Raw genomic sequence first — 57,671 nt, forward strand, 5'->3', positions numbered from 1 at the left:
GGACCTCGAAATCGGTCCAAGACTCCGAGTCGCGCCCGAGCGATGCGCCGAGCAGCAGCACCAGAATCGGCTTACCGTGCGACTTCCACATGCTGATGACCACGGTCGGGTAACTGTCGGTCTCACGGCACAGATAACCGAAGACGTATTGCTCCGCAGGCCAGAAGATTCGGTCGTAGTGCAAGGCGATCTTGTTCAGCGTGCCGAACCCGACGCGGTCGATGGCATGACGTTTGGTTTCCGGCAGTAGCGGACTGAACTCGATCCCATTCGACTTGAGGACGCCTAGTGGTACGGTGACCAGAACCTTGTCGGCTTCGTAGACGCCGAGGTCGGTTGTCACCCGCACCGGCGTCGAGCCGTCGCCGGTCTCGATCCGGCGCACAACGGTTTCCAGTTCGATGGTCAGATCCTCGGCGAGTGCATCGACCACCGCCTGGTAGCCGCCGTGCAGGACGCTGTCGCCATAACCGTAGACGCGGTAGCCGTCTTCCCAGAACTTGAACGAGAGGCCGCCGGGATCCTCACCGACGTCCTCGCGCAGAATCACATTGAGGTGGTAGCGGATGCCCTGTTCATCGTCGTCAGTGTGGCCCGCTTCAGCGATGATTTGGTCGATGACCGCAGCGAGCGGCACATCGGGATGTCCGCTGCGCCGGGCGATCTCCGCGCGTCGCTCCAGTTCGTGGAGTAATTCGTCGGCGAGTTCCAGTGTCCGGTTCTTCACCGTCGCGGGGCTGATCTGCCGATCGGGTCCGAACAGCGTCAGGCTATCGAATCCACCGGTATAGGAACTGTCGCCGCCGACATAGCTATGCGGGATTTCGAGTTGTTCGACCAACTCTGTGATCGGATTGCCCTCCGTACCGTGTATCCAGTGCGCGCCCAGGTCGACACCGTCGCTGTCGGTCCAGATCCGGCCGCCGATCCGGCTGCGCGCCTCCAGCACGGTCACCGCATGGCCCCGCTTCTGAAGACATTGTGCCGCAGTCAATCCCGCGATACCCGCACCCACTACGAGCACGCTCGACAGCCTCTTTGCGATGGCAGCGTCGCCGATCGTTGCCTGCCCCGCGAGAGTGGGCTCCAAGCCATTGCTCGGTGAAAAATCACTCAGGTGCTCCATCGTCACAGTATCGGGGAAAGGCGTTGCGAGAGAGCACGTTCTACAATATTCGCATATTACCCAAGCGACCATTCGGAGATCCGAAACAGACAAGCTCCAAGTTTAAATCGGCTGACCCACCGGCGTTTCGATTTCACACCCGGTTCGGGGCGTGGGCCGCGGTGATGTGTGCGGCTTCCGCGGACCTTTCGGTGGCACTGGCGGTGGGGCAACCTACTGCTGGGGTGAGAGTTCACCCGTGGTTGGTCACGAAGTGTGCAGCGGGATCGTGACGACCTGATTTACCGACTGGCCGGTGAACAGTGCGGCGCACACTGTCGGCCCTGCGCTCGCCTGCCGTAGGCGGGTGCACGGCATGGATAGTCACCCGTAAGCGATTCTCTCCAGCAAATCCAGCGCTTCGTCCACCTTGTTCAGTTCGCCGGACGGCAAGCTCTCCGACAAAACCTGCGCGAAAGCGTTGTTCGGTGACCCCTGCTGCCCGCGCACCCAGGCCACGCCATCGTCGGTGAGCATCAGGTTCACCCGGCGTCCGTCGATCGGGTCGCGTACGCCGACGATCAGTCCCTGATCTCGTAACCCGTCGACGACATTGCACATCGTCTGCGGGCGCAACATCTCCAGGCGAGCCAGATCGACAGCGGCCATGGCTCCGCATCGATGCAAGCGTCCCAGCACAGCCCACTGCGTCGCGGACAATCGACACTCGTTCGGATCCCTCCGGGTGCGCCGCAGAATTACGGTCAATGCAATGCGCAGACGCGCCGCCGTGGCGGCCAGTGCTGTGGCGTCCGTGGTATCAACGGCCAACATAAACTCCTACTCACCCGAGCGGGACAATCCATGGGTGGCGTCCGGCCTCGGCAACGTCGCGACGAGTGCTTGGTCGTCGTCGAGGGCCGATGGGCGGCCACAGGGAGCCCTGATCGCGCTCGATGCCGTGCGGGTGCGCGAGTTGTTCGCCGGATCCCGGCTCTGCAGCACCCGCCCGGCGGGTGGTATCGAACCCACGCGGCCACTCCGGCACCCTGCCGGCAGTCGCTCGACCGAACGCCAGATCGATCTCGCTGTGCAGGCTGCGCGGCGGTGACGACGTCGAACTAAAAACACGCCGTCGTGCTCACCATGAACCATGCCGCCACCGCCGAGTGCTACTCGGGCTGGCCGGTTACAGGCAGAAGCTCAACTCGACAGGGCCGACCGGGATGGGGATGCATACTTCCACCGAGCCCGCGACCGGGGTTGCCGCGGAGGTATCCGCCGAGGCCGTGCCGACGCCGAGGGCGGTGACGGACAGCGCGAATGCGACGACGGTGAGCGGGCGAATAATTCTCGAGTTCATACAGTCATCCTCAGTCGTGTTCATGTGGAATTCCCGGGTTCGGGACGGAACGATCAGATCACGAACTCGGGAGCCGTTGCACGTCGTTTTCCAGACTCTGTATATATAGATCAACTCTTTCCGAACCCGTCGTGGATCATCACAGTATCAAGTGGCATTCACACTTGCTGTGACCCGAATGTACACGATAGTTCAATCCATTGATTGTGGCATTTCGTCGCTGGCATCGAATATCTCCGAGGTCGCCAGGAAGCCTGCCGTGTCACACCCCGGACCTGCGCTGATAGGGGGAACTTCTGCACGGCGGCGGGTGCTAACTCGCCCATTCGCCGCATGCGGACGTCCGCAGTGGACGCGATGCGGGCCACACGGCAGTTGTGCAGCTGTTGTTCGTGCAGCATTCCCCTGGTTTGTCACCGCGCCCGCCGTCACATAGAAACTTGTTCCTGAAACCGACTTTTTGTCGGTGGTGCGTTGTGACGCCAGGGAAGAGGCTGTCGTTCGAAATAGAGCCTGTCACAAAAATCCGTTCGGCCCGCTTTTCGCTGCGCTATTGCCAGTACTTTGATCTTGGAAAACTCCCCATGCCTGAGAGGCTGCCGGACATTCGGAACCGTCGTCCCGCAGCTGCTTTCGATGCCTGAAGAACATGTTCCACCGACCGGACCGGCCCGTAGGCCTGGTGAAGGAGAAATATGTCCACCGACACCGATGCGACCCCTATATCGGACACCCCACCGGGAGGCCCCTGGTCCGAACGGCTTTCGTCGATCTCCCGCCATGATCTGCCCGCCTCGATCGTGGTATTCCTTGTTGCCCTGCCCTTGTCGCTGGGCATTGCCATCGCCTCCGACGCTCCTCTCGCCGCCGGCCTGATCGCGGCCGCGGTCGGCGGCATCGTGGTCGGCTTCCTCGGTGGAAGCCCGATGCAGGTCAGTGGGCCGGCGGCCGGCCTCACCGTGGTCGTCGCCGATATCATTAACCAGTTCGGCTGGCAGACAACATGTTTCATTACCGCCGCAGCCGGCCTGTTGCAGATCGTGTTCGGAGTGAGCCGGATCGCGCGTGCCGCGCTGGCGATAGCGCCGGTCGTCGTGCATGCCATGCTCGCCGGTATCGGTGTCACCATCGCACTGCAGCAGGTGCACGTACTGCTGGGCGGGGCATCGCGTAGCTCGGCCTTCGAGAACATCAGCGAACTACCCGGTCAGCTGCTCAACCCGCACGGTGACGACTTCGTCATCGGCCTGATCGTCATCGGCATCATCGTCGCCTGGCGCCGGGTACCCGACAAGGTTCGCCTGATCCCCGGCCCGCTGGCCGCGGTGCTGGTGGGTACGGTGCTATCGCTGGTGCTGCCTGGCAATCCGGACCGCATCGAGATCGACAGCTCGCTGTTCACCGCCATCGGCCTGCCCGACCTGCCGAGCGGCAACTGGGGTGGGGTGGTGTCGGCGGTGCTTACCATCGCCCTCATCGCCAGCGTGGAGAGCCTGCTGTCAGCAGTGGCCGTGGACAAGCTGCACACTGGCAGGCGCACCAACTTCGACCGCGAGCTGCTGGCCCAGGGCGCGGCCAACATGACTTCCGGCATGCTCGGTGGCCTCCCGGTCACGGGTGTGATCGTGCGCAGCTCCACCAACGTGGCCGCCGGTGCGCGCACCAGGGCCTCGACGATTCTGCACGGTGTGTGGATTCTCGTGTTCTCCATTGCGCTCGTCGGCGTCGTACAGCAGGTCCCGAAGTCGGCGCTGGCCGGATTACTCATCGTGGTGGGCGTCCAGCTGGTGAAGCTGGCCCACATCCAGCTCGCCCATCGCACCGGCGACCTGGCGGTATACGCGGTGACCATGGTCAGCGTGGTGTTTCTGAACCTGCTCGAGGGCGTGCTGATCGGCCTGGCTATGGCGTTCTCGATTCTGCTGTGGCGAGTGGTGAAGGTATCGGTACAGGCCACACCGGTGGCGGGCACCGACCGCTGGATCGTCCGCGTCGACGGCACGTGCACGTTCCTGGCGCTGCCGAAGCTGACCAAGGAGCTGGCCACGGTGCCGGCGGGTTCCGACGTACTTGTCGAGCTGACCGTCGACTTCCTCGACCACGCCGGCTACGAGGCCATCCGCGATTGGGTCCGCCAGCACAAAAGTACCGGCGGGAACGTGGAATTCGTCGAGATCGGAACCGCGCGCATGGAACACGCCATGACCGGCCCGCCTCGGCGCGGCCGGGCGCGCGGCATTCTCGACGAGGTGCTCGTCCCGTGGCGCGAGCGCGACGGCGACGCGGTCGCAGCCGGCGTGGTCGCCTACCATCGCAGCCACGCCCACGTGATGCGGCCGCACCTGGATCAGCTGCGCGACCGGCAAGATCCGCACTCGCTGTTCCTCACCTGTGCCGACTCACGCATCGTGCCCAATGTGATCACCAACAGCGGTCCCGGTGACCTGTTCACCGTCCGCAACGTCGGCAACCTGCACCCCGCAGACGGATCGGACGCCTCGGTCGAGGCGGCCCTGTCCTTCGCGGTGGACAACCTGAAGGTGCACAACGTGGTGGTGTGCGGCCACTCCTCCTGCGGTGCCATGAAGGCCCTGCTGGCCGGCACCTCCGCGGGACCAGGACTGGACACCTGGCTCACCCATGCCCGCCCAAGCCTGGATGCCTACCGTGCCGGGCACCCGGTGCGAGCCGCTGCGGCGGCCGCGGGATACGACGAAACCGCCCAGCTGAGCATGGTCAACGTCGCCGTCCAGCTCGAGACCCTGCGACGCCACCCGGTGATCCGCCAGGCTGCCGCTGCCCGCGGCCTGACAGTATCGGGCCTGTTCTTCGACATCTCCACCGCCCGCGTGCTCGAGGTCACCACCGACGGCATCAGCGAAATCACCGACCAGGTCGCCGAACCGGTCATCGTGACCGGTCGGGTGCGAGTTCGCCGGTCCGTTGGATGAACTCACGCCGCGTGGTGGTGCCGACACCATGCGGACCACACGTCGATCGCCGAATTCCCGCGTACGCCGCCGCAAGGTGAGCCCGCCCACTGCCCTTTCTCCACTGGGGCCCCGCCGTTCTGGCACACCGCGCGAGTGCGTGGCACTGCCCGCCGTCATCTGCCGGGCCAGGAACATCGGCGAGGATGAGTCGAAAGGCAGATCAACTTCCGCGCAGCGCGGTGATGACCTGGTCAGCGGCGGTAAGGTGGCCCCGATAGTTGCCCGGCTCGCCACCGTGCCGTCGCCCGCCCGATATCAGTTACCGGAGGCTCGCCGTAGAGCCACTCACGGGCCAGGCGATGCCAATTGTTGGTCGTCTCGAGCTGACCGAGCGCAGCGAAGGTGAACAACTCCGCCCGCCTGGAGAACACGTGCTCAGCCGGAAGCAGCTGATGGCGCATACCCCGGAATTCGTCCGCCCTCGGGTCGACGGCGAGCACCACTGCCGCGGTGGCGAGCTCGGGGGTGATCGTGATCTGCTCGTCGAGCAGATGCCAACCCGAGGCAGCCCATACGTATTCCAGACATTCCTGTGGTGTGACGCTCGCGTCCGGGTCGATGATGCCGCGTCCGACCCACGCCTGGTACAGATCCCCTGCCCGGTGTTCTCCGGCGGCTAGCAGGGACGCACGCTCGAACTCGGCGTCCGCGGGATTCATCCGGTAATAGAGCCCGAAATCCACGAAGGCGAGTCGACCGCCCCCGTCCAGAAGGATGTTGCCGGGATGCGGGTCACCGCAGAACTCGTAGTCGGAGAACAGCGAACTGATGTAGAAGCGGTAGATCAGCTCACCGATCCGATCCCGGTCGGCCGCGGGCAGAGCCTGAATCTCTTGAAAGGACCTCCCTGCGACGAACTCTGTCACAAGAACGTGGTGCGTGCAGAGTTCTCCGACACTGTCGGGGACGGTGATGAAGGGATGTTCGTGGAAGCGCGACGCGACTGCATGCTGAGTCCGCGCTTCGCGAAGGTAGTCGAGTTCACCGCCGATGTTGCGTGCGATCTCGTCCAGCACGGCGGCGTCGGCCGCGCTCGGCAGCACGGATCTCCACACCTTGGCGAACAACTGCAAGTTACGCATGTCCGCATGAACGGCCTCATCCACACCGGGGTACTTCACCTTCACCGCGACCATGCGCCCGTCATGCAACCTCGCCCGATACACCTGGCCGATCGAGGCTGCGGCCACGGGCGTCTCCTCGAAATCGGCGAACACTCGCGACATCGGCCCGAGATCACTCTCGATGACCTTCCGCATCGCCTTGAACGGAACCTCCGGTGCGCGATCTCGAAGTTCGGCGAGCTTCACCCGAAACAGTTCACGGTGGGATTCGGGAACGAGGTCGACATCGAGAACCGACAGCATCTGGCCCAGCTTCATCGCCGCGCCCTTCATGCCGCCGAGCACTGTGACCATTTGCTGCGCGGCTTGCAGAGCGGAACGCTCAGCGAGTATCTGCCGGGCTTCGTCAGGCCGACCGATCATGGACAACCGAGTCCCGACTCCACGCGCAGCCTGCCCCGCGACCAGTCGGCCCAGCCGACTGCCCCGCGCCAGTCGACCTCTGGGCAGCTGACCGGCCGCCATCAGTACCTCCGTGGGCCGACCCATGACCTGTATCCCGTCGCTGGTTTCGGCCGTTCCCGCAACGTCGGCCGTCACTTCAACGGTCTAACAACTTACAACAAGCGGCAGTGATATACGACAGCTGAAGTTGAAGCGAGCGAAGCTCAGGACTGTGTCAGCGCGTCCTGCCGGTAATCCCGGGAGTGTGTGCCGATCGGCTGGAATCGAGTGTGCCCCAGCTCACCGCCTCTTCGGAGGCTTATGGCGTGGCAACAAACCGCTCGAGCGCCAGACCGGCTTGTCAGCGATCCAATGCTCCATGCGTTCATTGCCGGCCGCTCCATCTTCTGCGACTGATTGACGATTCGTTGTTCGCACCGAATCGGGCATTCCACCCTGATCGACCTCCGACGACTGGCGTCCACTGCTGGATCCAGTGGCCGAAGGATCGCGCAACTCCTGGCCGACGTTCGCTGCTCGCGCGGCTTGTGAGCGCTATCGCAAATAGTGAGCAAATGTGTCGCGTAACCACCGAAGAATTCCTTTTGACGGTGTGTCGAATGGTCTTCCGCCGCATGTCATCGCCATGGTTCACCGACATCGAGGGGTCGGGCAAAGAAGAGTGGAAGGTGAGTTCGGGATCCTCTTATCGTTGGACCACGACCGATGAAGGGCCAGGTCGAATGCGTTCGCCGGGAGTTCGGCCGCCTCGCACGGCTGCCGACCGCACCATCGGCCGGTAGAGCCGCAGCAACCAGGCGGAAGGGAGTCGACGATGACAGCCGACGGGGCACTTGGGAATGGATTGACCGTCTCGGGCAAACCGATGCCCTTACCCACACACGGCGTGCGGGAGGTGTCTCGGCAGCTGGCCCCTGGTGACGTCGTCCCTGGTGACGCCGCCGCCATCACCAGGGTCTGTTTCGAGCTGTCAGCCAGCATGCTGGACGGGCAGGATCTTCCGGCGAAGACCGGCCGGCTGGCCGAAGCGGCGGCCGATTGGGCCCGGGAGGGCGTGTCGATCGATACGATCCTGCATTCCATCCACGAAGGATTGAAACTCGGTATGGATCTCATCTTCTCGAACGTGACGGTGAAGGACTACGCCAATCTGGTAGACGGCGTGAAGCTGGTGGTGGAAATGCTCGACATCATGAGCGCGACTGTCGCCCGTGCCTATGTCCGTGAGTACAAGGCGGCAGTCAGTGAGCACCACACCGCCGTACACACTCTGACCTCCGCGCTGCTGGGGGGATACGCCACTACAACAACGGCCTGCGAACACGGAATAGGCATTGCCGACGAGTATTCGGTTCTGGCAGTGGATATTCCAAAACACCCCGACGAGCAGCATCCGATGCTCGACGGCAAGGTCGTCGCCCGCCGCAAACTGCGCCGCCTGCAGGCCGAGCTTGCTACCCGCTGCGGCGAGAACGCACTCGCGCTGCTCAGTGTGGACGGTGGGACGATCCTGATCCCGACTGCGACGCTGAGCGGCGGGCGTCTCGACGAACTGCTCGCCCAGCTGTCGGCCGCCGCGCGCGTACCCCTGACAGCGGCCGTTGTCACAGCATCGGCCACTGAAGTGCCCGGTGCAGCCGACCGCGCTCACGAACTGCTCGACACGGTGCGGCGGCTGCAGTGTGCCCCCACCCTGTACCGTTTCGCCGATGTGGCGTTGGAGTACCAGCTGACCCGGCCGGGTCCGGGTCGTGAAAGTCTCGGGTCGCTGCTGGACCCCCTCGACGATCACCCCGAACTGCTCCAAACCTTGCAGTGTTATATCGGCAACAACCTCAATCGCCAACGCACCTCCCGCTCGTTGCAGATCCACACCAACACCGTCGACTATCGGCTCAAGCGCGTCAGCCAGCTCACCGGATTCGATCCCACTACTACGTCGGGTGTGTGGCAGCTACGTTCGGCGCTCATCGCCCGCACGTTCAGCAAGCGCAGCCAACCCGATATCCCGGTCGACGCCGTGTAAAACTGCCATTGCGAATTCCGACCATTCGGACACGCCCGCCTCATATTCGAGTGTGACGAAGTTGTGTGGTTGCACGAACATCGCGATCTCAGCCGGAGACCAGCCAGCTCAGCTTCAGCCGTATGCCGTGATCGAATGTGGGACGGTGACTCGGCGATCCATGTCTCAGGCGGGCATACTCGGCAATTCATCTGTCTGCTCTTGTTGTGAGCAGGATCGTCGGCGCGGTGTCAGTCGCTGAATGTGACCGCTACCAGCCGAGCGGCCGTACCCGCTCCGGTGACTGATAGTGCGCAGTGGCTATCCAGAGCTTGTCGATGCCTCGATTTCGGCTTCGGCCCCTGCCGCGATCAGGCGGGCGGTCATGACGATGACTTCCTGGCGCTCGCCGGTGTCAGCGTCGAGTAGCGCGGCGCGGACTGCCGCCGCGAAACCGACGTTGATCAGAACGAACGCTATCGCGTCGTGGGCATTTCCATTGCCGGGGCCGAGCACCTGGATCAGCAGAACTTTCAGTAGTGCGCGCAGGCGTGGTTCGAATCCTGGGAGGCCGCTGTTGTAGTAGGCCAGCCCTCCCGCCAACGCCCGCACCAGTGAAGCATTGGCCACCAGTTCGTCGGTGACGGCCTCGAGGATGGTGATGGCCAGTTCCAGAACGGTTCTGCCGGCGGAATCGGACACGCTGCGAATAAGGTGCTGTTCGATACTTTCCAGCAGGCTTTCCAGCAGTTCGTCCACCATGACCCCACGGTCGGTGAAGTGTCGGTAGACAGTATTGACGCTCACCCCGGCCTCGGCAGCGATCCGGTTGGTCGAGGTATTGGCGATCCCGCGTTCCCCGAACAGGCGTGCGGCAGTATCAAGGATGTGCTCCCTGGTCGCCTTCGCGCGTTCCTGTGTCGGACGACGAGTCGCCTTCTTCTGCGGGGTCACCTACCCGCTCCTGTCTGTCGGCCCGGGAGGCTCGATGTTGTGCGGCTTGACGGTGGGCCAATCGTTGCGCGTTCGACCTGCGTCATGCCGAGTCTCTCGTGCGTTCGGATTCGATCCACGCAGCGACCGCACGCGCGGTGATGGTGAGAGCCCGTCTACGTTGCTGGTCGTCGATCTCCAGTACCGACGCGCGGAGCGCTGCCGCGATCCCGGTGTTGATCAACACGATGCTCATGATGTCGTATTTGTGGTCGTCGCCTGGGCCGAGCAGCTGGATGACCAGCACTTTGGCGAAAAGACGTAGACGGAGTTCGAGTTCGGGGATGCCGGTGTCATAGAACGAGACCCCGCCCGAGAGCGCGCGTATCAACTGGGCGTTGGCCACCAACTCGTCGGTGATGACCTCCAGAATGGACGCCACCAGCTCCGCGGTGGATTGTCCGGCGAGGCCGAACACACGCTGGGTGAAGCGCTGTTCGGCATTTTCCAGCAGCCGCTCGATCAGCTTGTCCACCATGACCGTGCGGTCGGTGAAGTAACGGTAGACAGTGCCGACACTCACTCCGGCCTCGGCGGCGATCCGGTTGGCCGAGGTGTTGGCGATCCCGTGTTCTCCGAACAGGCGTGCGGCACTGTCGAGGATGTGCTCCCGGGTCGCCTTCGCGCGCTCCTGTGTCGGACGACGGGTGCCACTGTTCGACGGCATAAATACTCCTGCCTGCTGTCGCTGGGAAGGGTCACCGTCGCCAACCCTACGGTCTGTGGGAGCGCCGGATGAACGGCTCTGGTGCACTTGCGGTGGCGGCCGGGTCTCGGTGACGGCACGATGTCTCGCGGAAAGGGGAATCTGCTGTCGGTGTGGCATTTCGCCGCACCGATGCCTCCGGGAGGAACTGGTGATGGTGCAGCGGCGGCGCCAGGTGCTTTGTCGACACCGACTACCGGGCCACCAACGACCCGGCCCATCTGGCTCTGTTCGTACACTCGGGCGTGGCAGCGACGCTACTTCGCGCGGACGAGGGGACGCGATCGGACGGTGAGATGGGCCGGCCGTCCATGGTGCTTACGGTGCTTGCACCAGTGCAGCGGTGATACGCCGCACCGCAGGCAATACCAGCAGCAGCGTCGGGAAGGCGATGGGCCAGGATACGGCCCAGGAACGCAACCAGACCCCGATCGCGAGGCCGTCGCTCATCAGCGTGCTGATCAACGAGACGATGCAGGTCATCAGGATCGACAACAGCATCGGCATGATCACCGAGGTGTAGCGGGCGGGCAGCTTGCCGAAGCCGGTGCGGGACTGGGGATTCGCGGAATTCATCGGTCGCTCCGTAAACGTCTCGTCAGTCAACGACGCCGCCTGGTGGCGGGCCGGTGCGTTGGTTGACGTGAAACGCTTACGGCGAGCGAGGTCGCGGCACCGAGCTTAAGCAGCCGCGTGCGGCAGTGCAAGTCCGGCTCGCACCGCCGCACGGCGCCGAAGGTCCATCGGGTCGACACCCCGGGAGTGCGCCCTACTTCGGCGCCTGGAAGCCGCCGATCTTCTGCTCGAGCAGTTCGGCCAGCCGCAGCGGGGTGCGGTCCTCGAACATCGGACCGATGAGCTGCACTCCCACCGGCAGCCCCTCTGGCGACCGGCCCGCGGGTATGGCGGTGGCAGGCAGGCCGGGCATGGTGGCCACACCGGCCCAGACGAGCTGGTCGAAGTACGGGTACTCGACGCCGTCGATGTCGATATGCCGGTTCTCCAGACCTCCGTTGTGGTCGTGCGGGAAGGCGGGAGTGGGCGTGATGGGGCACACCACGGCATCGAACTCGGCGAAGAGCTGCCGCCAGCCGTGGCGGTGGAGTTCGCGACGGTTGCTCGCCTCGACCCAGTCGCGGTGGCTCAGCACCATGCCGCGCAGCCGCGCCGCATCGAGACTCCGGTCGTCCGCGCTCAGGGCGGCGGCGTGGGTCTGCAGCTGTTCGTACGCGTCGAGGGAAATACCTGCGGCGGCGTTCGACAGCATCAGCAGCATGTAGAGCGTCGCCGCTTCGGTCGGATCGGGCAGTAGCGGACTGCGCCGTTCGACGCGGGCGCCCTCGTCGACGAGCGCCTCGGCGACCCGGTTCACGCCCGCCCGCACCGCCGATCCGGTCGGAATGAGCGGATGGTCCTCGATGATCAGGACACGGAAGTCCGACAGCCGCTCGTGGCGCGCGGGCGGCAGTGCGACGTCGTAGGCGACGCCGTGGGTCAGCGGGTCCGGTCCGGCCATCACGTCGAGCAGCAGCGCGAGGTCGCGGGCGGTGCGCGCCATCGGGCCGACGACGGCGAGGTCGAGGTCGACCGGCAAGGCCGGCGCAGGCGGCGCGACCATGCCGCGGGTCGCCGCCAGCCCGAGTGTCGGCTTGTGCGCGTAGACACCGCAGAAATGCGCGGGGGTGCGCAGCGAACCGGCGAGGTCGGAGCCGATGGACAGCGCGCCGAATCCGGCCGCCAGGGCCGCCGCCGAACCGCCGGACGACCCACCCGACGTGCGACCGTGATCCCACGGATTGTTGGTGGTGCCGTAGATCTCGTTGAAACTCTGGATATCTCGCAGCATCAACGGCACATTGGTTTTACCGAGCAGCACCGCGCCGGCTGCCTTCAACCGCGACACCTGTACCGCGTCCTCGGCAGGCACATAGTCCCGCTGCGCCGGCATGCCCCAGGTCGTGGGCAGGCCAGCGATATCGTAGGACTCTTTGACCGTTACCGGAATACCGAGCAGCGGCCGATCCTCGCCGCTGGCGCGCGCCTGGTCGGCATCGCGTGCGGCAGCCCGCGCATGGTCGAAGTCCGGTACACAGATCGCGTTGATCATCTTGTCGTCGCGCTCGATACGGGCGATCGCCTCGTCGGTCAGTTCCACCGAGGTCACCGCACCGACACGCAAAGCAGCCGCGAGTTCTTCGGCCGATTGAAAATTCCGCTCCATGAATTCGACGCTATTAGCCTGCGGCAGAGGACATAAAATGGTGCTTCGCACAACGGGAAAGTCGAACGGACCACCTGCATTGGTGAATTCACGCACCCGTTCTGCCATCGAGGACGGCCGACTCCAGGTCACAGCGTCGGCAGTGGGCCAACTCTCCAGCACAGGGCATGAAATGCCACTCCACACAACGGGATGAATGTCTCAATGCTCATCCCCACGCCCCGGACCCAGACTGATCGGCTGACGCCCCGAGAAAACCGATCTGCGGATCCAGAAGATCCGTAGTGCGGGTTCGCTGACTGGCTGATCATGTCGGGCCTTCGCGTCATACTGACGGTCATGGGGTATGAAACCGTGCGGGGGCATTCACGCAGAGGACGGGTAGGCGGGAGTTACGTGAGGGGGTCGGTCCGCTTCACCGACCGGCGCGCACCGCAGCGGCCGGGGCGTTACCGGTCCCCGTACTTCCACGGTTACCGCAGTGCGGCGCCTATGCCGATCCTGTGGGGCCTCGCGGCGCTCGTGGGCGTCCCGGTCCTCGTGCTGGTGGTGCTGGCGCTCACCCACATGGGATCTCCCGATAGGCCTGCCGACACCGCTGTGGTGCCCTCGTCTCTCGCGCCCGCGCAGCCGACTCCCCCGCCGAAGTCGTGCTTCCCGTTCAACTGCTGACCGCAAGACGCGCGTGGCTCGGTCCGTTGTGCTGCCGTGCTCGACGGTCGATTCGGACTGGCGTCAGTCCTTGCGCCCCAGCAGCGCCATGGCGACGTTGCGGCGATCACCCGTGGTGATGAGTGCGACTGGAATGGCAAACGCCGCTCGCAGGCGCAGGGGTTCCGGCAATAGCACCAGTTACGGCGGAGTTGTTGGTGGTAAACGATTCTCATTGGAAGGGGCGAGTGGTTCGGCGTTGCGCGTCGGGGTTGTGAGGAGATCGGCGCGTTCACGCGTGCGTCCTCCCCGCCCATGCCATGATGCGTGCGGCCCTGACGCTCACCCGAAGGAGACAACAGTGCGACTCACCCGCCTTCCGGTTCTGCCCGCCGTCGCGCTGCTCGGTTCGGGCCTCATGCTCGCCGGCTCGTCCTCCGCCCTCGCTGCAGGCCCCGGACTCGACGTCGCGGCCTTCAGCTGTCCCCATCCCGACGGACTCTTCCCTTACCCCGGGGACGTGACGAGGTACGTTCAGTGCTCGAACAACGTCCCGACCGTTCAGAGGTGTCCGGACGGCCTGAATTGGAACCCGACTGGCCAGTACTGCGACTGGCCGGCCAGTGCGGGCGCGGTGGCTGGTGCCCGGCAGCGGTAGGAGCCGCGGGAAGAACAGGCGAGGATGTAGAGAGGCCCACAGGGAACGGGCAGACTCTTTGAAACGGGACAATCCGCAGGTCTGGCCCTGGCGGCATCGGCCCGCATTTACGCGTAGACAGTTTCGCGGCGGACGCCGAATTCCTTGACCAGCCCTCGGCGGAAGTGGCGGGTGGCTACATTCCGCGGGAACTGGGTCTATCTGTGTGCCACGGTCGGCAGCGTGATCACCTTTGTCCTTCTGTTTCAGCCGTGGCTGACCACTGGCACCGGCGGGACGGACGGTGTGATCCACGCCAACGCCTTCGGACGAATTCACGTCACTACCTTCTGGGTTGATCTCTGGGCGCAAACATCGGTACCGAATCCGAAAGCCAGCGGAACGTGGGGCATCCTCACCAGCGTCGCGATTGTCATCACGGTGTGCAGCGTGGCGGTCAACAGTGTGGCCCGCACCGCGGCGCTCACGCACCTGGTGATCGTTGCCACGGTATTCGTCGCCATCTTCACCGTCACCACCGCGCTCTACCTGAACAGCAAGGGCGACGAACTGACGCGAGTGGTTTCCTATGGCGCGGCCCGGGACCCGGGGACCCAGATCGGATTGCTGATCCGATGGGCCAGAGGCCACGACAATTATCCGGCACCGGGGTTCCGCCAGGTCTCCTACGCCACCTACAGCCTCACATGGTCTGCGATCTACACTTTCCGCTATGGCTGTTGTCGCGCAATGGCTTCGAGGACGCGAGAATCGACTGCACCAAAAGAGGCTGAACAAATCGGCCGCAGAGACAGCGTAACCGGTGAGCAAGAAAGAGGATTGACGACCGCAGCCGGGCCGTTCGCGCGGAAGTGTGGGCTTTGATTCAGCAGCACGAACCCGGCTACCGTGACGATCCCGCTGTGCGGACTTCCCTCGAGATGGTGAAGCAGATGTTCGCCGAACACGTCCCGGTTGGCATATTCGGCACGGCCGGTCAGCGCTGTAGCAGGCCTTGGCCGTGCCTGGTGATCATCGAGATGCGAGACTCCAGCCCCTGCCCGCGCTGAACGCGAGGCGAACATCGATCAGCTGGCTTCTGTTCGAACAATGAATGCGCGGGACGCTCAGAGTACGGCTACACGCGGGGTGAAGTTCTTCGGAATCTGGGTGCCGTCGAGCACCTGGATCCTGTCCGGATCAAGGCGCAGGGCGGTGACGCTGTCCGGCCCTGGAACGCCGAAGGCGCGCAGATCGTAGCCGAGCGGTGGCGGCGTGTTCATGAACAGCTCCCACACGTGCTTCTTGTCCTCCGGGTCCTCGACCCAGGTAGCAGTCGCTTCCCCCTGCACGGCGTGCTGATCCGGACACCAGTACGAGAACGCCACCACCGGGTTGGCGGCCAGATGTCCGACCTTGACCGGCGTCTTGCCGGTGACGATCCAGCCGACCGGGCGGCCGTCGACAGATTCCCAGATCGGATGCAGAATTCGCGATCTGGGCCTCCCGTCACTGTCCACCGTGGTGACTGTGCACCAGACGATGTCGGAGGTGAATCGGAAGAAGTCATCCGAAATCACCGCGAAATCAGTCGCCATACCGAGCTCCTCGCGTCATATGTCCCCAGATACTCGCACAGGGCACCGACATCTTCGGCGGCGCAACGGATCTTGCCGGACCGGTTATGCCGCATGATGTTCGACTCGCCATCGAGCTGTCTTGTGCCCGGCGACCTGCGAGGTCTGGTCGAGTCGTTGCTGCCGGGTTCAGCGGTGTGGGCCCGGTAACCGTTCGCTACGGGGACGCCGGGCCGCAGACCGCCGGGACCGGCACGGTCGACCGGTTCTTCCCAGATCTACGGGTGGCTAGGATTTGGGACGCTCGCCGGGCCGAGCAGCCGGCGCACAGCTCGGATCCTCGGACCGATTCCGAGTGCCCGGTACCCAGCCGCGTTCACCGATTAGCGGCCAACACTGCCGCGAGGCCTTCTTGCAGGTCCTTGACAAAGTACTCGGGAACCTCCAGCGACGGAAAATGTCCCCCGGTTTCGGGCGACCTCCATCGGACGATTTGTCGGTACCGCTGCTGTGCCCAGGGGCGCGGACACTTCTCGATGTCGCGGGGGTACATGGTGATTGCTGACGGGACGTCGACCCGAAGTTCGGGGTCCAGCGAGTTGTGGCTTTCGTAGTAGATGCGGGCCGCCGATGCGCCGGTCCGCATCAGCCAATACAGGGTGACGTCGTCGAGAACGCGGTCTATGGAAATCGTCTCGAACGGGCTGTCTTCGATATCTGTCCACTCGGCGAACTTGTCGAGGATCCAGGTAAGAAGCCCGACCGGTGAGTCGACGAGCGAGTAGCCGATGGTCTGCGGTCGGGTCGCCTGTTGCTTCGCGTACGCCGCGCGGTGCCGCCAGAAATCGCGGGTTTCCTCGGTCCACTCGCGCTCGACCGCCGTCAGCCCGTCCGTTGTCAAACCGGGCGGTGCCTGCGCGAGCGTTGTGTGGATGCCGAGAACATGCGCTGGAAACCTGCCGCCGAGAATTGTGGTGATCACACCTCCCCAGTCGCCACCGTGGGCTGCGAACTTGCTGTAGCCGAGCCTTCCCATCAGTTCCACCCATGCGGCCGCGATTTTCTCGGTTCCCCACCCGGTGGTGGCCGGCTTATCGCTGTAACCAAAGCCTGGTAGCGATGGGACCACGACGTGGAATGCCGGCGCGCCCGCATCTTTCGGATCCGCCAACTCGTCTACCACATCGATGAACTCGGCGATGCTGCCTGGCCAGCCGTGCGTCAAGATCAAAGCAGTGGCGTCTGCGCGCGCGGATCGGCGGTGCAGGAAGTGGATCCCCAGATCATCAATGGTCGTGCGGAACTGGCCGATCCGGTTGAGGCGCTCTTCGAACGACCGCCAGTCGTACCCGGTGCGCCAGTAGTTCACGACATCGACGAGGTCGGCGAGAGGGACGCCCTGTTCCCATCGGCGAGGGCCGGGCGCGGCGCGATAGACCGTCTCGGTCTCCGGTAGCCGCGCTACGGCCAGCCGCGCGCGCAGATCGTCGAGGTCGGCGTCAGGTGCGTGGGCTTCGAATGCATGCACCACTACGGGGTCGGGCGTGAGAACGGGGTCGAGGTGGCCAAGTGTGGGCATGAGACCTCCTGGTCATCGCGGAACCGGCAATGGCTTACCTGGAACCGGCTAAGACGGTTCTAGCATGCCCCGGCGGCGGCCGGCAACCCGCTAAGGTGGTTCCATGCCTGCTGGGTTCCCTGACTTTCGCCTCGGTAACGTGCTAGCGACCAGCTTCACGGGGACTCTGTCGGAGCGTCATGGCGACCCGGTGGAACGCATTCCCACGCCGCAGCGACTCGTCGACTGGCTGGTCGTGAACGGCCTGGCCGTGGACTCCTGCACCGCAGCCCAGCTCGAACTCGCTCGGGAACTGAGGGAATCAATTCACGCCGCCGCGACAGCGGCCGCGATCGGAGACGGCCTTCCTGCGTCTGCTGTTCAAGTCATCAATGACTGCAGCGTTCAGGGTCGGGCGGCGGCCGTCCTGACGCCCGAGGGCAGCCGTCGATGGCGACTCAGCTCGGCTTCCAGCGTAGAAGATGCCCTAGGCGTGATCGCCGCCGACGCGATCAGCATCATCGCAGGCGAACGAGACGGAAAATTGGCCTTGTGCGCATCGCCAACCTGCCGAGCCGCCTTCTTCGATACCAGCCAGAGTCGCACCCGCAAATGGTGTGACATGAACACGTGCGGGAATCGTCAGAAGAAGGCGCGCTTCAATGCCAACCAGCGCAAGACCAGGACTGCCGCACGGACGGGTGTCATCTGATCCGGCTTGCCCGGGAGGACCGGCTGGAATGGTCGGCCGGACAGTGCTGCTAGCCGTCCAGGCCGAGGCGCCGGGCGAAGAGAGCGGTTCCCCCTATCCCAAGTTTGTTTTTGTCAGAAAAGTTAATTTTCGGTGTGGGCCGTTTCGAACAGGGCGCTGGGCATCTACGCTCAGGCGGGGGTCGATCGGCCAATCGGTAGCAATCCCATCAGCATGGTGTTCGGGTGTAGCGGCAAGCTGCGAAAGGTAGCGATGGGAGTGGGCTCTAGCGTGGGGAGGCAGGCGGGGCCGGTGCTGGGCCGCTTCTCGGTGTGGTCGCGGATGGGGACTCGCAGGGCCCAGCCGGTGGAGGTGCGGTCGCGGGATGAGTTCCTGCATCCGGGCGGCGACCTGCGTACGTTGCCGCCGGGAACGATCCTGCGGAGTCGTCGGGTCGAACTGGCGTTGTTCGGGCTGGTGCCGCAGAGAGTGTCGGCGTGGCAGTTGGTGTATCGGAGCACGGATATGCACGGTCACCCGGAGGTTGCGGTGACGACGGTGGTATTACCCGCCGACGCGGACCCCGACGTCGAACGGCCGTTGCTGGCGTTCGAGTCGGCGATCGATGCGGTGACCGAACGTTCAGCGCCGTCGTATGCGTTGCGGCGCCGTTCACGGGCTCACGGTTCGATCACTCCGATCGAGTGGCCGTTGATGATCGCCAACGCCGTCCGGCGCGGCTGGGCGGTTAGCATCAGCGACCACGGAGGGCCGCAGGGCAATTTCGGCGCACCGCGCGAACCCGGGTACCGCACTCTGGACGGGGTCCGGGCGGCGTTGAGCTTCGACGCCCTGGGCCTGGGCGATGGCAGCCCGATCGTGGTTTGGGGGTATTCCGGTGGCGGGATGGCCGCCTCGTGGACGGTGGAGATGGCCCCCGCCTACGCTCCTGAACTCGACATCACCGCGGCGGTGCTGGGGGCGCCGGTGGGAGATCCCGCGCAGGTGCTGGTGCGGCTCAGCGGCGGGTTGTTCGCGGGTTTTCCCGCGATGGTGATCGCCGCGCTACGCCGGCTCTATCCGGTGGTGGAACGCGTGATCGACGCGCACATGCGTCCGGGAGGCTACCGGCTGCTCGAGCAGGCGAAGACCCTCACACCGTTGCTCACCCTGTTGCGGCTGGCCGGGCGCGATTTCGACGATCACCTCGATCGGCCACTCGCGGACATCCTCGCCGAACCCGAGATGGTGCCATGCTCGATGACCTGCGGCTGGGCGGCCACGCGCCCGACTGTCCGTTGCTGGTAATCCAACCGGTTCATGACCAGGTGATCCACCGCGAATGCGTGGATGCTCAGGTGAACCGATACCGCGACCACGGCGCGACCGTAGTGTACGTGCGCGACCGGCTCAGCGAGCACTTCGCCCTGATGGCGTTGTCGACCCCGCTGGCGCTGAATTGGCTGTCCGATCGCCTGGCCGGACTCCCGATCACAGAGTCCGGAACCCGCACTGTGTGGTCTGTCGCGACCGCGCCCGGCGTCTGGCGCGGCTACCTCGAGATGGCGGACACCGCGCTGCGCGTCACGCTCGGAATGCCGCTGCGCGACAGCCGCACACGGCCCGGACCGGGCCGACGCGGCGGTGAACTGCGTGAAACAGCGTAAGAAGTCACCAAACCCGGCGAGCACGGTGAGTTCGCGGCGCCATGTGGTGCCTTCGCCCGCCAGTTCCCGCTGCAGGCTGCGAGCACTCGTCGCCATTCGGCGTGCCGCGTGATCGACTGGGATCGGACCGTTACCGAGCTTCCCGAGCAATATGTGGTGCAGTTGCTCAGAGCAGGTCACCGCAGGGTGACGCACCGTCGCCAGCCCCGCGCTGCGTTCCGCACTGGAACGTCAGTTGGCGCATGCCCACGACGGCCACCGTGAGGGCGGCTTCAACTCGTTCATCAGCGACTCCAGGTAGCCCGAGCCGTTGAGGAGCGGTCACGGGGTGGGCCGCCGACGCGGACCGCCCCGTGACCGCTCCCCCATCGAGGGCGGCGAATCACTGTTTTTGCCCGGCTACCGGGCAGGTAGGCACTATATGCGCTTATCGCCCTGATTGCGGCGATCGAGGTGGTGGCGGAATGAGCCATGCCCAGAATTCGTGGCGCACCGCGTCCCACAAATTCGTCAATTCTGGAAAAAGTTCTCGTGCTTGCACGAGATCTGGGTAGGTGTCGGGGCCGAAGGAGACGATCGGCGCTGTGTCGCATGCATTATGCACCGCAAGAATCGAAATCAAATGGTCCTGCAGCAAGCGCCACGTGACGCCCAGGCCCTCTGCCTCGGTTCGACGGACGTCATTCATCTCCGGCCCCATTCGGCTGCCGACGGCGCTCCGCGGCGATGTCGAATACTGTCAAAGCCGACCTCCTGCTCGTCGAGATCTGTCGAGCATCACAGATCCGGCACCGCACGGCATGGGTGGAAACACCCACTCGATTACCCATTTGCGCAGCTCGAGGGCGCCTGAAGCGTCATGTGCCCGGCAACGACGACCCGGTCCGGCGCCGATCTCGTTGGTGAGAAGCCGGGGCAGGGCATCGTAGAGTGCCCCGGTGCGCCAGAACAACAGGCTCAGTGCGGACGCGCGGTCCAGGCCGCGACCTGCGCGCGAGAAGAGAAGCCGAGTTTGCAGAGAATGTTCTCGACGTGCCGATCGACCGTTCGAGGCGACACCACCAGTCGCTCGGCGATCCGCCGGTTGCTCAGGCCCTGTGCGAGTAGCTCGGCGACCTGCCGCTCGCGTGCTGTCAGCACCCCCGCTTGCACCGTCGCAGGTTGCGGGGCGCCCGCACTCCGGTCGAGGGCGTAGGCGATCGCCTGGCCGTGATCGAGTCCTTCGCCCCGCACCCGTTCCGCATGCACGATCGCCTCAGGAAGCGCATCGGCCACGACGTGCTCACACGCTGCGTGCCGCTCGGACATATAAGGCCCGAACGTTGCGATGGAGGTACCGATTCGCCGCCACATCGTGTGGATCGCTCCCAGGAGTCGGGCCGCATGGCGGTGCTCGCCGCGGGCGGCCGCGGTCCAGGCCAGTAGCTCGATCATCAGCGCTGCACCGACATGGTCGTTGAATTCGCGCTGGATCTCGAGGGCGGCGTGAGCCGAAGCCATCGCCTGGTCGTAGTCGCCCCGGACCAGCTGATCGTAGCCGAGTGCCCAGACCGCGTACGACTTCGTCCACTGCTCGCCGCACCGGTCTGCCAGCTCTATCGCTCGCCGAGCCGTCGCGCATGCTCTCGGATCATGCGCGTGCGTATAGGCGACCGCGAGCTGGAAGAGGGTCATCCGGACCAGCTCGTCATCCTCGGAGAAGCTCTCGACCGCTCGTTCGAAACCTGTCACGGCAGCGGCGAGATCTCCACGGAAGCCCGCGGCAGTGGCGCGCAGGCTACTGGCCCAGCCGAGCGCACGGCGGTCTCCGGCTTCTGCGGCGAGGGCCACGCATTCATCGAGCACCGACTCAGCCGCGTCGAGGTCGCCCTGCAGAACCATCACCCATCCCGCTACCCAGAGTGCGGAGATCCGCCCGGCATCCGAGTCCGCGGCAATCCGTAGGGCGCGGTCGATCCAGCGTCGCCCGGAGCCGAGGAATCCATCGGCGCACCAGTGATAGCGCAGTGCCGTGACCAATAGCAGCGCCTCGCGGGAACTCGACGGAGTGCTGGTCGCCCACTCCAACGCCCCTCCGAGATTTCCCCGGTCGGCGCGCAACAGGGCGAGGCCGGTCTCCTGGCCGGGCCCGTTCCACTGTCCGGCGATCTGCTCAGCGAACGCGAGATAGTAGTCGCGGTGCCGGTCACGCAGCGTGGAGCTTTCGCCGCGGTCGGTCACCCGCTGCCATCCATACTCACGGATCGTCTCCAGCAACCGATAACGCGTCTGATCGTCGGCCGGGACAAGCACGACGACCGACTGCGCGACGAGGTGATCGATCAGGTCGAGCACCTGCCCACGCGGCAGATCCTCACCTGCGCAAACGTCCTCCGCGGCATGCAGGGTGAACCCTCCGACGAACACCGCAAGTCGCGCCCACAGCAGCTGTTCGGTCGGCGAGCACAGCTCATAGCTCCAGTCGATCAGCGCACGCAGAGTCCGCTGTCGTGGCAGCGCAGCTCGCGCACCCCCGGTCAACAACGCGAACCGATCCTCGAGCCGGTCCAGAATCGCTTGCAACGGCAGTGATCGCAGCCGGGACGCGGCCAGCTCGATCGCGAGCGGAATCCCGTCCAACCGCTCACACACCCGCACCACCGTGCCCGCATTACGCTCCGTGACCGCGAAGTCCGGGCGCACCGCCCGAGCACGCTCCATGAGCAGCATCGGAGCGTCGAACCCCGCCACCGCCCCAGCTGTGACGGACTCATCCGAAGCGGGCATCGACAGCGGGCTGACCGGATAGACGTGCTCGCCCGCTTCGCCCAGCAGTTCGCGGCTGGTGGTCAAGATCCGCAGTCCCGCGCAGGCACGCAGCAGGTGGTGGCACAGCACACGGCAGGCGTCCAGCAGGTGCTCGCAGTTGTCCAGCACGAGCAGCACCTGCCGGTCGGCGAGCCGTTCCACGATCTGCTGCTCCGCTGTCCGGTGCGACAGATCCGGCATCCCGAGACTGGTCACCACCGCACGCGCCACCCGTTGCGGATCATCCACGGCAGCCAGGTCGACCAACCACGCCCCATCCGGAAACGAGCGGCCGGACGCAGCGGCTACCTCCGTGGCAAGGCGGGTCTTCCCCACCCCACCCACTCCGGTCAGAGTGACGAGTCGGGCAGTCGCCAGCAGTGCCCGGACCTCACGAATCTCCCGCTGTCGACCCACAAAACTCGTGACCGCCGACGGCAGATTACCGGCTCCGCATACGGGCCTGCGCTGCCCCATGACATGTGAATCCTAACCGGTGCGGCGAGCCCGGCGCATCCCGTCACTTCATCGCGCGGCCGGCAGTGTGCCTGGTTCCGTGACGGCAAGGTTCACGTCGAGGTAGGGCAGCTCGATCGAGATGAACATATCGCGTCACCCGCGATGGTAATCATGCGACCTGCAAGAGCATTCCGGTCTCCGGGTCGTACCAGCGGCATGCCTCGGGCGGCAGGTACAGATTCGAGGGGCCGCCCTCGTCGGCGCGGAATCCGGGCGGCGCTTGAACCTTCACCGTCTGCCCGCTGACGCGGGTGGTTAGCAGAGTCGAGGAGCCGAGGGGCTCGAGCACTTCGAGTTCGCCCCGCACCGTCGCGGCCGCCGGTCCGTCGGTCACCACGATCGCCTCGGGTCGGATACCGAGCCGCAGCGTCTGGCCTTCGAACGAGGACAGCGCGGCGGGAACGGCGAGCGATTGCCCACCCAGGTCGATGCGCAGCCCCGTCTCCGCCGCGCGGACTGTGCCGGTGAGGAAGTTCATCGGCGGGCTGCCGAGGAAGCCGCCGACGAATTCCGTCGCCGGGTCGTCGTAGACCTCGGTGGGCGGGCCGCACTGGACGATTGCCCCGGCACGCATCACTGCGACGCGATTGCCCAGCGACAACGCCTCGACCTGATCGTGGGTGACGTAGATCGTGGTGGTGCCGAGTTCGGCGACGAGTCTTTTCAGCTCGGCCCGGAACGACAGCCGCAGCAGCGCGTCCAGGTTGGACAGCGGCTCGTCCATGAGCAGCACGTCGGCATCCATCACGATCGCCCGCGCCACCGCGACGCGCTGGCGCTGCCCACCCGACAGCCGCGCCGGGTACCGGTCCAGGTACGGGGTCAGCTGCAACAGCTCCGCGGCCCAGGCGACTTTGCGACGGATCTCGTCAGGTGGCACGCCGTGCACGCGAAGGCCGAAGCCGATGTTTTCGGCGACTTTCTTGTTCGGAAACACGGCGTAGGACTGGAACACCATCGAAAGATTGCGCCGCCGCGGCTCGAGATAGGTGACGTCCTTGCCGCCGATCACGATCTGTCCCGAGTCCGGCAGTTCCAAACCGGCGACCATGCGCAGCAACGTGGTCTTGCCGCAGCCGGACGGCCCGAGCAGCACCATGAACTCACCGTCGGAAATCTCCAGCGAGACCTCGTCGGTGGCACGCGCCGTGCCGCCGGGATAGGTCTTCACCAGATCACGGACAACCACTTCAGCCATCAGCGAACCCCTGTCATCGCAGCGTCGTCCCCCACATGTTCACCAGGTAGCGCCGCATGACGAAGATGAACACCAGCGCCGGGATGATCAACGCGAAACCACCCGCGAAGCGGTACGCGATCGACGCCTCGTCCAATGCCGTGAGCACCTGAGCGGGCAGCGTGCGGTGCCCGAGTGTCACGATCGTCGCGCCGAGGATCTCGTTCCACGACAGGACGAACGTGAAGATCGACGACGCGGCCAGCCCCGGCAGTGCGAGCGGCACCACGATCCGGCGTGCGGCCTGCCAGCGGTTGCATCCGAAGACCTGGGCCGCCTCCTCCAGATCGGGAGGCACCGCGACGAAGATGCTCGCCGTGATGAGCACGGTCGTCGGCAACGCGAGCGTGGTGTGCACCAGCGTCACGGCCAGCACCGTGTCGTACACCTCGATGCGCAGGAACACGGTGGCCAGCGGCACCGAGAGCACCACGATCGGCAACGCGCGCACGAAGAGGATGAAGACCTGGTATGTGTCTTTGCCGCGAAACGCGTGGCGCGCGAGCGCGTATCCTGCGGGTGCGCCGATCACCAAGGACCAGAACACCGTGTAGAGGCCCACCAGCAGCGAATTGCCCAGTGCCTCGACCGTTCCCGTGGCACGGAAGAACGACATCAGAGTCTCGGTGGAGAAATCTCTCGGGATCAGTGGCTTCGGAAACTCGCTGAGCGCCTCACGGGAGGACACCGCGGCCAGGCCGATCAGAACGATCGGCAACACCATGAAAAGGCTGACGGCCGAGCAGGCCACCTGCACCCACACCGCGCGTCTGCGGCGCCTGCGCACGGGTGCGCGATCGATGGGTGGCAGCGCGCGCCGCGGCGGCGCCTCGGTACGGTTCATCGCGTTCCTCGGCTTCCGCGGGCGTACCCGCACCCCGTCGCCTCGATCAACGGCCGGCGAAGGTGTCTCATGGCGCCTGTTCGGGCTGCCGGACCGCCCGCAGGTAGAACACCGCGGTGGCGAGCGAGATCGCCAGCACGATCAACGAGACCGCGCTGGCCACCGCGGGATTCTGCAGATTCGCGTACCACTCGTAGGTCTCACCCACCAGCAGGGGAAAGTCCCGCCCGGTCAGCGCCTGCGCCACAGCGAAAGCCTGCAGCGCGAGGATGGTCCGCAGGATCAGCGCCACCTGAAGGCTCGGCCCGAGCAGCGGCAACGTCACGTGCCGCGTCCGCTGCCAGAGATTCGCGCCGAACACCTGCGCGGCCTCGTCGTAGTCCCGCGGGATCATCTGCACGCCCGCCACCACGATCACGAACACCAGTGACGTCGCGCGCCAGATCTCGGCGACCACCACGGCGAGCAGCATGGTGCCCGCGTTCTGGTAGCTGAGCCACTGCACTCCGTCATCCGAGACCCCGATGCCGACCAGCAGCGAATTCAGGTAGCCGCGATTGTCGAAAACCGACAGCCATACCAGGCCCGCGGCCAGCTCGGAGACCGCGAGCGGCAGGCACCACAGGTAGAAGTGGCCGCCGGCGAAGCGCGGCCGCGCCTGCATGAGCAGCGCCATCCCGACGGCGAGCGCGAGCTGGACCGGCACCACGATGACGATCAGCAGGAGGGTGTTGCGCAGTGCGGTGCGGACATAGAGATCATCGATCAGTCGCCCCCAATTGGCGAGGGTGAAGCCGTGGTCGCCGCGGAACGCCTCCAGCACGCCCTGCACGAGCGGCCAGCCGAACAGCGCCGTCATCAGGGCGATCGAGGGCATCAGCAGCATCCACGGCGAGCGCAGTCGTGACATCATGGCTAGCCCACCCGGCACAGGTCGGCGGCGGGGTCGGGAGCCCAGCACGGCGCTTTCACATCGTCGAGGATGTTTTGCAGGACCCGTGCCTGCTGGTCCAGCGTGGAGCGAATATCGGCCCCGTCGAGCACGATCGAGCGGAAGCTGTCCTTGAAAACCTTGCTCACCTCGCCTTCACGCTGGCCCAGCCCGGCCGGAGGTAACGACAGAATGGCACCCGGCGCCTGCTGCTGCCTGCGCACCGCATCGGCCTCGAGCTGGATGGCCGGTGGCAGGTCGCTCGGGATCGCCGTGTCGACCGCCGGAAAGAAGCCGTTGGAACGGAGCAACCGCAACTGTGTTTCGGGGCGGGTGAGCGTGTCGATCGTCCGCTGCGCCAGTTCGGGGTCCGAGCTACCCGCGGGAATCGCGAGTCCGGCGATCACTGCCATGTAGCCGAGTCCGTGCGCAGCCCGGGGCGCGGGAAGCATCCGCCAATTGCGCGGATCGCGCTCCGGGGCGCGCGCGAGGCGCACGACGTGGTCCCACGCCAGACGAACCTCGCCGCTGTCGAGCGGCTCCTGCATGAAGTCGAAGTTCGTGCTCGCCGGGACGCAATTCGCCCACAGCTCACGCAGATACCGCCACGCCGTCACCGCCTCGTTCGAGCGGAAGGTGGTGATCTGGCCGCCGGTGAAGGAAGGCAGCAGGAAACCTTGGACGAATCGGTGCAGCAGACCCTTGGGGCCCGCGGGCAGGCCCAGCACAGGGCGATTGCCATTGCCGCGGCGCGCGGCGATGGCCCAGTCGAGGAACTGGTCATAGGACAGCGACACGGCATCCGCGCCGGACGGCAGGTGCTCGAGCGCATCCGCGTGTGCGGCAAGGACGTAACTCGCGGTCGCCCAAGGGATGTACCAAGTACGATCGGTGCCCACCCTGGCCAGTTCCAGGTAGTCGGCGGGCCAGCCGCGGGCGCCGAGGTCGGCGAGTAAGCCGGTGAGGTCTTCCAGATAGCCGTCGGCGAGCGGTGCGATGTCGCCGTGCAGGCCGCCCAGCAGGCCGATCTGCGTCGCGCCCGCGTGGACCTGACTACGCACCTGGCTCGCGAAGGGGCTCTCTTCGATGGTCACGTAGCCGACACCGGGTGCGGCATCGGCGAGCAGACCACGGAAGCGTTCCGCCTCGTCGGCGGGCCGGAACTGTGTGGACAGGAAGATCATTCCGCCCTTGCCGCTGGTGGCGAATCCGGTGCAGGCCGCGGCGGATAGGGCGGCCGCGCCGGAACCCGCCGCGCGCAAAAAGGATCTGCGCGTCAAACCGGGTACCGGCATGCATGGCTCCTCTTCGCGCACAACCTGTTTCAGGCAAATGTCAGGTTGGTCAACGTAAGTGCGCTGAGGGATATTGTCAATGTGCCTGCGTAACTTCGCCGCCGTCGAGCCGCACCTCGCCCGGCCATGTGCCCGGCCTGCTGTGTACGGCAGGCCCGCTGACGCGCCTCGAGTTGCAGGAACGCGCGGGGCTGTCGAGGTGGCGCTGGTCGAACGACTGGAAGCACTGCGCATCTCGGGCTCGTTCGCCGAGCCGGGCGCGACGGCGCTCTCGGCGCCAGGCCGAATCCTGCGGACCCGGGCGGAGCGAGCGGCTGATCACCGGCCCGATCCGCCCGAGGTCGGCTGCGTCATGCCGCAGGGGGCGTCAACACCGTGTCGATCATGTACACGGTGGCGTTCGCGGTTTGGAGTCCGCCGCAGATCACGCCGGCATCAGCCACTTTGAGATCGTCACCGTTGCCGGTCACGGTGACCGTGGAACCTTCGACGGTCTTGTGGTCCCCCGCGATCTCGCCCGGCCCCACCCGTCCTGGCACCACGTGATACGACAGGAGCTTGGTGAGCGCGGCCGAATCGGTCTTCAACGTTTCGATCGTCGCGGGATCGACCTTGGCGAAGGCCGCGTCGACCGGTGCGAACACGGTGGATTGTCCGCCGTCGAGGGTACCCACCAGGTTCACCTGCGGATTGAGCTGACCGGATATCGCGGCGACGAGCGTGGTGAGCATCGGGTTGTTCGATGCGGCGACCGATGCGGGTTCGGTCGCCATGCCGGTCACCGAACCCGGGCCAGTCGGCACCTGCTCGGCGTACGCGGCGCAGCCTGGGCCGACGGGAGCCGACGCGGGTGTTCCCGTCGACGGGGATGTCGTCGCCGTCGTCTCGGCGGCCGGACTGGTTGTCGAGGTCGCGGAGGATGTGTCGTTGTCATCCGCGCAGGACGCCGCCCCCAGGACGGTGGCGGTGAGGGCCGTAGCCAGCAGAAGTGATCGTTTCGCGTTTCGCATGTTCGGTTGCTTCCTTCGGATTGACCGCAGCGGTCGTGGTTGTCATTGCGCGCGAGTACCCAACCGCTGCGGCAGGCTGGAACAGCCACCGCCGCGTTCACGCGCCCCGTGCAGGAGAGCCGCACGAGCGGATGTTCACTTCAGGAAGTCTTGCACCGATCGCGCTCGAATGCATCGTTTCTGCGTCGATTGATGCTGAAAATTCGCTGTGAGTTCGCCTGACCGGTTCCGGCGACCTCCGAACCCTGCTGCTCGGGTGGTGCGCCGCGGCGATGGCTCCCCGCCGTAAGGCACCGCTGCATCTTCTGCCCGCCAGCGGCGTCCAGGTTCATGCCCTGCCGTTGATGGGTTCTTTGCTGTTCGACATCGGCGCATATCGGGAAAATAGGTGAGGCCGCACTCGGTAACGGACGAAGCATCGTCAGTGAGTCGGATGGCCTCCCTGGCGCGGTCGAGATTGCTTTCTATGAAGCGGCCTGGCGGCCTGTCCCCCACCGAACACTTTTGTAGCGACCATCGCATCCGGTGGCGGAGGGCATGCCACCGGGGAACCTGCTGCGCGGAGCGCCTGGCAGACTAGTGTCCGTGCTCGGGTGCGGTCTGCAGTTCGGGCGCGGCGGCGGCCAGCAATGCATCGCGGTCGCGGTTCAACGGAGGGTAGATACGCCGGGTGTTGATGGCGCGCTTGGTGTCTTTAGCCGCCTTGCCGCACGCGACCACGTGGCGGTCCCAGCCCTCGGTATACACCGCTCCTGCCGGTCCCAGATCGAGAACCGTGACATACCAGGGGATCCGCAACGGCTTCATGGGCTCGCCGAGAAGATCGCCGATGACGTTGTATCCGGCCCATCGGCCCATCGGGCGGCTGTGCTGGCAGGACATCACCGACATATGCTCGTCGTCCATTTGTGCGGCGGCGACGTCACCGGCGGCGAATACCCCGGGCACACCGCAGACCCGCAGATAATCGTCGACGGGGAGTCGACCCAGCCGGTCAAGGTCGACGCCGAAGTCCGCGGTCAGCGGGTTGGCCCGCATGCCGGCGCACCAGACGACGGTGGCAGCGGTCACCATTTCACCCGAGGAGAGCGTCACGCCGCGCTCACCGATGGCGACGACCCCGACGCCCAACCTGGTCTCGATCCCGGTGTAGGCCAGCGCCGCCTCGATGACCGGTCGCGCCGAGGCGCCCATGTCCGAGCCGACGAACGGATTGCGGTCGACCAGGATGACCCGCGGTGCGACGGCACGCGGGGCGAAGGCGTCGGCGAGCATCGCGGGCAGCTCAGTCGCTTCTTCGATGCCCGTCAAACCTGCCCCGACGACGACTACTGTCGCGGCCGCCGGGTCAGCGGGGCCCTGGGCAAGCCTGCGCAGGTGGGCTTGCAGTCCGGTCGCTGCGTCATGGGTGTCGATGTCGAAGCCGAACTCCCGCAGGCCGGGGATATCGGGCTTGACCACCCGGCTGCCCACCGCGAGCACCAGCCGGTCGTAGCCGTGAGCGCCCGCGGTGGATTCCACGACCCGCGCCACGGCATCGATCGCCGTCACTTCGCCGATGATGTGCTCGATTCCGACCGGATCCAGAAGAGCGCTCAATGGGATGCGGGCCGTGCTCAGATCGCTCTCGTAGTCACGCACGCGTATGTCGTGGTACGGAGTGGAACTGATCATCGTGACATCGACGGTTCCGACCGCCACACCGAGCTCGTCGAGCCGCCGCGCCGCCGCGAGCGCCGCCCACAGACCCGCAAACCCGGACCCGAGAACCACGACATGCGAAGGATCGGTCACCGCAGCGCGCTGCACATCGTCATTCTAATTACTCCGGCCGGACTTCGTGATCGTTGATGCCGCTGCTCACGGCGCTGGAGTCTCCGAGATTTCCGGCTGCTGACCCGGATCGGGCGTTGGCAAGCCGCGCGGGCGGAGCACCTTGCCGCCGATCCGGGCGGATCGACGGCGGGCGACAGGCGACAGCGGACCAGCGATACCCGCCTGGTAGGCGACTTCCTGGCGTGTCTCTACGCGAAGAAGTTAGGCGTTTGTGCATGCGTCGTCTATGGCGTTGCGCCGCGCGGGGACTCGGTGGCTCGCCGAGCCACCCGCGCGTGCGGGCCTGTCAGTAACGATCGATGGCGGGTGGCGTCAGCGTCGAGTCCCGGAGCGGACCGATCGTGTTCTCGAAGGCCTTGTGCCACGAGCCGTCGGCGATCATCTGCTCGATCGCGTCATTGATCTTGGCGCGGGTCTGCTGGTCGCCCTTCTTCAGGCCGATGCCGTATTTCTCGGTGGTGAACGCGTCGCCGACCAGCTTCAGTTCGCCCGACACCTGTCCGGCGAACCCTGCGAGGATGATGTCGTCGGCGGTCACCACGTCGACCGCACCGCTGCGTAGCGCTTGGACGCACTGCGAATAGTTGTCCAGTTCGACCAGCTGAACGTCTCTGGCGTAGTGGTCCTTGACATACTGCGCGGGAGTGGAGCCTTTGACCGAGCACAGTTTCTTGTTTCCGGCCAGCGACTCGACGCCGGTGATATCGGTGGTCTCGTTCCTCGCCAGCAGGGCCTGCCCGGCAACGAAGTACGGTCCGGCGAAGTCGACCTTCTGCTTGCGTTCGTCGGTGATCGAGTAGGTGGCCACGATGAAGTCCACCTCGCCATTCATGATCATCGCCTCGCGTTGCGCCGTCGGCGTCTCCTTGAAGGTGATGCCGCCGGGCGGTACGCCGAGCTTGCCGGCCACATACTTGGCGATCTCCACGTCGTAGCCTTGGTACGAGCCGTCCGCCTCGCGAAAGCCCAGGCCGGGCTGGTCGAACTTGATGCCGATAGTCAGCTTGCCCTCGCGCACGTGGTCTTCGGTGGTCGTGGTGTCGCTGCCGCCACCGCAGGCGGTGGCGACGAGGGCGACGGCGATCGCCCCGATGGCGAGGCGAAATGTTCGGTGCGTCCTCATCGAATTCGGTTCCCTCTCAGGCTGAGCTGCCAGGCCGGGCCCGGCCGCCGGGTGCTGACGACACGTCATGTTTCCCGGAAACTCCCGGTGCCCCCTATCGATGGCCTCCCCGCCAGTGGAAAGCTTGCCGACGCCGCCACTGCTGGCGATCTTCTCGGTTGCGGAGTGGTCGCTGCTGTGCTTCTAATGGGGCCGGTCACCCTCGAGACCAAGTTCGGAACGAGCGGACGGTGTGGTGGTCCGCTGACTGCTGGGAGTCACCATGACAACTGGATACGTGTGGAACACCCTCTACGGGTGGGCCGACACGGGTAGCGGAAGCCTGTTCCCGTCCGACGTCACGGTCGGTCTCCAGCCGATCGGCCACCACCTCGCGCACCCCGATACCAAGCGACGATTCCATGAATTGGTCGCGGTGTCCGGCCTGTTGGAGAAGTTGCATCCGATCGAGGCGGTGCCCGCTACCGAGGCCGACATACTGCGCGTGCACACGGTGCAACATCTGGAGCGGATCAAGGCCGAGAGCTTGCAACCGAAGGGCGGAGACGCCGGCGACGGGGTCTCGTCCTTCGGCAGGGGCGGGTACGAGATCGCCGCGCTTTCGGCGGGCGGCGCGATCGCGCTCGTCCAGCAAGTGCTCGACGGGACGGTCGACAATGGTTATGCGCTGGTCAATCCGCCGGGTCACCACGCGACCCGTGCTATCGGCATGGGCTTCTGCATCTTCAACAACGTTTCCGTCGCCGCCGCCTACGCGAAAGATGTTCTCGGTGTGCGGCGCATCGCCGTGGTGGACTGGGACGTCCACCACGGCAACGGCACCCAGGACATCTGGTATGAGGATCCCTCGGTGCTGACCATCTCGATCCACCAGCACCTCTGCTTCCCGCCGGAGTCCGGTTACCGGGAGGAGCGTGGCGCGGGCGACGGATACGGTTACGCGATCAATGTGCCGCTTCCGCCGGGCAGCGGCGACGCCGCGTATTCGCACGCGATCGACCGAGTGGTGGAGCCGGCGCTGCGCGCCTTCGCGCCCGAACTGATCCTCGTGGCGTCGGGCTTCGACGCGAGCATCCTCGATCCGCTGGCTCGGCAGATGGTCACCAGCGGCGGCTTCCAGCACCTGACCCGCCGGATGCTGGAGATCGCGGACGGAACCTGCGCGGGCCGCATCGCCTTCGTGCAAGAAGGTGGCTACAGCCCGCACTATGTTCCGTTCTGCGGGCTCGCGGTGGTGCGCGAGCTGCTCGGTGAAGAATTCGTGGACGATCCGTACACGCCGATCGTCTCGACGCAGGGTGGCGACGTCCTCCTCGAGCACGAGGCCACGGCGATCGAAGCCGCGGCGGACTTGGTCGCCGAGCTCTGATCCGCCAAGCAGTGTCCTCATAAGCCACATGAGTAGGGTCGCGAGGTTCAGCATGCCGCCGTAGGGGGTTGCTGTTTGTCGTATCGGGTGGCGATGGTCCGGTATTGCTCGAGCCGGTTGAAGCAGCGTTCGACGACCGCCGCTACAACGAACTCCTCGAACGCCTCGGCCATCACCTGCCGTGGGTGCATGCGCACGCATCGCTATTCACCGATCGCTGTTTACGTGGCCCAGGAGCGTGGCGTCATCCCGTCCGCCGGGCGGTGACGGCGAAGTTCAGCGGGATCCGAGGCGCCCCGTCCGGCAGCGCCCATTCTTGTGGGCAAGCAACGAGTTCCGGGGAAGCCACGCCAATCCATGTAGGGAAGTTCGGCTACTGCTTCGATGCGGAGTCCGGCCCGCAGTAGTGCGCCGATGACATCGCTCAGGGCGTGGCGCCACTCGTAGACGGTGACGTGGATGATCTGCCCGTCCGAGTTATCGGTGTAGCTGCCTGCGTTGTCGTAGGTTCGGCTGCCACCACCGCCGAGGTAGTCGTCGGTGATCTCCCAGGGCTGGAAGGCCATAGCTCCCAGGATGGGGTGATGATGATGTCGAAGCGCCGGTCGATGAACGCCGAGGCAAACCGTGCATCGCCCTCCACCCACGTGATGTCGCGGCCGTCGGCCTTGGCGAGCCGGGCGGCGTGGCGCAAGGAGTTGGGCGAGAGGTCGAGCCCGTGGACATCGACGGCGCCACATCGTCGAGGCCGCTCTGCGGCTCGTTGTCACCGGAGGTGTCGGCGCGGCGACCTTCCGGAAGGTCGCCGCGGAGGCCGGTCTGAACATCGGGTCGGTGCGCCACTACTTCACCGATCACGAATCGCTGGTCGTCGCCATGGCGACCGAGGTAGGAGACCGGATGGAGCGGCGTCTCACCCGTCACTGCGCACCCCCCCGGTTCGGGGACCGCCAGGCCGCGAAACGTCACCTGCTCGATGTACTCGACGAGTTGGTGCCCGTGGACGAGGAGAGGCATCGGGAATCCGTCGTTCTCCTGGAGATCATCGCCGCTTCGCGGTTGAACCCTGCATTCGCACCCGTGGTGCGACAGATGGCCTCGACCTGCACCAAGTGCTCGCCGAGGCGATCACCACGATGGGCGCCGCCGACCCTGCCCGGGAAGCCGTCCGCCTGGCCGCTCTCCGGCCTCTCCCTGAATGCCGTCACCCCCCACGGATCGGTCGAACCGGCAACAATTCGAGCCGTGTTGGAAGCGCACGTGGCAGAGCTGTGAGAACCCGCGTCCGGAACCGGAGCACGGGACGGCACACGAAACCTGTTGCAGCTCGACCCCCCATTCATGCCGCATACCGACCGCAGGGGTTTCGGCGAGACGCTTCGTGCAGAGCGGAAGCCATGAACCGTGACGCTGGTGGATTTGTGTCAGAAACTGCCGTAGTTACTGGTCGGCCCGCCGTGGTACTTCGACCAGATCGGCGGCTTGCTCGGGTCGTGTGGGTCCGGGATGATGATTTCGCCGGTGAGCCGCGCCCACCCGGATACCGCAGTCTTGTATTTCTCTTCCAACGCGCGCTTGGTCTCCTGCCCCCAGCGCACACGGGTGTATCGGTGTTCCGCCCGCTCCGCGGTCAATGCCGCGTGGACCTCCTGCGCCGTGTGCTCGCCGCTGCCTCCGTCGTCCAGGTTCCTCAGGTAGATCCAGAAGCTGCGTCCGCCCGAATACTTGCTGATCTCGTAGGACCACACCGTGCCGGACGCGTCGGCGATGGCCTCGGCTCGCTTCTGCCTGGCCTGTTCCTCCTCGCGCCGTTTGCGTTCCTTCTCCAGTTCGGCGAATTCCTTCAGGTACTCGGGGAGGTCACCGGTGCAATTCCGGTAGGCCGCAAGGGCGGTGTCGAAGTCCGATCGCAGTTGCACGCTCGCCTCGTCATATCCCCTGCGCAGCAACCAGTTCCGCCGCGCGTACCTGATCCGCCACCACAAGCCGCCCCGAAACGGCGCACGCAGGTGGAGACTGGCGGCTTCCTCGCGCTCCTGCAGGGCGCGGATCTCGACCAGCAGCCGGTGTGTCGCCGAGCACCACCGGTCGTGATCCTCAGGGCTCGCCCTGATGACCCTGTCCGAAGAGAAACCGGAACTACGGGAGCCATGGGCGCACAGCAGACGGCTGTGCTCACTGAGTTCGGTGCCGACCACGTTGACCGTCCAGCCGCCAAGCAGCTTCCCGAGGTCCGTGACATAGAGTTCGCGCTCCATAGACCCATTCACCTGACCGGTGAATCGATCGTGCGACCGCCGATTGTGATCTTGCCCGAGATACGTCTTGCTTGGACTACCTTGCCTTGCACGCTACCGCCAATCGAATTCGCGCCGGCCGAGCTGAGCTGGCCGACATCACCGTTCATCGAATTCGCGCCCGCCGAGCTGAGCTGGCCGACGTCACCGTCGATCGAATTCGCCGGGCCGAGCTGGACGACGTCGCCGTAAACATCGCCTGTGATGGTCGCGCCCTCCCACATGACCACACTGCCGTACACATTGCCCTCGATGGTCCCGCCCTTCATGAACACATCACCACGCACGTAAGCAGCAGCGGCACCAGCGCGAGGACGCCACCGATTACCGCGAAGGTCGCTATGGTCCGTCGGTGCGGATCGGGTTCGTATCCCAGCCCTTTACCGCCACCGGCGCCGAGCACCTCGTCCATCGTCACCCTCCAGTGCGCTGTGCTGGAGCCGGCACGAGCGCCGCCTCGGGACTACTACTTTGGGCGACGAGTCCTGTACGCACCTTGCACTAACCTTGAATCAGCAGGTGAGACGGGTCCTTGACGGAGTCAGGAGAATGCTGTGGGGGTCGAGTTCGCCGTGCTCGGCGACGTTCGCGTCCAGGTCGACGGACGGGATCTCGACATCGGGCACGCTCGCCGACGGACCGTGCTCGCCATCCTGCTCGTCGAGGCAGGTCGGATCGTGACCGCCGACCAGCTCGTCGACCGTGTCTGGGGTGAGCATCCTCCCGTACGGGCTCGACATACGCTCTACAGCTACCTGTCTCGGCTCAGGGCCGTGCTGGAGGACGACGTCGCGGGATTCGACATCGCTCGCCGGGACGGCGGGTATGTGCTGCACATCGACACCGAAACCGTCGACATGCACCTGTTCCACAGCCTTCTCGGACAGGCTCGCGGAGCGGCGGAAGGACGGCGAGCGCTGGCCCTGTTCGACCGTGCCCTTCGAATGTGGCGAGGCGTGCCCTTCGACCGGCTGGACAGCCCGTGGCTGGCGTCGGTGCGCGACCGACTGCGGGAAGAGCGGTTCACCGCCGAGATTCAGCGTTACGACGTCGCACTGAACCTCGGGATGCACACCGAACTGCTGACCGAGCTGACGACCGCGACGGCGGCGAACCCGTTCGACGAGCGGCTCGCCGGTCAGCACATGCTCGCCCTGTACCGATGCGGACGCCGGACGGAGGCATTGACGCGGTACCGCACGTTTCGTACCCGGCTCGTGGCGGAGATAGGCGTCGAACCCGGCGATCAACTGCGACGTCTGCACCAGCAGATGCTCGCCTCGGAGGTACCGCCTCCTCCCGCCGAACGGCGAACGGTGGAGGTCTGGGAGCCGGTGCCGCGGCAGTTACCGGCACCGTCACCGTGGTTCGTCTCCCGTACTCGCGAACTCGGTCTGCTCCAGGACGCACTGAACGCCGCCGCGGGCATCGTCGTGGTGACGGGGACCGGCGGGGCGGGCAAGACGTCGTTGGTGCTGCACTGGGCGCACCGCGAGGCCTGGAGATTCCCGGACGGACAGCTCTACGTGAACCTGCGCGGATTCGACCGAGTTGGCAGCCCGTTGCCTCCGACGGATATGTTGCAAGGTTTCCTGGAAGCACTCGGCGTGCAGCCAGAGCAGATCCCGGCCGGTCTGGACGCGCGGGCCGCGCTGTACCGCAGCCTGCTGGCGGGCCGACGAGTGCTCGTGGTGCTGGACAACGCCTACGACGCCGAACAGGTCAGACCTCTGCTCCCCGGCGAGGCGAACTGCCTCACGGTGATCACCAGTCGGGACCGGTCTTCCGGCTTGGTCGCCCATGAGGGGGCGGTGCCCGTTCCCTTGACCGTGCTCGACGAGACCGAAGCCGTGTCGCTTCTCACCAGGCGATTGGGACCCGACCGGGTTGCCGCCGAACCCGACGCGGTGGCACGGCTCGTCGCGCACGCCGCACGACTTCCATTGGCCCTGGCGGTGGTGGCGGGCCGCGCGGTGAGCAACCCGGCGTTCCCGCTGAGCGCGCTCGCCGGTGAACTGCGTAACGAGCGAGCGCGGCTGGACGCGCTGGAGACAGACGACAAAACGTCGGGCGTGCGAGCGGTGTTCTGCTGGTCCTACCGCACGCTGAGTCCCGAAGCGGCCCGGTTGTTCCGGCTGCTGAGCCTGCACCCCGGCCCCGACTCGGACCGGTTCGCCGCGGCTTCACTCGCCGGGATCGACCTGTCGCACACCCGCACGCTGTTGCACGAGCTGACGCGGACGCACCTCGTGGACGAGCACCGCCCCGGCCGCTTCCGCTCGCATGACCTGCTCCGCGCGTATGCGGCGGAACTGGCCGAGCTGGAGGACACCGAGCACGACCGGCGAATGGCACTGCGACGATGCCTCGACTTCTACCTGCACACCGGGTTCGCCGCCGAACGGCATCTGGCACCGCACTGGCCACCGATCGAACCCACCGCAGCGCAGGACCACATCCCGCACCTGCCCATCACGAACTACCACCAGGCCATGGAATGGCTCACCGCGGAGCACGACACGCTGCTGGCCGCGACGGCTGAGGCAGTCCGCGCAGGCCTGGACGTGCACGCATGGCAGTTGCCCTGGGTGCACAGCACGTACCTGAGCAGGCGAGGATATCTGGCGCACCGCGCCGAGTCGCAGCGCACGGCACTCGCAGCCGCCGACCGCCTGTGCGACGACGACGCCCGGGCCTCTTGTCACCACCTCCTCGGCAGAGCCGAAATCCTGTTGGGCAATCAGGACGAGGCTCTCGAGCACCTGCAATGCGCCCTCGGCCTCTACACGCGCCTCGGCGACACCACCGGTATGGCCATCACCCATTTCTCCCTCAGCTCGGCCTACGACCTGGGCCAGCGCCACACGAGGGCACTGCTGCATGCCCGCGACGCGCTGCGGCTGTTTCGCGAGGCGAGCGACCACGTTTGGGAGGCATTCACCCTCACCGCCATCGGCTGGTGCCACGGCAACGCAGGCCACCACGCGCAAGCCCTCGCCCACTGCATCGAGGCGAAACCACTACTGGACCGGATCGGAGACCGAGACGGCACCGCCCACAACCTCCACTGCCTCGGGCGCGCACACCACAATCTCGGCCAGTACACCGAGGCCGCGCGGTGCTACCGCGACTCGCTCGTCCTGTTCCGCGAACTGGACAGCCCTTACCTGGAGGCGAAGAGCCTCAACCACCTCGGCGATGCATTGCAGGCGGCGGGTGACCATTCCGGAGCGTTCGAAGCATGGACCCGAGCGCTCGATGTCCTCGAACCGCTGGCCCACCCGGACGCCGTCGAGGTCGAAACGAAGCTCCTCGACGCCGGCGTGGGCCGGTAGTCGATATACCGAACTTACATCTGAGGCCACCTGCGAAACTCGAACAGGATGAACCCGGTGCGCTTCCGGCCGCGCACCGTATGATCCGACGCGCGGGTGTCGGCTCCTTCCCACGACCAGCGACCGCACCGCGATCGCCTTTGCGGCGTCTGCACGGCTGTCGAGGACAGTGGCTCGGCCTGGACCCACTTGTGTCCCGGCGATTTCATGGAGAACACCCTGATCTGGTCGGCCGGGGCGCAGCTGATGCAGGTGACCAATCCCGATTCCACACTGTGGGATCGGCGCCTGGAGACACGCACGCTCCGAAGGCCGTGTCCTCTACCACGGTAGGTTTCGAGACGCCACTCCGACAGGTTCTACGAGACCTGTGATATTCGTTACGCCCAAGAGGCGCGACGGTTCGATGATGGAGGGGCTCGATGAAACCGCATTACGTGTATCGGTGGGTCAACAATCACGGGTTGATCCGCCTGTTCAATACGATACTGCTCCGTCGTGGTGATCTGTTCGCTCGGTTGATCGGCAGCGCGGAGGGTATCGAGAATCCGTACGGTCTGATCGAGGAGATGCGCGGGGAGGGTGGGTTACACCGTGCCCTTCCGGTATGGATCACCTTCGATCACGATATGGTCCGGGAAATCCTGCGCGACAACCGTTTCGGTGTCGGGATACCGACCGTATTCGGTATCCCGCAGCCCGTGCTGCGCGCGCTGGAGCATCGGCCCCTCCCACCGAATCCGGTGGACCCGCCGTCGATGCTGGTGATCGACCAGTCCGAGCACACGCGGATGCGCAAACCGGTCACCGCGGCATTCACCCCGCGTGCCGTCGCCCGACTGCGTGACAGGATCGAGACGGTCACCGAGGAACTGCTCGCTGCCCTCCCCGACGACGGCCCCGCCGACCTGGTGGCGCGGTACGCGGCGCAGGTGCCCATCGCCATCATCTCCGAGATGCTCGGCTTCCCGGACTCCGACCGCGAGATGTTCTTGCGCTGGGGTGACGACATCAGTCCGTTGCTCGACCTCGGGATCTCCTGGCAGACGCACCAGCGGGCGATGGAGTCCTCGGAGCGAGTGCACCGGTATCTCATCGAGCACGTCGAGCGACTCCGCGCCGAACCCGGCGACGATATCCTCAGCAGCCTGGTCACCGCAGGCGAACTGTCCACCTACGAACTGTGCGCGTCGGCGACCCTGCTGATGGCCGCAGGCTTCGAGACCACGGTCAACCTGATCGGCAAGGGCATCATCTGGCTGCTCCGTCACCCCGAGCAGGTGGACCGGTTGCGCGCCGCGCCGGAACTCTGGCCCAATGCGGTGGAGGAGATCCTCCGGATCGATCCGCCGGTGCAGACCACCGCTCGCACCACGCGGACAGCGCTGGAGATCGGTGGTGTCCGGTTGCGCGAGAGGTCGACCGTGGTGCTGTCGCTGGCCGGCGCGAACCGCGACCCCGCCGTGTTCACCGACCCGGCCCGTTTCGACATCACCCGGGACAACGCCAAGAATCATCTGTCCTTCGGCAGCGGTACCCACGTGTGCCTGGGCGCCGCTCTGGCCCGTATGGAAGCGACGCATGCCCTGCGCGCGCTGTTCGAGGCGTTTCCGAACCTGCGATTGACCGATCCGCCCACCCGGAGGCCGCTGTTCACCCTGCACGGTTACGAACGCCTTCCCGCACACACCGGTCCACGCGTCCGCAGCCACCAGCCCATTGGCTGACTCGTTGAACTCACGCAGGTCGGTGGTGTGGGAGCTGCCCGGGCGGGCGGCAGCACTTTCAGCACGGCGACGGCCAGTGCCCCAGGTCGCGAGCGCGGAGTCGTGACGTCACCCTCCTGGTAAGGGAAGGCGCAGTTCTGTGACGGCGATGGCGGCGTCGACCACGGGCAGGTGCGGGTCCGCGCGGGCGGCCCGGGTGAATATCGCGACCGCGACGGGGTGCTCGCCGGGAAATTCGACGACCGCTACCTCGTTGCGGATGACCCCGATTGTTCCGGTTTTACCTGCGACCGACACACTGCGGTAGGGGAATCCGGCGGTGACGCGGTGCGGCCAGACTTGGTAGCGACAGCCAGCCCCCGACCCCGCGGGCGATCTAGCGCCGCGACTGTCCCTCAGCGTGACGAGCCGGAATCGCGCGGCGCCCACCCGCGGCCGCCTGCCCTCGCGGCCGCGGGTGGGCCGCGGCTTCCAACCCGTCACGGGTCTTGCGGGCGACATCGCGGCGACGGTCTTCGCCCAGCGCGAGTGCCGGATCGAACGTGGTTGGCTGCGTTGGGATGCGAAGGCGTCGGTGCGTCGATGATCGTGGCAATCAGGCCGGTCACCCATCGTTCGCCGGGCGTGGCGCAGGCGTCGTGCCCTCGCGTCGAGGCGTCCAGGCTGACGAATGTGGTGTGTTCGGCGGCTTCGGCGGCCATGACGGTGTTGAGTTGGCCGGTTTCGGCCCGCAGATAGCTGGCGTCGGCCGCCCAGAGCGGATGGGTGCTGCGGCAACTGTCGAGGCAGATGGCCGCGGGGTAGCCGACGAGGACGATCGTGGTGTGGGCGGCGCGGCGGCGGATCTATTCACCTGTACGTGCGGGGCTGGTAGTGCGCTGATGAAGGCGCACAGGTGCCCATCGACGCAGTCTGGATTGACGATCGAGCTGAGGTGACCGGCCTCGGGCACGATCACCAGCTCGGCACCGGGTATCCGGGCGGCGGCGCGCACCTTGTGTCGCAGAGGAATCATACGGTCTTCGGCGCCCGCGATGACCAGGACCCGGGCGCGCCCGAGAGCCGAGAGGCCGGCGCTGTGGTCACAGGTCGACACATCGGCCAGCAATGACAGCAACGTCATCGTTCGCAGGGAAGCAATCAGCCTGCGGGCCCGATGTAGCGAGACGAACGGCGTGCGCCTGCTCGGCACGGTCCGACCTCCGGCGAGTTCAGGGTGTCGGCGTTCGCTGGTGTCGGTGAGCAGGCGACGCAGCGGGGGTATCGCCCACCAGAGCATCCGCACCACCGGACCGACAACGAAATCAGGTAGGCGCAAGGCGATTCCACCCCATCCTCGCGCAACACAGTCCAGGAGTGCTACTCCGGCCACCTGGCGCCCGAACAGCTCTGGACGCTGTTCGGCCAAGGCGGACACCGCCATCCCTCCCAGTGAGTGCGCGACGATCACTACCGGACGCTCGGATGCGATAGTGTCGATGACCGTTCCGATATCACGCCCTAGCTGCGCGACCGTCGCACGGCCGGTCACCGGTTCGTCGGAGCGGCCGTGCCCACGGTGGTCGAACAGCACGATGCGGCCCAGGTCGGCGAGAGTCGCGCGCTGATGGCCCCAATAGATCAAGCCGGTATTGATACCGTTGACGAAGAGGAGGGTGTGCGGACCGGCCGGGTCTCCGTCGAGTTCGACATGCAGTCCGACGCCGTCCTCGGTGATGATCCGCATCTCATCCATGCCGAGGATTATGCGTCAAGTTTCGGATTGCTTGTACGCCAGCATTATTCGTCCGAAGGTTTGTTGACATACAGGGGGACTTACTGTGGCGCAGGGGTCGGCGTTGATAGTGCATCTGACCGATGTTTTCGCGCCCCGCGTCGGGGGCATCGAGGTGCTGGTCGAGTCCCTGGCTCGCGCACAGACCGCTGTCGGCGAGGAAGTTCACGTGATCACCGGGACCGTCGGCGGCAGCGACTCGGAACTGCCCTTTCGGGTCCACCGGGCACGCCGAATGACCGACGTGCGCGGCATACTTCGGCGACTGCGGCCCAGTGTCGTGCACATTCATGTGAGTGTGGCGTCACCGCTGGCGGTCTACTCCGCGCACCACGCGCTTCGGTTGTGTATCCCGCTCGTGGTCACGGTGCACAGCATGTGGGATCCCCCGGTCCGGGCCTGCTACAGCCTGCTCGGGCGGCTGGCGGGCTGGCACGACGGCATGGTGTTCACGGCGGTGAGTACAGTCGTCGCCGATCAGGTCGGGCGGGCGTTGTCCAGTACTCCCGTTGTAGTGCCCAACGCGGTGTCAACCGACCTGTGGGAGGCACCGTACACGAGTGGCGCCGGTCTGCATGTCGTATCGGTGGGCAGGCTGGTCACGCGCAGGCAACCGTTGAAGCTGCTCGAGGTGCTTCGGTTGGCGCAGGACCGGCTGGCCGGTGAGGTGCGGGTGCGCGCCACGATCGTCGGCTCGGGCCCGCGCCGCGGTGCGATGCTCCGCTATCTGCGCAGGCATGGCATGGCCGAGTGGGTGCGATTGGTGGGTTCGCAGGATCATCGGGCGGTGCGCGAGATCTTGGCGTCGGCGGATGTGTACTTGAATGTCACCCGCCGCGAGGCCTTCGGGTTGGCGACTTTGGAGGCTCGAACGGCCGGTGTTCCAGTGATCGCTCGATCCGGCACCGGCGTCGCGGATTTCGTCGAGGACGGCCGCGAGGGCCTGCTGGGCCGCTCCACCGAGGACCTCGTCACCGCACTGGTATCGCTGGGCCGGCGACGGACGCTGCGCGATCGCATCAGCGCCCATAATCGAGCCGTACCCCCTGCCGAATTCAGTTGGCCTGTCGTATTGGATCGGCTGCGTACTTGCTACGACGATGCCGCACGGCGCGTCACCGCACCGGCCAACGGGAAGGACGCGCTCGGATGATCTCGCCAATCCATGTTGCCCGCATCGGGTGGAGCAACGTCGAACATTTCCGAAAACGGTTCGTCAATACGACGATCAGCGGTCTTGCTCATGACCTCTCGCGGGCCGTCCGGCTGTTGCACCGGGATCCGCCGACGCGTACGGTGCCTGCCCGCGCCGAGCGCGTGGTCATCACCTTGTCGACTGTGCCGCACCGTGTGCAGTACCTGGGTCCGGTGCTGCGCAGCCTGCTCGACCAGACCGAACCCGCTGATCGGTTGGTACTTACGTGGCCGCGGCACTCGCTACGCACGGGTGACCCTTACCCGCAACCGCCGGCACTGCCGTCGGGTGTGGAGGTGCTGCGGTGCACGGATCTGGGCCCAGCGACAAAACTGCTGCCCACGCTGCTCGCCGAGCCGGACGCCGTCATCGTGGTGGTCGACGATGACGCGATCTATCCGGATACGTTCGTCGCGGATCTGCTCGCGGGGCATCGCGCGGAGCCGAAAGCCGCTGTGGGAGTGCGTGGATCGAGCGCGTGGATCGACCGCGATCCACGCTATTCCGGACATGTATGCGGAACCGCGGTGTCCGAGGCCACCCCAGTCGATGTGCTGATGGGTATGTGGGGATATTTGATCCCGCCTGGAGCGCTGGACGATGATGTCCACGATTTCGACGGCTGGCCGCCGGAAATGCGATGGCAGGACGACGTGTGGATCTCCGGGCACCTGGCGCGCCGGGGTGTGCGGCGGTTGGTGACACCGATACGCGGTGTGCCGATCGAGGCGGCGGGCGCGTTCGTGGGCGCGCTGCATCACACAGTGAACAGGTCCGGCCGTAACGAGGCCGTCGCCCTCAGCATCTTCCGAGACCGGTGGGGACCGTCGGCAGAATCACCGACGAAGGACCGCTGGGGTCGCGAATGAGTTCGTAGGCGGTGGGGTCCGGCTGCCGCATGTAGCGCGGAACCGCTGCTCCGCACACTTGCACGCGCAACCGATGGCCAGCGGCGAAACGGTGCGCGATCGGCCACAACTCGAGCCGGACATCGTCCGCATCGGTTGGTGGCTCGACCCGCCGTATGCCTTCGCAGATGTTGAAAGATCGCCCACCGGGATGGACGTCGCACACGCGCACGACGACATCGGAGACGCCACGCCCGCGCTGCGGGTGTGCGGTGGCTATGCGCAACCGAAGCTCGGCGACCACCGTTCCGATGATCTCGAGCGGTGCGCCGAGCGGGTCGCTGGTGTAGGTCAGCAGGTCGGGTCGACTTTCGATCTGCCGACAGTCCTGTGGCCGCGAGACCCCGACGATCACGGGACCACGGGGAGCGGGCGTGGGGTCCGCAGGGTCGTATCGGAAATGATCGCTTCCCGCCTGCTCAGCAGATACACGCGACAGCCGCCCGAACTCACGCAAATGCCATCGTACGAGGCTGGTTCCGGGTGGAGGCCACGAAACGTATTCGCGCCAGCGCCGGACTCCGGTGACGAACAGACGAACGGGCCTGCGAGACGGGCTATCCTCGCTTCCACGCAGATGGGTGTCGAACCACTGCCGGGCCTCACGATTCGCGACGACGAATTGGCGGAGGTTGTAATGCCCCCATGGTCCGATGGTGAGTCGCGGCGCACCACCGGCCGCACTCAATGCGACATAGTCGCGGACGAGGCCCGGCAGGAAGATGTCGTACCAGCCGCCGACGAGATGCACCGGTATTCCGGCGCACTCCGCGGGTGCACGAGCGTGGTCGAGAAGTTCCCGCAACGGGCTGCCCGCGCCGATGTCGGCGATCACGGCTTGATAGAACGAGACCGTTCGACCGCTGGTCAGCACATCCAACTCCGCGGCCGGGCGCCCCGACGCGATCGCCCGGCGCGCTCGACGGGGCGCCCGCAGCGCGGTGATGAAACTGTGATTCGAACACCAGATCAGCACGGACTCCAGCGCAGTCGAACCGCCGGTGAAGATCGTGTCCGCAACCGATGAGGCCGCGGCATGAACTGAAACAGCGAGCAATTCGGGGATGTCCGCCGCGATAGCCCAGTGCGCGAACCCCATCGCGCTCATGCCATGCAACGCCAACCTGCCGTCGAACCACACCTGACCTCGAAGCCACTCGATCGTCGCCAACCCGTCGGCACGCTCGGTGCTCAGCGGCAGCACATCCTCGCCCGAACGGCCGTCCTGCACCACCACCTGAAATCCCGCGCGCGCGAAGTACAACCCATAGATGACGCCAAGCGGTCGGCGTCCCATAGGGGATCGCACCAGGATGGTCGGTCCGGGTGCAGCCGACGCACGGTAGTACCGGTCGGCGAGCAGGCGTTCACCATCCGGCATCGGAACGGACAGGTCTCTCTCAATCCGCAGGTCAAACATTCCGCTGGACAAACCATTCCGTGCCGCAGATTCGTCGGAACAGCGGCATCGGTAGCCGCCGCAACAAGCGCAGGGTGCGCAAGCCGTCACCGCCACCCGCCTGGCTGGCATGGGCCATCATGCTGGCGCGCTTGACGCTCGCATGGCGGCGCACGTCGACCCGGTGGGTGATGTCCGCGCCGGGGACAAAGCTCGTGCTGAACCGATCCATCGCTACCCCCGCGGGCAACAATCCCACAGCATGTATCAAGCGCAATACCCGCAGTAGCCGATCGCGATCGACTGTCGCCTCCAGCAACAACGGTGTGGCGGCCTGCCGCGCCGCCGCCGCAACCACCCGATTGACCTGCACGTGATCGGGATGCCCGTAACCTCCGGATGAGTCATAGGAAGTGACCACACCCGCCCGCTCCTCGATCAAGAGGGCGGCAAGCCGCTCGGCCGCCTGGGCGACAGGGACGCCGCAGAAGCCGCCTGGCACATGACCGTCGAGTCCGGAATCCGCGTACCCCAGGAATTCCACCCGGTCGCATCCCAGGACCGCGGCTGATGCCAACGCCTCCGCCTCGCGACGCGCTGCGAGCTGCGGACCTGGTGGCGAATCCGCGAGTCCCGCGGCGCCATCGGTCGCGAACACGACGACGGTGCGCCGTCCGGCCTCGCTGACCCTGCGCATCGTTCCCGCCGTCAACAGTGACTCGTCATCGGGATGGGCGTGCACGAAGACCCACGGCGTATCCGGCGCACCGAGCCACTCCACAGCGGTTTGGGATGTCACGGTTCGCGCCGATCCCGTGCGTGATTCTCCGCGACGTCCAGGGCCACAGCCTCGGCCGGGGTGAGTGCGGACCCGCCGAGATGACGGGGTTGCCACCACTGTCCCGTCCCGGAATCGGGATACTCCCGCTGTGCCCGGTCCAAAAGATCCTTCATACGGTCACGCAACTGGATGGTGACGTAGTCAGGGTCGTCGTCAGCCGCGGGGAACATCGGCTCACCCACGATAACCGTGAGTGGTAGACCCCGCTGACCGAGCTCACGGTGGTGGGTGGTCCACAGCCGCTGCGTGCCCCACACCGCCACCGGCACCAGCGGCACCCCGCACCCTGCCGCCAACCGTGCTGCTCCCGTCCGCAACCGCTGGACGGTGAACGATCGCGCGATCGTCGCCTCCGGAAACACCCCGATGAGCTCCCCTGCGGCCAGTGCGGCGGCCGCGGCGCGGTAGGCCTCGCCATCACCGCCGGAACCCACCGCGATGTGCCGCATACTGCGCATCGCAGCGCCATATACCCGATGGTCGAAATGTTCCCGCGTCGAGAGGAACCTCGCCACCCGGCCCACCTTGTCCGCAGCAAGCGCGATAGCGAAAGGGTCCAGATACGACACGTGATTGCTGGCCACCACCACACCCCCGACAGGGGGCAGGTGTGATTCATCGACTATCCGAGTCCGCAGGCGCAATACGCGCTGAGCGGCCTTCACCATGAAAACCGCGAAAGGATAGACGATTTCATCCACAATCCGAATCTAGCCCTTACGAGCCGGTACCGAGTGTGCTGGGGTCGTGCGATCGCTGCCGCCGGACGGCTATCGCCGTACGGACCTGACTCGGCCTGCGGCGTCGGCGGCTCATCACGCCGGGGAGCAGGTCGGTGCGGCCCGGCCGGCGCAGTCAGGTACTCACCGGCGTGATGCGGCAGCCGCGGTGCCGCGCCTACGCGCGAGAAGTGGCGATTACTGCTTGCGTACGACCAATTCCAGCGCGATGTTGTCCGGGTCGCGGAATTCGAGAATGTACATGGGACCGAGGTCTTTCACTCCCGCGTGCGCGATGCCGAGTTCGTCGAGCAAGGCAGCCGCCGAATCGAGATCCGACCGAGTGGCGAGGGCGAAGGCGAGGTGGTCGAGTCCCACTCGATCTTCGTCGAACTCGTCGCTGGCGACGGGGCGAAGTCCGAGCAGCGCATCACCCATCTGGTAGATCACACCGCCGAAGAGGAACCCGAAGCGCGCACGGGTGTCTTCGTCCGCGTCCACGGGACATTCCCAGGCGATCGGCCATCCGAAGACGGCGTCATAGAAGGCCCGGGATCTGTCGATGTCGGTCACTGTCAAGCGGACATGGTCGAACGAACTGGTGGCGATCGGCATGATCGAGATCCTGTCATGATCGCCCGGCTCGGTTCAGGCGACCTGTCTTCAGCGTCCTCATCCGCGTTTCTCGCGCTGACCTCTGCGTTGATTTTTCCGGGGAGGTCGTTGCGCCGGTGCTTACCGAAGTGCGGCCGCAATGGTGTCGACTCGGTTGGTCCAGACCAGACCGGTGAAACCAGCCGGGATTCGGCCGAGGGCTTCGGGAGTGTCGAAGCCCTCGGAGAACCCGCCGGATCCGGCGACCAGCACGATCCGGGCGTCCGCGTCGGCCATGCGTTCGGCGAATCGGTGCGGCCAGCCCCACAGCCAGGGCGCGTAGCCTTCGGGAATATGCAGTTGGGTGTGGCGGCAGGCGCCGGGGGCCGCGCCGGTCCATCCCAGGGCCTCGTACCGGCCCAGGCAGTCGATCATGATCTGTTTGGACATGACGCGCATGTCCGGCAAGCGCTCATGGACAGCCGCGACCGGTTCGTCGCCGCCGTAGACGGTGAGCCGGTCCGGTTTTTCAGCGGCGAGCCGATCCGCCAGGGCCGCGCCCTCGGCGGGGTCGTTGCTCTTGATGTGGATCAGCAGCGACTGGGTGGGGAAGGTGGCGAGCACCTCGTCGAGCGTGGGCATGAGACCGACGCCCCTCCCACGGAACGGGTAGGTTTTGCCGCCGTCGGCGGTATAGCCGTACCCGATATCGAGTTTTCGCAGCTCATCCATGGTGTGGTCACGGGTGGTGCCGGTGCCGTCGGTGCGGCAGTCGAGCGTCCAGTCGTGGAAGACCGCGAACTCGCCGTCGGCGGTCCAGTGGACGTCGAACTCGACCTGATCCGCGCCCGAGTCGAAGGCGGCCTGAATCCCGGCGATGGTGTTCTCCAGATAGTCGTGCACCGGCGGATTGATACGCGAGGCGGTGCAGGTGTCGGCGTCGACGCCGTCCATGGCGAAGGTCTGCGCCATTCCGCGATGTGCGAGCACCAGCGGCCTGCCCTCGGGCTCGGCCGCGAGCAGCGTTGTGTTGTTGGCGAACAGGAACCCGGCCAGCAGCGCGATCACTGTGACGGGCATCCAGTAGCGCTTCTTCTTCCAGCGGCGCTGTGGGGCGGCGAGCGATACATTCTCGGGCTCGGGCATGCCGGGTATCCTTGCACGTCTGTGACGCAACCGGCGAGTGCGGACCGAAGGCCGGGCGACATTGTGCGCCTTGGCTTTCCAGATCATTGGAGCGAACCGGCCTGGGTCTTTTGCGGGGCTTGGCCTGCGCCGCGATCGGGAGTGCAGTCGCCGATCACGGCGCGCTGCGGCAAGGGCGCTGGGTCTACCCGAGCGCACCAACTGCGGCGCGGGCGGCCTCGGCGACGAGAGGGTTGTCGGCTTCGGCGTTCTGCTCGAATTTCGTGGAAAGCACGGCGATGACGAGCGGGGCGCGTCCGGGCGGCCAAGCGATCGCGACGTCGAGCGCGCCGCCGTAAGCGGGGCTGCCGGTCTTGTCGCCGACGGTCCAGTCGGCGGGCAGCGCGGCACGAATGCGTGCGTCCCCCGTCTTGGCGGCGACCAGCCACGACTTCAATTGCGCTCGCTCGGGTTCGGCGAGAATGTCGCCGAGGACGAGGTTGCGGTAATCGGTGGCGAGGGCGGCGGCTGTGGTGGTGTCCCGCTCGTCGCCGGGAATGGCGGTGTTCAACTCGGGCTCCCAGCGGTCCAGGCGGGAGACGGTGTCGCCGATGGACCGCAGGAACGCGGTGAAGCCTTCCGGGCCGCCGAGAAGCTTCAGCAGCAGGTTGCCCGCGGTGTTGTCGGACAGGGTGATCGTGGCATCGCACAGCTCGGCGACGGTCATGCCGGTGTCGACATGTTTCTCGGTCACCGGTGAGTTGAGGACGAGTTCGGACCGGGAATAGTGGATCACCTGATCGAAGTAACCCGTTGCCAGAGGATGGTCGCGCAGGAGGGCCCCGCACGCGAGACCTTTGAACGTGGAGGCGATCGGGAACCTCTCCCCGTCTCGATGGACAACGGTGCGGCCGGTGCCGGTGTCGATCGCATACACACCCAGCCGTGCGGAGTGTGTCGTCTCCATCTCGGCGAACGACGGAATCGTGGCCGCGGGTGTGGTGTTCGAGGCCGCTGGCGTATCGGCGCCGGACCCGCACGCGGCGGTGGCGAGAGACAGCGCGGACACCGCCACAGCGGCGAGGAGCCGGCGACGACCGAGCGGGGCACGGTGAGCAAGAGCAGAAAGGGTCACTGCCGCACCACATCATCCACACCGCCGCCGACGCCAATATCCGGCCCAGGCATGGGCGAGTCGAGTTGGATATCGTCGCAGGCCCGCCCGCGGTTCGGCGCCGGTCGGCGTGCCCGGTGGGACAGCGGAACCGATCTCCGCGAATCCGCTGGTTCAATGACCGCATGGACCTGATCCGCCACCTTCGGTTCTTCGTCTCCATCGCGGAGGAAGGACACTTCGGCAGGGCGGCGGCCGCGCTGGACATGACCCAGCCACCGCTGTCGCAGGGACTCCGTCGGCTCGAACGGCATCTCGGCGTCGACCTCATCCACCGCACCCGGCAGGGGGCCGTGCTCACGTCGGCAGGCCTACAGCTGCTCCCGCGCGCTCGGCTGCTCGTGGACGACGCCGAGCGCCTGCTCGCCGAGTCGCACCGCATCGCGAGTGCCCACGGCGCCGTGCACTGGGGCGCGACCGCGGCGTTGCCCGACCGGGTGGTCACGGCGTGCGTGGGCGCGCTACGCACGGCGGTCGTCCCGGATACCGCGGTGTCCACGACGGTGGGCGCCAGCGTCGACCTGGTCGCCGACGTGCGCTCGGGACTGTGCGACGTCGCCGTGGTCGAGCATCCCGCGCTGGTCGACGGCGTCGAGGTCCGCCCGGTCGTCAGAATTCCGCGGTGGCTCGTGGTGCCGTCGGATCATCGCAGCGCCGGCGCCGAACGCCCCACCTTCCCCATGCTCGCCGGATTGAGTTTCGCCTGCCCACCGCGCGCCGCCAATCCTCCTGCCTTCGACACCATTGTGGATCTGTTGCGCGAGCGGGGCCTGGACGCACCGGCCGTGCCCGCGCCCGACGATCGGGCCGTGTTCGCGGCGGTGGCCGCCGGAACGAGCTTCGGTCTCACCGCCATGCCTCCGTCATCCACGCCCGGCGTGACCTGGATGCGCATCGCGCCGCAGGCGGTCGCCCTGCGAGTTCGCGTCGTCTACCGTCCGGGCGCTGATGCCCATGCCGATGCCGTCGACCGGGTGCTGTATCGGGAGCGCCTGCGATGAGCACCGCCCAGGACAGGATCCGCGCCGTATTCGCGGACGCGGGATGCAGCGGCTGGCTGCACGCCCGCCGGTGCGACGGCTCCGCGACCGAGATCTCCGTGGGCGGCGACGAACGGGTGGTGCTCGCGTCGGTGTACAAATTGCCGCTGTTCGTCGCGTTCTGCCGCCTCGTCGACACTGGACGCATCGATCCTGCTGCCCGGCTGACGGTGGCACCGTCCGATTGCACGCCGGGGCCCACCGGCATCGCCGTCATGCGCGATCCGGTGACCATGAGCCTGCGCGACCTCGCGACGTCGATGATGACCGTCTCGGACAACGCCGCGGCCGATGTCCTGCTCGGCGCGACAGGCCTCGGTGCGGTGGAGGGCCTGCTGGACGATCTCGGCCTCACCCGCACCCGGATCGTGGGCGGCACCGCCGACCTGCACCGCAGCCTCGTCCGCGACACCGACACCCACACCACCGCCGAGGCGTTCGCCGTGCTCGCCGAGAACGACGACGCATGGTCGGTGTCGGCGTACGACCCGGCGTACACGAGCGCGACGACACCGGAGGAAATGACCCGTCTCCTGCGCGCACTGTGGAGCGGCGCGGTGCTGTCCGACGAGCAGACCGAATTCGTCCGCACCGTCATGCGCCACCAAGTCTGGCCGCACCGCGTCACCGCCGGATTCCCCTACCGCAGTGTGTCGGTCGCAGGTAAAACCGGAACAATCGGGGTCATCCGCAACGAGGTAGCGGTCGTCGAATTTCCCGGCGAGCACCCCGTCGCGGTCGCGATATTCACCCGGGCCGCCCGCGCGGACCCGCACCTGCCTGTCGTCGACGCCGCCATCGCCGAAACCGCCCGCATCGCCGTCACAGAACTGCGCCTTCCCTTACCGGGAGGGTGACGTCACGACTCCGCGCACATATCTGTCCGATGTTTCCCGCCGGGTACAGCGGCTGGGTCATCGACAGAAAAGCAGTGCACGATGCGCAAGATCATCGACCGCACCAGGTCGCCCGCAGCTGACGGAGTTGCGGCGTGCGGCGGGACGTCATTCGTGATCAGAAGACAGCACGCCATCGAACGCCGGACTGTTGGACATGGGTAGACGCCCAGCGATTGCGGAGGCACGTCGATGCCGTTAGGTTCATCCCATGAGCTGCACCTTTCCTCATTTGCTGTCGCCGATCGAGCTGGGGAGGGTCAGGCTCCGAAACCGAGTTGTGATGGGCTCCATGCACACTGGCCTGGAAGATCGGGCCTGGCACATCGACCGCCTGGCAGCGTTCTTCGCCGAACGCGCACGCGGCGGAGTGGGGCTGATCGTCACCGGGGGTTACTCCCCCAGCCGCGAGGGATGGCTCTGGCCGTTCGCGTGCGCGATGCTCGACGAGACCGACGCCGAGCGGCACCGGGTGATCACCGAGGCGGTCCACGAAGCGGGCGGCAAGATCGCCCTGCAGATCCTGCACGGTGGACGCGATTCGAACATTCCCACCAATCTGGCGCCCTCCGCGGTGGCGTCGCCGCTCACCGCGTTCGAGCCGCGGGCGTTCACCGAGCAGGAGATCGAGACTACGATCGCCGACCACGTGCGCTGCGCGCGATTGGCGCAGCTTGCCGGATACGACGGCGTGGAGATCATGGGCGGGGAAGGCTTCCTGATCAACCAATTCCTCGCTCCGCGCACCAACACCCGGACCGATCGCTGGGGCGGATCGGCGGCGAACCGGCGGCGTTTCCCGGTGGAGGTCGCCACCCGGACCAGGGCCGCCGTCGGCGAAGACCTACTCATCATGTTCCGGATGTCGCTGGCCGAATTCGTCGAGGACGGACAGACCTTCGCCGAGATCATCGACCTGGCGAAGGAACTGGAAGCCGCCGGGGTGGATGTCATCAACACCGATATCGGCTGGCACGAATCGCGGGTACCGACGATCGTCACGTCGGTGCCGCGGGCCGCGTTCGTCGGATATACCGCGGCGCTCAAGGAGCACATCACGATCCCGGTCTGTGCGTCGAACCGGATCAACATGCCCGAGATCGCCGAGGACATCCTGGCGCGCGGCGACGCGGACCTGATCTCGCTGGCCCGTCCGCTGCTGGCCGACCCGGATTGGGTCAACAAGGCCGCCGAGTCGCGCGTGGACGAGATCAACACCTGCATCGCCTGCAACCAAGCCTGCCTGGACCACACCTTTACCCGGCAGACCGTGTCATGCCTGGTGAATCCCCGCGCCTGCCATGAGACGCTGCTGCAACTGCTGCCCACCAGGCGGGCCAAACGCGTCGCCGTCGTCGGCGCCGGTCCCGCCGGGTTGTCGGCCGCGATCGGACTGGCCGAACGCGGACACCAGGTGGAGCTCTTCGAAGCGGAGAATCGGATCGGTGGCCAGTTCGACCTGGCCCGCCGCATCCCCGGCAAGGAGGAGTTCGACGAGACGATCCGGTACTACCGCCGCAAGCTCGAACTCACCGGCGTCACCGTGCATCTCGACGTCCGCGCCACCGCCGAGCAGCTCGCCGCGGGTGGCTGGGACGAGGTGGTGCTGGCGACCGGCGTGCGTCCCCGCGTTCCCGACATCCTCGGCATCGATCACCCCATGGTGCTGTCGTATCCGGAACTGATCAGGAAGGAAAGGCCCGTCGGCAACCGGGTGGCCGTCATCGGCGCGGGCGGAATCGGTTTCGATGTCAGCGAATTCCTCACCGCGAACCACCACACCACGCTCGCACTCGATCAATGGCGCGACGAGTGGGGTGTCACCGATGACATCCACGCTCCCGGCCAGCTGCGCACTCGTCGGCCCGCCCGGGCTATCCGAGAAGTGACCCTGCTGCAACGCAAGTCGGGTCCCTTCGGACTGACCTTGGGGAAGACGACCGGTTGGATCCATCGCGCCGCGCTGGAGGCGCGCGGTGTCGAGCAGATCGGCGGCGTCAACTACGAGCGGATCGACGATCGGGGGCTGCACCTCAGCTTCGGCCCGCAACGTCTGGGCGGCCGGGTGATCGAAGTCGACAACGTGGTGGTGTGCACGGGCCAGGAATCGGTCCGCGACCTGAAGGACCAGCTCGAATCACGGGGTGTTCGGGTGCATCTCATCGGCGGCGCCGACGAAGCGAAGGAACTCGACGCCAAACGCGCCATCCAGCAGGGTACCCAGCTCGCGGCCGAACTCTGATCGTGGACGGTGGGCCCGGGGCTCGATCCCCCGGGCCCCCCGGGCTTCACGTGTTTCCGCCGCCCATCCGCACGAATGTGGCGGTGGCTGTGGCATAGACCTTGCCGTTGGCGTCGATGAGGCGGCCTTCGGCGGTCGCCGTCGTCCGGCCGACGTGCACCGCCTCCGCGACCGCCCGCAACGGCCCCTGGGTGTGCGAGACCCCGCGCACCAGGTTGGTGTTCATGCTCACGGTTGTGAGCATGGACTTGTCCTCCACCGACAGCTGGACCGCGCCCCACATCGCGACGTCGAGCACGGTGCCGACGACGCCGCCACCGACCACGCCGAGGAAGTTCACGTGGCGCTCGTCCGGTGTGAGACTCAGGGTCATCCGCCCCGGCTCCGCGTCGAGCACCTCGATATTGAGCAGCTTGGCCAGCGGCGGCAGTTTCAGTTCACCGGTGCGAATGCGCTCGACGAGTTCGTCCCGCGTGAGCTGGATCATGCCGAGTACGGCGATGCCGGGATCGTCCCACTCCAGGTGCAGCGAGCGTACGCCATCGGTCACTGCGATCGTCGATACGTGGTCTTGTGCCATGAGCTTCCTCTACTTTCCGGTGATCTGCTGGTCGATGAGAGCGAACAGTTCGTCCGCGGTCGCGGCCGCCTCGACGGCATCGCGGCCATGAGCACCGACGGAATCGGAATCGGAATCGGGTCCGTCCACGGCCTCGGTCAGTGTCGCGCGGATCCGCTCGGCCAGCCGCGCCTTGTCCTCCTCGGACGGCAGCGTCGCGAACAACGCGGTGAGCGCGGCGATCTGGTCGTCGATCGCCGAGCTGGTCGAGGTGTCCTCCCATTGCGACCGCAGCAGTTTCGCCACCGCACTCACCGTCGGGTAGTTGAACACCAGCGTCGACGGCAGCCGCGTACCCGTGCCCTCCGACAACCGATTCCGTAGCTCGACGCCACCCAGTGAATCGAAACCCATCTCCTGGAACGGGGTTTCGGGATCGATGGCAGCCGCGGACTGGAATCCCAGCACCGCCGCGGCGTGTTCGCGAACGAATCCGAGTACCAACGCATCGCGTTCGTCCTCCGGTGCGGCGGCGAGCCGGTCGGCCAGCAGCCCGCCCCGGCCGCTTCCGCTCGTGACCCGTCGCGCGCGGCTGGGCACCAGGTCGCTCAGCACCTCGGGCAGCAGGCCGGCGCGTGCCTGCGCCGCCAGGGCGGGCTTGTCGAATTCCACGCAGGCGGCAACGGCCGCGTCCATGGCGACCGCGGCATCGAACAACGCCGTCCCGTCGGCGTCACCGAGGATCCGCAGACCCATCCGCTCCAGCCGCGCCAGCGCGGCGCGGTCCATCTCGCCGGTCATGCCGGTGCCCTGGTTCCACAGTCCCCAGGCGACCGACAGGGCGGGCAATCCTTGCGCACGGCGGGCGTGCGCGAGCCCGTCGAGGAACGCGTTGGCGGCCGCGTAGTTGCCCTGCCCGGGTGATCCGAGGATCGCCGCGGCCGAGGAGAATACGACGAACGCGGCCAGATCGTGCCCTCGGGTGAGCTCGTCCAGGATCAGCGCCCCGTCGACCTTGGGCACGAGCACGCGCTCGATCTGTCGTTCGGTCATCGTCTCGATAGTGGCGTCGTCGATCAAGCCGGCGGAGTGGACCACCGCCGTCAAAGGATGCTCGTTCTCGATCGACTCGAGCACGGTCGCCATGCCGGCGCGATCGGCCACGTCGCACGCGGCGACCCGGATCCGCGCGCCGAGCCGTTCCAGCTCGGCGACCAGCTCCGCGACCCCATCGGCCGCGGCACCACGACGCGACACCAGCAGCAGGTGTCCGACGCCGTGTGCGGCCACCAGGTGCCGCGCGATCACCGCACCCAACCCGCTCGTCCCGCCGGTGATCAGGACCGTGCCGTTGCCGAAAGCGCCTGTGTGGCCCGGTTTTGCGGCGGGTAGGTCACCATAGGACAGGCGCGGCAGGTGTGCCTCTCCGGCGCGGACCGTCACTTGGGCGTGCCCTGATCGGATCACGCCGAGCACCGTGTCGGCGTCCAGGTCGCCGTCGTGATCCAGGAGCACGATCCGACCCGGTTGTTCCGATTGCGCGCTACGGACCAGGCCGGTCACCGCGGCAGCGGTCAGATCGACCGGCTCGCCGTCCAAGCCCGTCGCCCGGCGGGTCGCCACCACGAGGCGGGTGTCCGCCAGCCGCTCGGTGGACAGCCACGACCGCAACAATTCCCAGGCCCGCAGGGTCGCATGCCGGACTGCCCGGGCACGTCCGTCGAGCACGGAATCACCGGGCCGGTCCAGCTCGGCCGAGGGCAACTCGCCCAGCGACCAGACGACCACAGCCGGAACTTCTTCGGCCGCCGCCACTTCCGCCACATCGGCGTAGTGCGCATCGACGCCGGACACCCGCACCCGCCCCATCGTCGCGGTCACGCCCGCGGGCGCGGCAGGCAACGCAGGGAGTTCCGAGCGCATCCAGCGTAGGCGCAGGGGCGCCGCACCCTGCGCGGCGTTCGCCGCGGTCAACGCGTCGGCGGCGATCGGACGGGCGGTGACCGCATCGATGCGCGCCACGAGCGCGCCGGTGTCGTCGGCGATGTCGATCTCGGCCCGTCCTTCGGCGTCCCGGACGACGCGGACACGCACCGCGGTGACGCCGGGTCGCCACAACCGCACACCGGCGAACGAGAAGGGCAACAGCACTTGCTCGGCGGGCAGGCCTTCGATCAGATCGTCGAGCGCCACATGCAAGCATGCGTCCAGCAGCGCCGGATGGATGCCGAACGCGGCTGCCGCGACGCTTGCGGATTCGTCGAGGGAGACCTCGGCGAAGGTCTGCTCGCCGCGAGTCCACAGCGCGGTCACGCCCTGGAAACCGGGACCGTAGTCGAAGCCACGCTCCGCCAGCCGGTCGTAGAGCGAGCCCTCCGATGGCTCGGCGCCGGAGGGCGGCCACACCGGTTCGCTCCACACCGGCGCCGGATCGTCGGCGGCGATCAACACCCCACTGGCGTGCTGCACCCACGCGCCCGCGCCCGCCGAGTCCCGCTCCGCGGCGCGGGAGTGGACGGCGAAGCTCCGTCGCCCTTGCTCGTCCTGCGCGCCGACGCTCAATTGCAGATCGGTCTCGGCGCCCGCGGTGAGCAGCAGCGGGGCTTGCAACAACAGTTCGTCGACGTCCCCCGCGTCCAGATGCGCGCCCGCGGCCAGCGCCATCTCCGCGAAAGCCGTCGCGGGAAGCAACACCGAGCCGAAGACCGCGTGGTCGCCGATCCACGGCTGGGTGCGCATGGAGCACCGGCCGGTGAACAACCACTCGTCCTTCCCGGCCAGCGGCACCGCGCTGGTCAGCAATGGATGCCCGAACGAGCCCGCCACGGCCTCGGGAGCGGGCTGTACCCAGTAGCGGCGGCGCTGGAACGCGTATGTCGGCAGTGTCACCCGTAGGTCTCCTCCGGGCAGCAGCGACCGCAGGTCCACCGGTACGCCGGCCGCGAAGGACTGGCCGAGGAGGGTGACGAACTGTGTCACCTCGTCGACCGAGCGGCGAGACGAGGCGGCGACCATCGACTTCGCCGCTATTTCGGGACGCTCGGCCAGGCATTCTCCGGTCATCGCGGTGAGCGCCGCGTCCGGTCCGACCTCGACGAAACGCCGCACCCCGGAGTCGAGGAGACTGCGCACCCCGGGAGCGAAGCGCACACAGCTGCGCACCTGCGCCACCCAGTAGCCCGGATCGCGCACTTCGTCG

50 protein-coding genes and 3 pseudogenes (2 of these 53 cut by a window edge) are annotated in these 57,671 nt (G+C 66.4%); 20 read left to right on the plus strand and 33 right to left on the minus strand.

What is annotated here, in order from left to right; genetic code table 11:
- From GVY39_RS24430 to GVY39_RS34025, 3 genes are all read right to left on the minus strand, one after another.
- Positions 1-1,219, minus strand: the 5' portion of a protein-coding gene (locus tag GVY39_RS24430) for an FAD-dependent oxidoreductase (protein ID WP_240679471.1). It extends 881 nt beyond the left edge of the window; 1,219 of the gene's 2,100 nt are visible here — the first part of the coding sequence; the start codon lies at positions 1,217-1,219; its stop codon lies off the left edge, out of view.
- 270 nt (positions 1,220-1,489) lie between these two features.
- Entirely contained in the window at positions 1,490-1,939 is a 450-nt protein-coding gene (locus GVY39_RS35020) for a MarR family winged helix-turn-helix transcriptional regulator (protein ID WP_255466256.1), read from the minus strand.
- A 355-nt stretch (positions 1,940-2,294) separates the two neighbouring features.
- Positions 2,295-2,468 (minus strand): hypothetical protein, encoded by a 174-nt coding sequence (locus GVY39_RS34025; protein WP_195071859.1) that lies wholly within the window; start codon positions 2,466-2,468, stop codon positions 2,295-2,297.
- 695 nt (positions 2,469-3,163) lie between these two features.
- Here GVY39_RS34025 and GVY39_RS24440 point away from each other — a divergent pair.
- A complete protein-coding gene (locus GVY39_RS24440; protein ID WP_159928496.1) occupies positions 3,164-5,419 on the plus strand; it encodes a bifunctional SulP family inorganic anion transporter/carbonic anhydrase in 2,256 nt (751 codons plus the stop codon).
- A 233-nt stretch (positions 5,420-5,652) separates the two neighbouring features.
- Here GVY39_RS24440 and GVY39_RS24445 read toward each other — a convergent pair whose 3' ends face one another.
- A complete protein-coding gene (locus tag GVY39_RS24445) occupies positions 5,653-7,050 on the minus strand; it encodes an AarF/ABC1/UbiB kinase family protein (RefSeq protein ID WP_159928582.1) in 1,398 nt (465 codons plus the stop codon).
- 754 nt (positions 7,051-7,804) lie between these two features.
- On the opposite strand from GVY39_RS24445, the gene GVY39_RS24450 reads away from it, so the two are divergent.
- Positions 7,805-9,016, plus strand: a complete 1,212-nt coding sequence (locus GVY39_RS24450) for a CdaR family transcriptional regulator (RefSeq protein ID WP_159928494.1) — start codon at positions 7,805-7,807, stop codon at positions 9,014-9,016.
- 300 nt (positions 9,017-9,316) lie between these two features.
- Here the strand turns inward: GVY39_RS24450 and GVY39_RS24455 are convergent, their stop codons facing one another.
- From GVY39_RS24455 to GVY39_RS24470, 4 genes are all read right to left on the minus strand, one after another.
- Entirely contained in the window at positions 9,317-9,949 is a 633-nt protein-coding gene (locus GVY39_RS24455; protein WP_159928492.1) for a TetR/AcrR family transcriptional regulator, read from the minus strand.
- Positions 9,950-10,031: 82 nt separating this feature from the next.
- Positions 10,032-10,655 carry a TetR/AcrR family transcriptional regulator gene (locus GVY39_RS24460; protein ID WP_159928490.1) on the minus strand — a complete coding sequence of 208 codons (624 nt, stop codon included), beginning with the start codon at positions 10,653-10,655 and terminating at the stop codon, positions 10,032-10,034.
- Between the two features lie 357 nt (positions 10,656-11,012).
- The gene (locus GVY39_RS24465) at positions 11,013-11,270 is read right to left on the minus strand and encodes a DUF2798 domain-containing protein (protein WP_159928488.1); all 258 of its coding nucleotides are present in this window, start codon (positions 11,268-11,270) and stop codon (positions 11,013-11,015) included.
- A gap of 193 nt (positions 11,271-11,463) precedes the next feature.
- The gene (locus GVY39_RS24470; RefSeq protein WP_236565640.1) at positions 11,464-13,023 is read right to left on the minus strand and encodes an amidase; all 1,560 of its coding nucleotides are present in this window, start codon (positions 13,021-13,023) and stop codon (positions 11,464-11,466) included.
- A 288-nt stretch (positions 13,024-13,311) separates the two neighbouring features.
- Between GVY39_RS24470 and GVY39_RS24475 the strand changes: the two genes are divergently transcribed.
- The 4 genes from GVY39_RS24475 to GVY39_RS24490 all read left to right on the plus strand — a co-directional run bounded on the left by GVY39_RS24475 (position 13,312) and on the right by GVY39_RS24490 (position 15,273).
- The gene (locus GVY39_RS24475; protein ID WP_159928486.1) at positions 13,312-13,587 is read left to right on the plus strand and encodes a hypothetical protein; all 276 of its coding nucleotides are present in this window, start codon (positions 13,312-13,314) and stop codon (positions 13,585-13,587) included.
- 397 nt (positions 13,588-13,984) lie between these two features.
- The gene (locus GVY39_RS35335) at positions 13,985-14,224 is read left to right on the plus strand and encodes a carbohydrate-binding module family 14 protein (protein ID WP_223522047.1); all 240 of its coding nucleotides are present in this window, start codon (positions 13,985-13,987) and stop codon (positions 14,222-14,224) included.
- 222 nt (positions 14,225-14,446) lie between these two features.
- On the plus strand, positions 14,447-15,088 hold the full coding sequence (locus GVY39_RS24485) for a hypothetical protein (protein WP_159928482.1): 642 nt from the start codon (positions 14,447-14,449) through the stop codon (positions 15,086-15,088).
- Between the two features lie 38 nt (positions 15,089-15,126).
- The gene (locus tag GVY39_RS24490; RefSeq protein ID WP_159928480.1) at positions 15,127-15,273 is read left to right on the plus strand and encodes a hypothetical protein; all 147 of its coding nucleotides are present in this window, start codon (positions 15,127-15,129) and stop codon (positions 15,271-15,273) included.
- 57 nt (positions 15,274-15,330) lie between these two features.
- On the opposite strand, the gene GVY39_RS24495 is transcribed toward GVY39_RS24490, so the two are convergent.
- Positions 15,331-15,801: a pyridoxamine 5'-phosphate oxidase family protein gene (locus GVY39_RS24495; protein WP_159928478.1), complete on the minus strand. Its 471-nt coding sequence runs from the start codon at positions 15,799-15,801 to the stop codon at positions 15,331-15,333.
- A gap of 355 nt (positions 15,802-16,156) precedes the next feature.
- Positions 16,157-17,359 (minus strand): epoxide hydrolase family protein, encoded by a 1,203-nt coding sequence (locus GVY39_RS24500; protein WP_159928476.1) that lies wholly within the window; start codon positions 17,357-17,359, stop codon positions 16,157-16,159.
- A gap of 103 nt (positions 17,360-17,462) precedes the next feature.
- Here GVY39_RS24500 and GVY39_RS24505 point away from each other — a divergent pair, with 103 nt between their 5' ends.
- The 3 genes from GVY39_RS24505 (at position 17,463) to GVY39_RS35030 (ending at position 19,696) form a co-directional block, all read left to right on the plus strand.
- Positions 17,463-18,050, plus strand: coding sequence for an ABATE domain-containing protein (locus tag GVY39_RS24505; protein ID WP_159928474.1), 588 nt, complete (start codon positions 17,463-17,465; stop codon positions 18,048-18,050).
- A gap of 270 nt (positions 18,051-18,320) precedes the next feature.
- A complete protein-coding gene (locus GVY39_RS35025) occupies positions 18,321-19,337 on the plus strand; it encodes a lipase family protein (protein WP_255466257.1) in 1,017 nt (338 codons plus the stop codon).
- Entirely contained in the window at positions 19,283-19,696 is a 414-nt protein-coding gene (locus tag GVY39_RS35030) for a lipase family protein (protein WP_255466258.1), read from the plus strand. Before GVY39_RS35025 ends, GVY39_RS35030 begins: the two co-directional genes overlap by 55 nt.
- 957 nt (positions 19,697-20,653) lie before the next feature.
- On the opposite strand, the gene GVY39_RS24515 is transcribed toward GVY39_RS35030, so the two are convergent.
- From GVY39_RS24515 to GVY39_RS24540, 6 genes are all read right to left on the minus strand, one after another.
- Positions 20,654-22,960: a LuxR C-terminal-related transcriptional regulator gene (locus GVY39_RS24515; protein WP_159928472.1), complete on the minus strand. Its 2,307-nt coding sequence runs from the start codon at positions 22,958-22,960 to the stop codon at positions 20,654-20,656.
- Positions 22,961-23,111: 151 nt separating this feature from the next.
- The gene (locus GVY39_RS24520) at positions 23,112-24,200 is read right to left on the minus strand and encodes an ABC transporter ATP-binding protein (RefSeq protein ID WP_159928470.1); all 1,089 of its coding nucleotides are present in this window, start codon (positions 24,198-24,200) and stop codon (positions 23,112-23,114) included.
- Between the two features lie 13 nt (positions 24,201-24,213).
- Positions 24,214-25,083 carry a carbohydrate ABC transporter permease gene (locus GVY39_RS24525; RefSeq protein WP_159928468.1) on the minus strand — a complete coding sequence of 290 codons (870 nt, stop codon included), beginning with the start codon at positions 25,081-25,083 and terminating at the stop codon, positions 24,214-24,216.
- A 67-nt stretch (positions 25,084-25,150) separates the two neighbouring features.
- Positions 25,151-25,996: a carbohydrate ABC transporter permease gene (locus tag GVY39_RS24530; protein ID WP_201295327.1), complete on the minus strand. Its 846-nt coding sequence runs from the start codon at positions 25,994-25,996 to the stop codon at positions 25,151-25,153.
- Between the two features lie 2 nt (positions 25,997-25,998).
- Entirely contained in the window at positions 25,999-27,309 is a 1,311-nt protein-coding gene (locus GVY39_RS24535) for an extracellular solute-binding protein (protein WP_159928466.1), read from the minus strand.
- A gap of 350 nt (positions 27,310-27,659) precedes the next feature.
- The gene (locus tag GVY39_RS24540; protein ID WP_159928464.1) at positions 27,660-28,319 is read right to left on the minus strand and encodes a fasciclin domain-containing protein; all 660 of its coding nucleotides are present in this window, start codon (positions 28,317-28,319) and stop codon (positions 27,660-27,662) included.
- Here GVY39_RS24540 and GVY39_RS34030 point away from each other — a divergent pair.
- Positions 28,298-28,531: a hypothetical protein gene (locus GVY39_RS34030; protein WP_195070901.1), complete on the plus strand. Its 234-nt coding sequence runs from the start codon at positions 28,298-28,300 to the stop codon at positions 28,529-28,531. The genes GVY39_RS24540 and GVY39_RS34030 overlap by 22 nt on opposite strands.
- Before the next feature lie 364 nt (positions 28,532-28,895).
- On the opposite strand, the gene GVY39_RS24545 is transcribed toward GVY39_RS34030, so the two are convergent.
- Both GVY39_RS24545 and GVY39_RS24550 read right to left on the minus strand, forming a co-directional pair.
- Positions 28,896-30,113 (minus strand): NAD(P)/FAD-dependent oxidoreductase, encoded by a 1,218-nt coding sequence (locus tag GVY39_RS24545; protein WP_159928576.1) that lies wholly within the window; start codon positions 30,111-30,113, stop codon positions 28,896-28,898.
- A 328-nt stretch (positions 30,114-30,441) separates the two neighbouring features.
- On the minus strand, positions 30,442-31,278 hold the full coding sequence (locus GVY39_RS24550; RefSeq protein WP_159928462.1) for a glutamate ABC transporter substrate-binding protein: 837 nt from the start codon (positions 31,276-31,278) through the stop codon (positions 30,442-30,444).
- 262 nt (positions 31,279-31,540) lie between these two features.
- On the opposite strand from GVY39_RS24550, the gene GVY39_RS24555 reads away from it, so the two are divergent.
- Positions 31,541-32,647, plus strand: a complete 1,107-nt coding sequence (locus tag GVY39_RS24555) for a class II histone deacetylase (protein WP_159928460.1) — start codon at positions 31,541-31,543, stop codon at positions 32,645-32,647.
- A 47-nt stretch (positions 32,648-32,694) separates the two neighbouring features.
- On the opposite strand, the gene GVY39_RS24560 is transcribed toward GVY39_RS24555, so the two are convergent.
- Together GVY39_RS24560 and GVY39_RS24565 are read right to left on the minus strand one after the other, a co-directional pair.
- Positions 32,695-32,838 (minus strand): hypothetical protein, encoded by a 144-nt coding sequence (locus GVY39_RS24560; RefSeq protein ID WP_159928458.1) that lies wholly within the window; start codon positions 32,836-32,838, stop codon positions 32,695-32,697.
- A 53-nt stretch (positions 32,839-32,891) separates the two neighbouring features.
- Positions 32,892-33,389 (minus strand): annotated as a pseudogene (locus tag GVY39_RS24565) (class I SAM-dependent methyltransferase); the annotation flags it as partial.
- Positions 33,390-33,400: 11 nt separating this feature from the next.
- Here GVY39_RS24565 and GVY39_RS34590 point away from each other — a divergent pair.
- Positions 33,401-33,466: pseudogene (locus GVY39_RS34590) on the plus strand (hypothetical protein); the annotation flags it as partial.
- Positions 33,467-33,481: 15 nt separating this feature from the next.
- Positions 33,482-33,922 carry a TetR family transcriptional regulator C-terminal domain-containing protein gene (locus GVY39_RS24570; protein WP_236565639.1) on the plus strand — a complete coding sequence of 147 codons (441 nt, stop codon included), beginning with the start codon at positions 33,482-33,484 and terminating at the stop codon, positions 33,920-33,922.
- 149 nt (positions 33,923-34,071) lie between these two features.
- Here the strand turns inward: GVY39_RS24570 and GVY39_RS24575 are convergent, their stop codons facing one another.
- Genes GVY39_RS24575 through GVY39_RS24585 form a run of 3 tightly spaced genes read right to left on the minus strand, consistent with a single transcriptional unit; the run spans position 34,072 to position 35,356 of the window.
- The gene (locus GVY39_RS24575) at positions 34,072-34,905 is read right to left on the minus strand and encodes a hypothetical protein (RefSeq protein WP_159928456.1); all 834 of its coding nucleotides are present in this window, start codon (positions 34,903-34,905) and stop codon (positions 34,072-34,074) included.
- Between the two features lie 8 nt (positions 34,906-34,913).
- Entirely contained in the window at positions 34,914-35,213 is a 300-nt protein-coding gene (locus GVY39_RS24580) for a hypothetical protein (protein ID WP_159928454.1), read from the minus strand.
- Positions 35,210-35,356 (minus strand): hypothetical protein, encoded by a 147-nt coding sequence (locus GVY39_RS24585; protein WP_159928452.1) that lies wholly within the window; start codon positions 35,354-35,356, stop codon positions 35,210-35,212. Before GVY39_RS24585 ends, GVY39_RS24580 begins: the two co-directional genes overlap by 4 nt.
- A 142-nt stretch (positions 35,357-35,498) precedes the next feature.
- Here GVY39_RS24585 and GVY39_RS24590 point away from each other — a divergent pair, with 142 nt between their 5' ends.
- A complete protein-coding gene (locus GVY39_RS24590) occupies positions 35,499-38,279 on the plus strand; it encodes a BTAD domain-containing putative transcriptional regulator (RefSeq protein ID WP_159928450.1) in 2,781 nt (926 codons plus the stop codon).
- Between the two features lie 422 nt (positions 38,280-38,701).
- The gene (locus tag GVY39_RS24595) at positions 38,702-40,006 is read left to right on the plus strand and encodes a cytochrome P450 (protein ID WP_159928448.1); all 1,305 of its coding nucleotides are present in this window, start codon (positions 38,702-38,704) and stop codon (positions 40,004-40,006) included.
- Between the two features lie 108 nt (positions 40,007-40,114).
- On the opposite strand, the pseudogene GVY39_RS24600 reads toward GVY39_RS24595, so the two are convergent.
- Together GVY39_RS24600 and GVY39_RS24605 are read right to left on the minus strand one after the other, a co-directional pair.
- Positions 40,115-40,348, minus strand: a pseudogene (locus tag GVY39_RS24600) (serine hydrolase); the annotation flags it as partial.
- Between the two features lie 262 nt (positions 40,349-40,610).
- Positions 40,611-41,741 carry an alpha/beta fold hydrolase gene (locus tag GVY39_RS24605; RefSeq protein ID WP_159928446.1) on the minus strand — a complete coding sequence of 377 codons (1,131 nt, stop codon included), beginning with the start codon at positions 41,739-41,741 and terminating at the stop codon, positions 40,611-40,613.
- A gap of 109 nt (positions 41,742-41,850) precedes the next feature.
- On the opposite strand from GVY39_RS24605, the gene GVY39_RS24610 reads away from it, so the two are divergent.
- Positions 41,851-42,933, plus strand: a complete 1,083-nt coding sequence (locus GVY39_RS24610) for a glycosyltransferase family 4 protein (protein WP_236565644.1) — start codon at positions 41,851-41,853, stop codon at positions 42,931-42,933.
- Positions 42,930-43,844: a hypothetical protein gene (locus GVY39_RS24615; RefSeq protein WP_159928442.1), complete on the plus strand. Its 915-nt coding sequence runs from the start codon at positions 42,930-42,932 to the stop codon at positions 43,842-43,844. Before GVY39_RS24610 ends, GVY39_RS24615 begins: the two co-directional genes overlap by 4 nt.
- Here the strand turns inward: GVY39_RS24615 and GVY39_RS24620 are convergent.
- The 6 genes from GVY39_RS24620 to bla all read right to left on the minus strand — a co-directional run bounded on the left by GVY39_RS24620 (position 43,774) and on the right by bla (position 49,696).
- Entirely contained in the window at positions 43,774-45,414 is a 1,641-nt protein-coding gene (locus tag GVY39_RS24620; RefSeq protein ID WP_370523823.1) for a CocE/NonD family hydrolase, read from the minus strand. The genes GVY39_RS24615 and GVY39_RS24620 overlap by 71 nt on opposite strands.
- Positions 45,296-46,081 (minus strand): PIG-L deacetylase family protein, encoded by a 786-nt coding sequence (locus tag GVY39_RS24625; protein ID WP_201295326.1) that lies wholly within the window; start codon positions 46,079-46,081, stop codon positions 45,296-45,298. Before GVY39_RS24625 ends, GVY39_RS24620 begins: the two co-directional genes overlap by 119 nt.
- Positions 46,078-46,824: a 1-acyl-sn-glycerol-3-phosphate acyltransferase gene (locus GVY39_RS24630; protein WP_201295325.1), complete on the minus strand. Its 747-nt coding sequence runs from the start codon at positions 46,822-46,824 to the stop codon at positions 46,078-46,080. The genes GVY39_RS24625 and GVY39_RS24630 overlap by 4 nt, the downstream gene beginning before the upstream one ends.
- Before the next feature lie 216 nt (positions 46,825-47,040).
- On the minus strand, positions 47,041-47,457 hold the full coding sequence (locus GVY39_RS24635; RefSeq protein WP_159928438.1) for a VOC family protein: 417 nt from the start codon (positions 47,455-47,457) through the stop codon (positions 47,041-47,043).
- 120 nt (positions 47,458-47,577) lie between these two features.
- A complete protein-coding gene (locus tag GVY39_RS24640) occupies positions 47,578-48,582 on the minus strand; it encodes a glycerophosphodiester phosphodiesterase family protein (RefSeq protein ID WP_159928436.1) in 1,005 nt (334 codons plus the stop codon).
- Between the two features lie 184 nt (positions 48,583-48,766).
- Positions 48,767-49,696: a class A beta-lactamase gene (gene bla, locus GVY39_RS24645; RefSeq protein ID WP_159928434.1), complete on the minus strand. Its 930-nt coding sequence runs from the start codon at positions 49,694-49,696 to the stop codon at positions 48,767-48,769.
- A 164-nt stretch (positions 49,697-49,860) separates the two neighbouring features.
- Between bla and GVY39_RS24650 the strand changes: the two genes are divergently transcribed.
- From GVY39_RS24650 to GVY39_RS24660, 3 genes are all read left to right on the plus strand, one after another.
- Positions 49,861-50,736, plus strand: coding sequence for a LysR family transcriptional regulator (locus GVY39_RS24650; protein ID WP_159928432.1), 876 nt, complete (start codon positions 49,861-49,863; stop codon positions 50,734-50,736).
- Positions 50,733-51,632 carry a serine hydrolase gene (locus GVY39_RS24655; protein WP_159928430.1) on the plus strand — a complete coding sequence of 300 codons (900 nt, stop codon included), beginning with the start codon at positions 50,733-50,735 and terminating at the stop codon, positions 51,630-51,632. Before GVY39_RS24650 ends, GVY39_RS24655 begins: the two co-directional genes overlap by 4 nt.
- A gap of 250 nt (positions 51,633-51,882) precedes the next feature.
- Complete coding sequence (locus GVY39_RS24660) at positions 51,883-53,913, plus strand: NADPH-dependent 2,4-dienoyl-CoA reductase (RefSeq protein ID WP_159928428.1); 2,031 nt, start codon at positions 51,883-51,885, stop codon at positions 53,911-53,913.
- A 46-nt stretch (positions 53,914-53,959) separates the two neighbouring features.
- Here GVY39_RS24660 and GVY39_RS24665 read toward each other — a convergent pair whose 3' ends face one another.
- Together GVY39_RS24665 and GVY39_RS24670 are read right to left on the minus strand one after the other, a co-directional pair.
- Positions 53,960-54,463 carry a PaaI family thioesterase gene (locus tag GVY39_RS24665; protein ID WP_159928426.1) on the minus strand — a complete coding sequence of 168 codons (504 nt, stop codon included), beginning with the start codon at positions 54,461-54,463 and terminating at the stop codon, positions 53,960-53,962.
- Between the two features lie 39 nt (positions 54,464-54,502).
- Positions 54,503-57,671: the end of a type I polyketide synthase gene (locus tag GVY39_RS24670; RefSeq protein ID WP_159928424.1), read on the minus strand. 7,697 nt of this gene lie beyond the right edge of the window; the window shows 3,169 of its 10,866 coding nt (coding positions 7,698-10,866); the start codon falls outside the window, past its right edge; the stop codon is at positions 54,503-54,505.

It is taken from the genome of Nocardia sp. CY15, assembly GCF_009829295.1.
Classification (GTDB): domain Bacteria; phylum Actinomycetota; class Actinomycetes; order Mycobacteriales; family Mycobacteriaceae; genus Nocardia; species Nocardia sputi.

Coding starts and splice junctions, on each gene's coding strand:
- GVY39_RS35020 (WP_255466256.1), bottom strand. CDS start 1,939: ATGTTGGCCGTTGATACCACGGACGCCACAGCACTGGCCGCCACGGCG.
- GVY39_RS34025 (WP_195071859.1), bottom strand. CDS start 2,468: ATGAACTCGAGAATTATTCGCCCGCTCACCGTCGTCGCATTCGCGCTG.
- GVY39_RS24440 (WP_159928496.1), top strand. CDS start 3,164: ATGTCCACCGACACCGATGCGACCCCTATATCGGACACCCCACCGGGA.
- GVY39_RS24445 (WP_159928582.1), bottom strand. CDS start 7,050: ATGGCGGCCGGTCAGCTGCCCAGAGGTCGACTGGCGCGGGGCAGTCGG.
- GVY39_RS24450 (WP_159928494.1), top strand. CDS start 7,805: ATGACAGCCGACGGGGCACTTGGGAATGGATTGACCGTCTCGGGCAAA.
- GVY39_RS24460 (WP_159928490.1), bottom strand. CDS start 10,655: ATGCCGTCGAACAGTGGCACCCGTCGTCCGACACAGGAGCGCGCGAAG.
- GVY39_RS24465 (WP_159928488.1), bottom strand. CDS start 11,270: ATGAATTCCGCGAATCCCCAGTCCCGCACCGGCTTCGGCAAGCTGCCC.
- GVY39_RS24470 (WP_236565640.1), bottom strand. CDS start 13,023: ATGGCAGAACGGGTGCGTGAATTCACCAATGCAGGTGGTCCGTTCGAC.
- GVY39_RS35335 (WP_223522047.1), top strand. CDS start 13,985: ATGCTCGCCGGCTCGTCCTCCGCCCTCGCTGCAGGCCCCGGACTCGAC.
- GVY39_RS24495 (WP_159928478.1), bottom strand. CDS start 15,801: ATGGCGACTGATTTCGCGGTGATTTCGGATGACTTCTTCCGATTCACC.
- GVY39_RS24500 (WP_159928476.1), bottom strand. CDS start 17,359: ATGCCCACACTTGGCCACCTCGACCCCGTTCTCACGCCCGACCCCGTA.
- GVY39_RS24505 (WP_159928474.1), top strand. CDS start 17,463: ATGCCTGCTGGGTTCCCTGACTTTCGCCTCGGTAACGTGCTAGCGACC.
- GVY39_RS35030 (WP_255466258.1), top strand. CDS start 19,283: ATGCTCGATGACCTGCGGCTGGGCGGCCACGCGCCCGACTGTCCGTTG.
- GVY39_RS24515 (WP_159928472.1), bottom strand. CDS start 22,960: ATGGGGCAGCGCAGGCCCGTATGCGGAGCCGGTAATCTGCCGTCGGCG.
- GVY39_RS24520 (WP_159928470.1), bottom strand. CDS start 24,200: ATGGCTGAAGTGGTTGTCCGTGATCTGGTGAAGACCTATCCCGGCGGC.
- GVY39_RS24525 (WP_159928468.1), bottom strand. CDS start 25,083: ATGAACCGTACCGAGGCGCCGCCGCGGCGCGCGCTGCCACCCATCGAT.
- GVY39_RS24530 (WP_201295327.1), bottom strand. CDS start 25,996: ATGATGTCACGACTGCGCTCGCCGTGGATGCTGCTGATGCCCTCGATC.
- GVY39_RS24535 (WP_159928466.1), bottom strand. CDS start 27,309: ATGCCGGTACCCGGTTTGACGCGCAGATCCTTTTTGCGCGCGGCGGGT.
- GVY39_RS24540 (WP_159928464.1), bottom strand. CDS start 28,319: ATGCGAAACGCGAAACGATCACTTCTGCTGGCTACGGCCCTCACCGCC.
- GVY39_RS24550 (WP_159928462.1), bottom strand. CDS start 31,278: ATGAGGACGCACCGAACATTTCGCCTCGCCATCGGGGCGATCGCCGTC.
- GVY39_RS24555 (WP_159928460.1), top strand. CDS start 31,541: ATGACAACTGGATACGTGTGGAACACCCTCTACGGGTGGGCCGACACG.
- GVY39_RS24560 (WP_159928458.1), bottom strand. CDS start 32,838: ATGCACCCACGGCAGGTGATGGCCGAGGCGTTCGAGGAGTTCGTTGTA.
- GVY39_RS24575 (WP_159928456.1), bottom strand. CDS start 34,905: ATGGAGCGCGAACTCTATGTCACGGACCTCGGGAAGCTGCTTGGCGGC.
- GVY39_RS24580 (WP_159928454.1), bottom strand. CDS start 35,213: ATGAAGGGCGGGACCATCGAGGGCAATGTGTACGGCAGTGTGGTCATG.
- GVY39_RS24585 (WP_159928452.1), bottom strand. CDS start 35,356: ATGGACGAGGTGCTCGGCGCCGGTGGCGGTAAAGGGCTGGGATACGAA.
- GVY39_RS24595 (WP_159928448.1), top strand. CDS start 38,702: ATGAAACCGCATTACGTGTATCGGTGGGTCAACAATCACGGGTTGATC.
- GVY39_RS24605 (WP_159928446.1), bottom strand. CDS start 41,741: ATGGATGAGATGCGGATCATCACCGAGGACGGCGTCGGACTGCATGTC.
- GVY39_RS24615 (WP_159928442.1), top strand. CDS start 42,930: ATGATCTCGCCAATCCATGTTGCCCGCATCGGGTGGAGCAACGTCGAA.
- GVY39_RS24620 (WP_370523823.1), bottom strand. CDS start 45,414: ATGCCAGCCAGGCGGGTGGCGGTGACGGCTTGCGCACCCTGCGCTTGT.
- GVY39_RS24635 (WP_159928438.1), bottom strand. CDS start 47,457: ATGCCGATCGCCACCAGTTCGTTCGACCATGTCCGCTTGACAGTGACC.
- GVY39_RS24640 (WP_159928436.1), bottom strand. CDS start 48,582: ATGCCCGAGCCCGAGAATGTATCGCTCGCCGCCCCACAGCGCCGCTGG.
- GVY39_RS24650 (WP_159928432.1), top strand. CDS start 49,861: ATGGACCTGATCCGCCACCTTCGGTTCTTCGTCTCCATCGCGGAGGAA.
- GVY39_RS24655 (WP_159928430.1), top strand. CDS start 50,733: ATGAGCACCGCCCAGGACAGGATCCGCGCCGTATTCGCGGACGCGGGA.
- GVY39_RS24660 (WP_159928428.1), top strand. CDS start 51,883: ATGAGCTGCACCTTTCCTCATTTGCTGTCGCCGATCGAGCTGGGGAGG.